This is a genomic window from Rhodanobacter sp. UC4438_H5, assembly GCF_052978405.1.
In genome coordinates, this window is record NZ_CM129672.1 from 508866 (window position 1) to 564610 (window position 55745).

53 protein-coding genes and 1 tRNA gene (2 of these 54 cut by a window edge) are annotated in these 55745 nt (G+C 66.9%); 22 read left to right on the plus strand and 32 right to left on the minus strand.

Annotated features, from left to right (window positions below; translation table 11 throughout):
* Window positions 1–387, plus strand: the 3' portion of a protein-coding gene (locus ACVCL9_RS02315) for a cupin domain-containing protein (RefSeq protein WP_447099280.1). Its footprint begins 108 nt before the window's first position; 387 of the gene's 495 nt are visible here — the last part of the coding sequence; the start codon falls outside the window, past its left edge; its stop codon occupies window positions 385–387.
* A gap of 26 nt (window positions 388–413) precedes the next feature.
* Here the strand turns inward: ACVCL9_RS02315 and ACVCL9_RS02320 are convergent, their stop codons facing one another.
* Together ACVCL9_RS02320 and ACVCL9_RS02325 are read right to left on the minus strand one after the other, a co-directional pair.
* The gene (locus tag ACVCL9_RS02320; protein ID WP_395117426.1) at window positions 414–962 is read right to left on the minus strand and encodes a hypothetical protein; all 549 of its coding nucleotides are present in this window, start codon (window positions 960–962) and stop codon (window positions 414–416) included.
* Between the two features lie 18 nt (window positions 963–980).
* Window positions 981–2048 (minus strand): DUF5694 domain-containing protein, encoded by a 1068-nt coding sequence (locus tag ACVCL9_RS02325; protein ID WP_447099279.1) that lies wholly within the window; start codon window positions 2046–2048, stop codon window positions 981–983.
* Window positions 2049–2519: 471 nt separating this feature from the next.
* On the opposite strand from ACVCL9_RS02325, the gene ACVCL9_RS02330 reads away from it, so the two are divergent.
* From ACVCL9_RS02330 to ACVCL9_RS02345, 4 genes are all read left to right on the plus strand, one after another.
* Window positions 2520–2852, plus strand: coding sequence for a hypothetical protein (locus tag ACVCL9_RS02330; RefSeq protein ID WP_447099278.1), 333 nt, complete (start codon window positions 2520–2522; stop codon window positions 2850–2852).
* A gap of 69 nt (window positions 2853–2921) precedes the next feature.
* Window positions 2922–3980 (plus strand): radical SAM protein, encoded by a 1059-nt coding sequence (locus tag ACVCL9_RS02335; RefSeq protein WP_447099277.1) that lies wholly within the window; start codon window positions 2922–2924, stop codon window positions 3978–3980.
* A gap of 20 nt (window positions 3981–4000) precedes the next feature.
* On the plus strand, window positions 4001–5431 hold the full coding sequence (locus tag ACVCL9_RS02340; RefSeq protein WP_447099276.1) for a hypothetical protein: 1431 nt from the start codon (window positions 4001–4003) through the stop codon (window positions 5429–5431).
* 56 nt (window positions 5432–5487) lie between these two features.
* On the plus strand, window positions 5488–6153 hold the full coding sequence (locus tag ACVCL9_RS02345; RefSeq protein ID WP_447099275.1) for a glutathione S-transferase N-terminal domain-containing protein: 666 nt from the start codon (window positions 5488–5490) through the stop codon (window positions 6151–6153).
* Between the two features lie 42 nt (window positions 6154–6195).
* Here the strand turns inward: ACVCL9_RS02345 and ACVCL9_RS02350 are convergent, their stop codons facing one another.
* From ACVCL9_RS02350 to ACVCL9_RS02365, 4 genes are all read right to left on the minus strand, one after another.
* Window positions 6196–6945: a class I SAM-dependent methyltransferase gene (locus ACVCL9_RS02350; RefSeq protein WP_447099274.1), complete on the minus strand. Its 750-nt coding sequence runs from the start codon at window positions 6943–6945 to the stop codon at window positions 6196–6198.
* Window positions 6946–6985: 40 nt separating this feature from the next.
* On the minus strand, window positions 6986–7669 hold the full coding sequence (locus tag ACVCL9_RS02355; protein ID WP_447099273.1) for an SDR family NAD(P)-dependent oxidoreductase: 684 nt from the start codon (window positions 7667–7669) through the stop codon (window positions 6986–6988).
* Window positions 7670–7741: 72 nt separating this feature from the next.
* Window positions 7742–9034: a M24 family metallopeptidase gene (locus ACVCL9_RS02360; protein ID WP_447099272.1), complete on the minus strand. Its 1293-nt coding sequence runs from the start codon at window positions 9032–9034 to the stop codon at window positions 7742–7744.
* 48 nt (window positions 9035–9082) lie between these two features.
* Window positions 9083–10348, minus strand: a complete 1266-nt coding sequence (locus ACVCL9_RS02365; protein WP_447099271.1) for an MFS transporter — start codon at window positions 10346–10348, stop codon at window positions 9083–9085.
* 367 nt (window positions 10349–10715) lie between these two features.
* Here ACVCL9_RS02365 and ACVCL9_RS02370 point away from each other — a divergent pair, with 367 nt between their 5' ends.
* The 3 genes from ACVCL9_RS02370 to ACVCL9_RS02380 all read left to right on the plus strand — a co-directional run bounded on the left by ACVCL9_RS02370 (window position 10716) and on the right by ACVCL9_RS02380 (window position 15161).
* Window positions 10716–12632 carry a M61 family metallopeptidase gene (locus ACVCL9_RS02370; RefSeq protein WP_447099472.1) on the plus strand — a complete coding sequence of 639 codons (1917 nt, stop codon included), beginning with the start codon at window positions 10716–10718 and terminating at the stop codon, window positions 12630–12632.
* A 131-nt stretch (window positions 12633–12763) separates the two neighbouring features.
* Window positions 12764–13621, plus strand: coding sequence for an endonuclease/exonuclease/phosphatase family protein (locus ACVCL9_RS02375; protein WP_447099270.1), 858 nt, complete (start codon window positions 12764–12766; stop codon window positions 13619–13621).
* Between the two features lie 325 nt (window positions 13622–13946).
* Window positions 13947–15161 (plus strand): serine hydrolase domain-containing protein, encoded by a 1215-nt coding sequence (locus tag ACVCL9_RS02380; RefSeq protein ID WP_447099269.1) that lies wholly within the window; start codon window positions 13947–13949, stop codon window positions 15159–15161.
* 206 nt (window positions 15162–15367) lie between these two features.
* Here ACVCL9_RS02380 and ACVCL9_RS02385 read toward each other — a convergent pair whose 3' ends face one another.
* Window positions 15368–16204: a class I SAM-dependent methyltransferase gene (locus tag ACVCL9_RS02385; protein ID WP_447099268.1), complete on the minus strand. Its 837-nt coding sequence runs from the start codon at window positions 16202–16204 to the stop codon at window positions 15368–15370.
* Window positions 16205–16371: 167 nt separating this feature from the next.
* On the opposite strand from ACVCL9_RS02385, the gene ACVCL9_RS02390 reads away from it, so the two are divergent.
* Both ACVCL9_RS02390 and ACVCL9_RS02395 read left to right on the plus strand, forming a co-directional pair.
* A complete protein-coding gene (locus ACVCL9_RS02390; protein WP_447099267.1) occupies window positions 16372–17232 on the plus strand; it encodes a TrmB family transcriptional regulator in 861 nt (286 codons plus the stop codon).
* A 29-nt stretch (window positions 17233–17261) separates the two neighbouring features.
* Window positions 17262–17909: a hypothetical protein gene (locus tag ACVCL9_RS02395; protein ID WP_395117454.1), complete on the plus strand. Its 648-nt coding sequence runs from the start codon at window positions 17262–17264 to the stop codon at window positions 17907–17909.
* Window positions 17910–18184: 275 nt separating this feature from the next.
* Here ACVCL9_RS02395 and ACVCL9_RS02400 read toward each other — a convergent pair whose 3' ends face one another.
* Window positions 18185–18652, minus strand: coding sequence for a hypothetical protein (locus ACVCL9_RS02400; protein ID WP_447099266.1), 468 nt, complete (start codon window positions 18650–18652; stop codon window positions 18185–18187).
* 467 nt (window positions 18653–19119) lie between these two features.
* On the opposite strand from ACVCL9_RS02400, the gene ACVCL9_RS02405 reads away from it, so the two are divergent.
* Window positions 19120–21063, plus strand: a complete 1944-nt coding sequence (locus ACVCL9_RS02405) for a CocE/NonD family hydrolase (protein ID WP_447099265.1) — start codon at window positions 19120–19122, stop codon at window positions 21061–21063.
* 45 nt (window positions 21064–21108) lie between these two features.
* On the opposite strand, the gene ACVCL9_RS02410 is transcribed toward ACVCL9_RS02405, so the two are convergent.
* The 15 genes from ACVCL9_RS02410 to ACVCL9_RS02480 form a co-directional block, all read right to left on the minus strand.
* Window positions 21109–21585, minus strand: a complete 477-nt coding sequence (locus tag ACVCL9_RS02410) for a GNAT family N-acetyltransferase (RefSeq protein WP_447099264.1) — start codon at window positions 21583–21585, stop codon at window positions 21109–21111.
* A 149-nt stretch (window positions 21586–21734) separates the two neighbouring features.
* Window positions 21735–22133, minus strand: a complete 399-nt coding sequence (locus tag ACVCL9_RS02415) for a hypothetical protein (RefSeq protein WP_447099263.1) — start codon at window positions 22131–22133, stop codon at window positions 21735–21737.
* 248 nt (window positions 22134–22381) lie between these two features.
* Complete coding sequence (locus ACVCL9_RS02420; protein ID WP_447099262.1) at window positions 22382–22681, minus strand: hypothetical protein; 300 nt, start codon at window positions 22679–22681, stop codon at window positions 22382–22384.
* Window positions 22682–22784: 103 nt separating this feature from the next.
* Complete coding sequence (locus ACVCL9_RS02425) at window positions 22785–23387, minus strand: hypothetical protein (protein WP_447099261.1); 603 nt, start codon at window positions 23385–23387, stop codon at window positions 22785–22787.
* A gap of 575 nt (window positions 23388–23962) precedes the next feature.
* Entirely contained in the window at window positions 23963–24727 is a 765-nt protein-coding gene (locus ACVCL9_RS02430; protein ID WP_447099260.1) for a hypothetical protein, read from the minus strand.
* 807 nt (window positions 24728–25534) lie between these two features.
* Entirely contained in the window at window positions 25535–25999 is a 465-nt protein-coding gene (locus ACVCL9_RS02435) for a GNAT family N-acetyltransferase (protein ID WP_447099259.1), read from the minus strand.
* A gap of 59 nt (window positions 26000–26058) precedes the next feature.
* Window positions 26059–26400: a hypothetical protein gene (locus ACVCL9_RS02440; protein WP_447099258.1), complete on the minus strand. Its 342-nt coding sequence runs from the start codon at window positions 26398–26400 to the stop codon at window positions 26059–26061.
* Window positions 26401–26473: 73 nt separating this feature from the next.
* On the minus strand, window positions 26474–26812 hold the full coding sequence (locus ACVCL9_RS02445) for a hypothetical protein (RefSeq protein ID WP_447099257.1): 339 nt from the start codon (window positions 26810–26812) through the stop codon (window positions 26474–26476).
* 760 nt (window positions 26813–27572) lie between these two features.
* Window positions 27573–28007 carry a hypothetical protein gene (locus ACVCL9_RS02450; protein WP_447099256.1) on the minus strand — a complete coding sequence of 145 codons (435 nt, stop codon included), beginning with the start codon at window positions 28005–28007 and terminating at the stop codon, window positions 27573–27575.
* Between the two features lie 740 nt (window positions 28008–28747).
* On the minus strand, window positions 28748–30025 hold the full coding sequence (gene kynU / locus ACVCL9_RS02455) for a kynureninase (RefSeq protein WP_447099255.1): 1278 nt from the start codon (window positions 30023–30025) through the stop codon (window positions 28748–28750).
* 95 nt (window positions 30026–30120) lie between these two features.
* On the minus strand, window positions 30121–30636 hold the full coding sequence (locus ACVCL9_RS02460; protein ID WP_395117465.1) for a hypothetical protein: 516 nt from the start codon (window positions 30634–30636) through the stop codon (window positions 30121–30123).
* The gene (locus ACVCL9_RS02465) at window positions 30633–31667 is read right to left on the minus strand and encodes an amidohydrolase family protein (protein WP_395117467.1); all 1035 of its coding nucleotides are present in this window, start codon (window positions 31665–31667) and stop codon (window positions 30633–30635) included. Before ACVCL9_RS02465 ends, ACVCL9_RS02460 begins: the two co-directional genes overlap by 4 nt.
* A 114-nt stretch (window positions 31668–31781) precedes the next feature.
* Complete coding sequence (locus ACVCL9_RS02470; protein ID WP_447099254.1) at window positions 31782–33842, minus strand: FUSC family protein; 2061 nt, start codon at window positions 33840–33842, stop codon at window positions 31782–31784.
* Between the two features lie 162 nt (window positions 33843–34004).
* Window positions 34005–34568, minus strand: coding sequence for an elongation factor P-like protein EfpL (gene efpL, locus ACVCL9_RS02475; protein WP_395117471.1), 564 nt, complete (start codon window positions 34566–34568; stop codon window positions 34005–34007).
* Window positions 34569–34695: 127 nt separating this feature from the next.
* A complete protein-coding gene (locus ACVCL9_RS02480) occupies window positions 34696–35463 on the minus strand; it encodes an SDR family NAD(P)-dependent oxidoreductase (RefSeq protein WP_447099253.1) in 768 nt (255 codons plus the stop codon).
* A 207-nt stretch (window positions 35464–35670) separates the two neighbouring features.
* Here ACVCL9_RS02480 and ACVCL9_RS02485 point away from each other — a divergent pair, with 207 nt between their 5' ends.
* Window positions 35671–36105 carry an RcnB family protein gene (locus tag ACVCL9_RS02485; RefSeq protein WP_395117475.1) on the plus strand — a complete coding sequence of 145 codons (435 nt, stop codon included), beginning with the start codon at window positions 35671–35673 and terminating at the stop codon, window positions 36103–36105.
* Between the two features lie 99 nt (window positions 36106–36204).
* Here ACVCL9_RS02485 and ACVCL9_RS02490 read toward each other — a convergent pair whose 3' ends face one another.
* From ACVCL9_RS02490 to ACVCL9_RS02520, 7 genes are all read right to left on the minus strand, one after another.
* Window positions 36205–36786 (minus strand): N-acetyltransferase family protein, encoded by a 582-nt coding sequence (locus tag ACVCL9_RS02490; RefSeq protein ID WP_447099252.1) that lies wholly within the window; start codon window positions 36784–36786, stop codon window positions 36205–36207.
* Between the two features lie 4 nt (window positions 36787–36790).
* Entirely contained in the window at window positions 36791–37279 is a 489-nt protein-coding gene (locus ACVCL9_RS02495) for a GNAT family N-acetyltransferase (protein WP_447099251.1), read from the minus strand.
* Window positions 37276–38595: an amidohydrolase family protein gene (locus ACVCL9_RS02500; RefSeq protein WP_447099250.1), complete on the minus strand. Its 1320-nt coding sequence runs from the start codon at window positions 38593–38595 to the stop codon at window positions 37276–37278. Before ACVCL9_RS02500 ends, ACVCL9_RS02495 begins: the two co-directional genes overlap by 4 nt.
* A gap of 61 nt (window positions 38596–38656) precedes the next feature.
* Window positions 38657–39559, minus strand: coding sequence for a hydroxymethylglutaryl-CoA lyase (locus ACVCL9_RS02505; protein WP_447099249.1), 903 nt, complete (start codon window positions 39557–39559; stop codon window positions 38657–38659).
* 186 nt (window positions 39560–39745) lie between these two features.
* On the minus strand, window positions 39746–41734 hold the full coding sequence (locus ACVCL9_RS02510; protein ID WP_447099248.1) for an acetyl/propionyl/methylcrotonyl-CoA carboxylase subunit alpha: 1989 nt from the start codon (window positions 41732–41734) through the stop codon (window positions 39746–39748).
* 88 nt (window positions 41735–41822) lie between these two features.
* Window positions 41823–42335: a cupin domain-containing protein gene (locus ACVCL9_RS02515; RefSeq protein ID WP_447099247.1), complete on the minus strand. Its 513-nt coding sequence runs from the start codon at window positions 42333–42335 to the stop codon at window positions 41823–41825.
* 16 nt (window positions 42336–42351) lie between these two features.
* Complete coding sequence (locus tag ACVCL9_RS02520) at window positions 42352–43143, minus strand: enoyl-CoA hydratase-related protein (protein WP_447099246.1); 792 nt, start codon at window positions 43141–43143, stop codon at window positions 42352–42354.
* A gap of 114 nt (window positions 43144–43257) precedes the next feature.
* Between ACVCL9_RS02520 and ACVCL9_RS02525 the strand changes: the two genes are divergently transcribed.
* The 3 genes from ACVCL9_RS02525 to ACVCL9_RS02535 are packed head-to-tail and all read left to right on the plus strand — an operon-like array spanning window position 43258 to window position 45648.
* Window positions 43258–43503, plus strand: coding sequence for a FeoA family protein (locus ACVCL9_RS02525; RefSeq protein ID WP_395117501.1), 246 nt, complete (start codon window positions 43258–43260; stop codon window positions 43501–43503).
* Complete coding sequence (gene feoB, locus ACVCL9_RS02530; RefSeq protein WP_447099245.1) at window positions 43500–45335, plus strand: ferrous iron transporter B; 1836 nt, start codon at window positions 43500–43502, stop codon at window positions 45333–45335. The genes ACVCL9_RS02525 and feoB overlap by 4 nt, the downstream gene beginning before the upstream one ends.
* 10 nt (window positions 45336–45345) lie before the next feature.
* A complete protein-coding gene (locus ACVCL9_RS02535) occupies window positions 45346–45648 on the plus strand; it encodes a DUF6587 family protein (RefSeq protein WP_447099244.1) in 303 nt (100 codons plus the stop codon).
* Between the two features lie 126 nt (window positions 45649–45774).
* Here ACVCL9_RS02535 and rpsT read toward each other — a convergent pair whose 3' ends face one another.
* The gene (gene rpsT / locus ACVCL9_RS02540) at window positions 45775–46038 is read right to left on the minus strand and encodes a 30S ribosomal protein S20 (RefSeq protein ID WP_072760571.1); all 264 of its coding nucleotides are present in this window, start codon (window positions 46036–46038) and stop codon (window positions 45775–45777) included.
* 219 nt (window positions 46039–46257) lie between these two features.
* Here rpsT and murJ point away from each other — a divergent pair, with 219 nt between their 5' ends.
* The 6 genes from murJ (at window position 46258) to ACVCL9_RS02570 (ending at window position 53801) form a co-directional block, all read left to right on the plus strand.
* The gene (gene murJ / locus ACVCL9_RS02545) at window positions 46258–47868 is read left to right on the plus strand and encodes a murein biosynthesis integral membrane protein MurJ (protein WP_447099243.1); all 1611 of its coding nucleotides are present in this window, start codon (window positions 46258–46260) and stop codon (window positions 47866–47868) included.
* 34 nt (window positions 47869–47902) lie between these two features.
* Window positions 47903–48856 carry a bifunctional riboflavin kinase/FAD synthetase gene (locus ACVCL9_RS02550; protein WP_447099242.1) on the plus strand — a complete coding sequence of 318 codons (954 nt, stop codon included), beginning with the start codon at window positions 47903–47905 and terminating at the stop codon, window positions 48854–48856.
* Between the two features lie 99 nt (window positions 48857–48955).
* A complete protein-coding gene (ileS, locus tag ACVCL9_RS02555) occupies window positions 48956–51817 on the plus strand; it encodes an isoleucine--tRNA ligase (protein WP_447099241.1) in 2862 nt (953 codons plus the stop codon).
* Between the two features lie 125 nt (window positions 51818–51942).
* Window positions 51943–52440, plus strand: a complete 498-nt coding sequence (gene lspA, locus ACVCL9_RS02560; protein WP_447099240.1) for a signal peptidase II — start codon at window positions 51943–51945, stop codon at window positions 52438–52440.
* 111 nt (window positions 52441–52551) lie between these two features.
* Window positions 52552–53514: a 4-hydroxy-3-methylbut-2-enyl diphosphate reductase gene (ispH, locus tag ACVCL9_RS02565; RefSeq protein ID WP_395117515.1), complete on the plus strand. Its 963-nt coding sequence runs from the start codon at window positions 52552–52554 to the stop codon at window positions 53512–53514.
* Window positions 53515–53725: 211 nt separating this feature from the next.
* Window positions 53726–53801 (plus strand) — tRNA-Thr (locus ACVCL9_RS02570).
* Window positions 53802–53922: 121 nt separating this feature from the next.
* On the opposite strand, the gene pyrC is transcribed toward ACVCL9_RS02570, so the two are convergent.
* Window positions 53923–54966 (minus strand): dihydroorotase, encoded by a 1044-nt coding sequence (gene pyrC, locus ACVCL9_RS02575; RefSeq protein ID WP_447099239.1) that lies wholly within the window; start codon window positions 54964–54966, stop codon window positions 53923–53925.
* Between the two features lie 466 nt (window positions 54967–55432).
* Here pyrC and pilV point away from each other — a divergent pair, with 466 nt between their 5' ends.
* Window positions 55433–55745 carry the 5' portion of a type IV pilus modification protein PilV gene (gene pilV, locus ACVCL9_RS02580; RefSeq protein ID WP_447099238.1) on the plus strand. The gene runs 218 nt beyond the window's last position, so the window shows 313 of its 531 coding nt (coding positions 1–313); its start codon is at window positions 55433–55435; its stop codon lies off the right edge, out of view.

Sequence of the window (55745 nt, forward strand, 5' to 3'; positions counted from 1 at the left end):
GACCTGAAATGGATGCCGGCGCCGCCGGTGCTGCCCAAGGGTGTGCAACTGGCGGTGCTGAGCGGCAATCCGTTCGCGGAAGGGTTCACCACCTTGCGCCTGAAGATCCCGCCGCACACCGTACTCGCGCCGCACTGGCACCCGACCGCGGAGGGTTTCACCGTGCTGCAGGGAACCTTCCACATCGGCATGGGCGACCAGGTGGACAAGGCCGCGGCCAAGGCGCTGCCGGCGATGAGCTACGCGTCGCTGCCGGCGATGCACCACCACTACGCCTATACCGCGGACGAGGGCGTGGTCATCGACCTGAGTTTCTACGGGCCGTTCCAGATCCACTACGTGCATCCGGCCGACGATCCGTCGCGGGTGGCCGCGACGAAGCCCTGACGGCGGATCGTGCGGCGTCCTAGGTCCTAGATGCCTGCGTGGTACGGTCGGCCGGCCACGCAGTTGTCTACTTCCTGCTGGCTGATGTGCGCGTAGGGCCGCAGGTTCACCACCGCTTGCACCATCCGGTCCTGGCGCTGCACCACGTCAGCCAACGCAGCGCAGAATTCGGGCGAGTGGGACAGAGCGAGGCCTTGCTGCTCCAGTTTGTTCTCCATCTTGTCCAGGCGGCCGGTCATCATCGCGAACACGGTCCTGGCCATGACGTGCCGGGTCATGTGCGCGGCCTTGTCCAGCGAGAGATCCACCAGCGCGATCACCGCCTCGCGGTAGCGCAGCGCCTCGGCCTTCTGCGCAGCGGAGAGCGCCAGCGGATCGTTGCCGATCTTCACCGCGCCGGAGGCGTCGATGCTGGCGTCGGGATGGCCCTTGGCGTTCATGCCCAGCGGCTCGCGATGCACCTCGGCACGCGCCGATTCGATCTCGCGCGTGGCCACGCCCGAGCAGCCCGTGCCAAGCATGGCCACGAGGATGAGGAGGGCGCCAGCCAGGCGCGGTCGATTTGCCTGAAACATGCGGGATTCCCGGGGCGGTTACTGCAGCACTTTTTCCGCGTCGACGATGGCCACGCCCTGCATCTGGCCCAGCAGGCTGTCGAACCACGGCTTGTGGGTGGCGCCGACGATGCACAGCACGCGGGCACCGGGACGTTCGCGAAATGCCGCGCGCACGTTGGCCACCATGCGCAGGTTGCGCGTCTCCCAGCCGGCGACGTAGATGCGCGCCAGGTGGCCGGGCGACTCATCGCGCATCGCCGCGCCCATGTCGGCGTCGATCTGCCTGCGCAGGACCTCGGGCCGGTTGATGAAGCGGTACAGCGCGAGCATGTCGCCGCGACCGGTGAGTGTTTCCTGTTGTCTGCGATCGGCCGCCACTTCGCCCGCGCTGGCGGCCCAGGCATTGCGGATCGCGTTGGCGTAAGCGGGCACGTCGGGCACGTCCACGTTGTCGCCGGAGTGGTCGTCGACCGGATACACGCGTTGCAGGCCCAGCCGTGCGGCGAGGCGCGCGGCGATCTGCAGGTCCTCGCCGTTTCGCGTCTGCAGTTCGCGCAGGCGGGTGGCCAGCGCATCGTCCAGGCCATCACCGGCGTGTCGTTCGGCCTGTGGCAACTGCAGCCACTGGGTCAGCGCCGAGGCATCGTCGCCGCTGGCGAGAAACAGCGCGGCCAGGTGCCGGCGCTGCGCCGCGTGCGGCCGTGCCGGCCAGTGTGCGAGCGACTCCTTCACCGCGGCCACCGCAGCGGGAACGTCCAGGCCGGTGGCTTTCTTCGCCGCCGTGGTGTCGCTGCAATAAGTCGCGACGTCTTGCGCCGCGTAGAGCGCCGGGTTGCGTTTCATCATCGCGCAGCTTTCGCCGGGGATCGCCTCGACGGTGATGATGTCGGGCCTGAACGCGGCCAGCTTCGCCAGCACCGGCTGCAAGGTATCGGCCTTGAACCCGTCGGGCATCTGCGACAGATGCACGCTGCCCAGCACCAGCACCTGCGACGACGGACCGGTCATGCCCTGGTCCAGCCCGGGCAGGTCGACCTGCGCCAGCGCCGTGCCCGACCACAGCAGCGCCGCCAGCAGGCCACAGCTCGTCCATCGATTCGTCATGCGTCGCTCCGTGGCGGCAGGTGTGGGGAAGTATTGGCGCCGGGCCCGACCTCGCCGGCCATTGCATCGGCGCGACCGCGCGCCGCCGTCACGCCATGGTGCGGGCATGCACCGACACGGGCACGTGCGAAAAGTCACGAGGGATGTCGGGAGCGCCGCAGGAAAAAAAGCGAGGTGCGCGGCGTGGGTTCATTCCGCACGGCAGTGTGCAAATAGGAATGACGCCTGGTGGGTATCACCTGACCCGGGGGAACGCGGTAGCGGGTCATTCGCGCCCCGGTTCGCGGCGCGTGGACGTGCGGCGGCCGCGCTGCGGCGCGGTCGCGGTGCCGTTGCGTGCTGGCATGTCGCTTGCTGGACATGGCGTCGGGGGCGGGCGATCGGACTCCGGCGGCGGGCAGGCCGCCGGGTTCCGGTTGTCACAGCCGCCTTCGCCCGGGCAACCGGCAATCCAGCGCAGGAGGCTTCTTCATGGCCACGACTCGCAAGATCACAAGCAACGTCAACAGGGGCTCGGCCAAACTGTTCGCCCTCAAACCGCACGATCACGCCGGCATTGCCAAGGCGCTCGGCATGGCACGCAGCGATTACGAAGTGAAGTGGTGGTGGAAATACGGACAGCCGGCGATCGACCTGATCCAGGCACAACTGGAGGTCAACGCCAAGCAACTCGGCCCGGTGGTGAGCCAGCTGATGCGGCTGAACGGTCCGACGCTGCAGGTCAGCGCATCGTGCTTCCCCTACGGCATCCCGGTGCCGGAGTGGTTCCGGCTCGAAGTGAATATCCGCAACGCCGGTCGCTAGAGGCCGACTGATGCATCCAAGTGGCCGGGAGCCATCGCCCGGCCGCCGTTGCCTTGCCGCGAGAACGTCATGGGCCCGACCGGCGACGTCGTCAACGTCATCCAGATCCACCCCACGCTGCGCTGCAACCTGCGTTGCCGGCATTGCTACTCGACCTCCGGTCCGGAGCAGCGCGGCGAGCTGGACGTGGAGCTGCTCGAGCGATTCCTCGCCGACGCAGCGGGGGAGGGTTACAACGCGATCGGCATGTCCGGCGGCGAACCGCTGACCTGGAAGCCGCTGCCGCGCCTGCTGGCCTGCGCGCGGTCGCTGGGTTTCGCCACCTCGGTCACCAGCAACGGTTTGCTGCTCGATGCGCGGCGGCTGGCGCAACTGGCGCCGCATCTCGGGCTGCTGGCGATCAGCCTCGATGGCGTGCCGGAGAGCCACAACCGCATGCGCAACCGCGCGCATGCGTTCGAGCAGATGCGCGCCAAACTCGACCTGCTGCGCGCGGCCGGCGTGCCGTTCGGTTTCATCTTCACGCTGACCATGGACAACCTGCCGGAGCTGGATTGGGTCGCCGGCCTTGCCGCGACCGAGGGCGCGCGGTTGCTGCAGATCCATCCGCTGGAACAGGTCGGCCGCGCCCGCGAGTACGAGCTGCGTCCGCCGGACGACCTGGAGCTGGCGTACGGGTTTCTCGTAGTGGCGCGGCTGCAGCGGCAGTACCGGGAGCAGCTGACCTTGCAGTACGACGTGGCCGATCGCCAGCTGATCGCGCGCGAACCCTGCCGTGCCTTTGCCGGCCCGGCGGTGGCCGCGGACGTGGCCGCCGATGCGCGGCTGGCCGCGCTGGTCTCGCCGCTGGTGGTGCAGGAGGATGGCTGGGTGGTGCCGATCCAGCACGGCTTCGCCACCACCCATGCGATCGCGCGACTCGATCGCGGCCCGTTCCGCATGCAGGCTGCGCGCTGGAAGCGCGAACGCTATCCGCGCTTCCGCCATCTCGCCGAGCAGGTCTGGGCCGACATGCGCGACGCGCCGGAGCACCTGCCGTTCACCAACTGGTATGCCGCGATCACCACGGCCAGCGCGCATCGACCGGCGCGGCGGCCGCTGACGACGCCGGTGCGGTTGACGGCCTAGGCGAACCTTCGGGGGACGACATGCGCAGATGCATCACCATGGGGTTGATCGCGGGCCTTGCCTGCCTCGGCAGTGTCGATGCACTGGCGCAGCCGCCAGCGCAATCGCTGCAGCAGTTGCACAAGCACGAGGCATTGGTGCCGGTGGCGAAGGCGGCGAGCAGCGTCACGCATGTGTCTGCCCCGAGTGCGGAGCAACACGTGGCGTTGAGTGATGCGATGCTGCACGTAGTGGCGGGGCAGCCGCCGCTGCCGGCGTCGGCAACCACCACCAGGCCGGCCGCCGTACTCAGCCCGGCTGCCGCACGGGCGGCGCAGAAGTTCCATCTCGACCCGCTGGCCCTGAGCAGCGGCGAGGTGAAGGCGGTGTCCGGCAGCCATGTCGAAGTGGTCAATCCCGATACGGTTGCCGAACAGGCACGGCCGGGTTCGGTCTTCGTCACCCGCACCGGTACCGGCGCGACCCGGGTGGCGCTGTCGGCGCCGCTGCGCGCGGCGCTGCCGGCCGGGGCGCAGACATCCGCCGTGCGGCTGGGTTATGTGGTGAGCGCCACCACCGGGGCGGAGGCCAGCCCGGTGCGGCTGGCTGCGCTCATCGCCGACAACACCGGGCTGGTGCTGGACGCTGCGCATTCCGCCTGGCGCGGCGGCTTCTCGGTGGCGCTGTCCAATCTCGACGATCCCGCCGATCGGCGCCCGCTGAACACGCCGGTAACCGTGGCGATCACCGCGGCCGGTGCCTCCGACGTGACGCCCGCGCCGCTCAGCATCGCCGACGTCGGGCGCTGGCATGCGGTGCGCGTGACCGTGCCGGATTTCCCCGGCGATCGCTACCACGTGTCGGTCAGCGCCGACCCGCAGGATCGCGGCAACGCGATCGACCTGCCGGTGGTGAAACCCACCATCGAGGTGATCGCCGCCAATCCGCAGATCGCCGGCTGGGGCATCGGCCAGACCGCGATCACGCTGCGCGCCCGCGGCCTGGTCACGCCCGACGGCTATCCGGTGACGCTGCGCAACGAGCACGGCTCGCTCGACCCCACCTACGTGAAGCTCGACGCGCAGGGCGTGGCCACCGCGCGGCTGCGCTCTGATTCGGCCAGCTCCACCAGCGTGAGTGTCGCCGACGCCGGCGTGGTTTCCCAACCGGCCACCGTGGTGTTCACCGCGCCGTGGCTGTTCCTGGCCGCGGCTGTTGCCGGCGGTCTCCTCGGTGCGTTCATCCGCGGCAAGGGGCGCCGCCGAGCCTGGTACGCGTTGGCGATCGGCGTGGCGTCGGCGATCCTGATGACGCTGGCCTACGCAGTTGGCATCGACTGGGTCAGCCGCGCGCTGCCGTCGGCGCACCTGGCCACCTCCGGCGAGGCGGTGATCTTCGTGCTGGGCGCGATCGCCGCGCTGCTCGGCGTGGGCGTGCTGCTGCCGGCGGGTGGGGGAGGGAAGGACGCTTGATCGGGGGACGCAGACGGCGGCGATAATGACGGGACTCTCCTGTGCGAGGCGCCGCGATGTCCGTTCGATCCGACGAGGCCGCTGCGAGCCCGCTGCCGCGCATCACCGGGCGCAGCAGCTCCCACTACACCCGTCTGGCGCGCATGTTCGCGCTCGAGCTGGACGTGGCCTGCGAGTTTGCGCCGGTGTACGACCTGGCCTCGCTGGACGAGCGCAGCTACACGGGCAACCCCGCCCTCAAGTTGCCGGTGCTCAGTCATGGCGGGACAGTGGTTTTCGGGACCGAGAACATCTGCCGCACGCTGGCGGAGCTCGCCCCGCGCTCCGCCGTGATTCTCTGGCCCGAGAATCTGCGTGACGCGCCGGCGCGCAACGCGCAGGAGCTGGTCTGGCACGCGATGCAGGCCCAGGTGCAGCTCGGGTTCGGCACGCAGATCGCGGGGCTTTCGCCGGACAGCATCTACTTCGTCAAGGCGGCCACGGGCCTGCGCAACGCACTGGCGTGGCTTGACGAGCGGGCGCCCTCGATCATCGCCACCCTGCCGCCGCACGATCTGGGCATGCTGGAAGTGTCGCTGTTCTGCCTGCTCGAACACCTGGCCTTCCGCACTACCGTGCCACTCGCGCCGTATGTGCGACTCGGCGATTTCGCCCGCGTCTTCGGGCAGCGGGCTTCGGCGCGAAGCACGGCTTATCGGTTTGACACGCCCGCTCGGGATTGAAGCGGTCGGCCCCGGCGAAGCGCTGCACCGAGCCTGGCGACGTCAGCTCGCCTCCGCGCGCACCAGCCACACCTCGCCGCGGCGTGCGCGCGGCAGGCCGTTGAACAAGGCGAACCATGGTGCGAGCAGGCGCACGGTCCAGCCCAGCCGGCGGATGCGGCGGAACGGGCTGGAGACGGCGCGTTCGGCGCGGATGGTGAAGCCGGCTTCCTGCAGCGCCTTTTCCAGCACCCACGGGCTGAGCGGGGTGATGTGGCCCTGTTCGCGGTAGTCGATGTCGCGAAACCACTGGAACTGGCCCGTGCGCAGGAACAGCGCCTGCGAGACCGGGTTGGCGATGTTCGGCGTGGACAGCACCAGTTGCCCGCCGACCGGCAGCAGGGCGCGGATCTGCCGCAGCACCTCGCGGGGGTTTTCCAGGTGCTCGACGATTTCCAGCGCCATCACCGCGTCGAAGCCCTGCGGCCATTGCGCGGCGAATGCGCCGTTGAGGTCGGCCGCGACGAAGGGCACGTCGGTCGGCTTGAAGCTTTCGGGAAACAGGTCGCTGGCGGTGACGTGAAAACCCAGGTCGGTCAGCCGCAACGACATCGCGCCGCTGCCGGCCCCGAACTCCAGCACGCGCGCGCCCGCGCTCGCCGCGCCGACCAGCAGTTCGGTGGCCGCCTCATGCAATCCGGGGGCGGCGTAGATCGGCAGGCCCTTGTACTCGCGCATCGGCTGGCCCGCGAAGCCGGTGCGGAAGTTCTCGGCGCGCGCGCTGGCCTGGTCGACCACGGAGGGAGTGGGCATGGGCGTCGTGGTGGGCGGCTGGAGGGTTGAGGGGCGACGGTCACACGCGCCCGGTCACCGGGATCAGGGCGCCGGTGATGGCGGCGGACTGTTTCGACAGCAGGAACACGATCACGTCGGCCAGTTGCTCCGGTTTGACCCAGCGCGTGAAGTCGGCCTTCGGCATGTCGGCGCGGTTGGGCGGCGTGTCGAGGATGCTGGGCAGCAGCGCGTTGACGGTGATGTCGCGCTCCTTGAGCTCCTCGGCGAGCGATTCGGTGAAACGCATCACGCCGGACTTGGAGGCGGTATAGGCCGCCACGCCGGCGCCGGCCTTGAGCGCGGACGCGGCGCCGATGTTGATGATGCGTCCGCCGGCATGCAGGTGTTTCAGCGCGGCCTGGCTCGCCGCGACGGCGGTGCGCAGGTTGACCCGGTAGAGCAGGTCCCAGGTGTCCGCGTTGCCGTCGGCCACGCTCTCGTAGCGAAACATGCCGGCGATGTTGACCAGCGCGTCGAGCCCGCCCATGGCCTCGGCGGCAGTGTCCAGCGCGTTCGCCGCGGCGGCGGGATCGGCCAGGTCGACGCCGCCGATGCAGCTGGCCGCGCCGATGCCTGCGCTCGGTGCGGGGGCACGATCGATGGCGGCGACGCGGGCGCCGGCGGCCAGCGCCGCCTGCACCGTGGCGAGGCCCAGGGTGCCGAAACCGCCGGTGACGGCGACGCGCAGGTGGTCCAGTTGCATGGTGTTCTCCCGAGGCTGTCCGCCGGACAGGATAGCCTGCCGCGCAGGCCGTACAAAGAAAACGCCAGCCGATCAGCCGAACGGCAGTTCGATCGACGGGCTCTGCGGGGTGAACCAGCGTGCGCCGTCGTCGGTGATGTGCATGTCGTCCTCCAGCCGCACGCCGAACTCGCCGGGGAGGTAGATGCCCGGCTCGTCGCTGAAGGTCATGCCCGTTTCGAGCGCGCGCTTGTTGCCCTGCACGAGGTAGTACCACTCGTGCATGTCCATGCCGATGCCATGGCCGAGGCGGTGGCTGAAGTACTTGTAGCCGGGGCCGTAGCCGGCGTCGACGATGACCTTGCGCGCGGCGGCGTCCACCGATTCCATGGTGGCGCCGGGGTGCGCGGCCTTCAGCGCCGCCTGCTGCGCGCGGTGCACGATGTCGAACACGCGCTTCATCTTGTCGCTGGCCTTGCCCAGCACGAAGGTACGGGTGAGGTCGCTCTGGTAGCCGCCGACCTTGCAGCCGTCGTCGAGCATGATCACGGTGCCCTCGCTGATGTGCTGCGGCAGCGGCGAGCCGTGCGGCGAGGCGGTGAACGCGCCGACGTTGACGCTGGCGTCGCCGCGCAGGCCCTGGCGTGCGTAGGCCGCATCCACCAGGGCGGAAATCTGCTGCTGGGTCATGCCCGGCTGCAACGCCTTCCACACCGCGTGGTACACCGCCAGGGTGGCGTCGTTGGCCAGTTGCATCAGCGCCAGCTCGGCCGGGCTCTTGATCGCACGGCAACCGGCGGTGACCGGCGTGGCGCTGACCAGCTTCACGTGCGGCGCCGCGGCGGCGATGCCGAACTGCGTGGCCGAGCGCAGTTGCTCCTCGATGCCCAGCGTGCCGGTGGCCATGCGCCATTCGGCGAGCACGCCGGCGATCAGCGCGTACGGGCTCTCGAACTCCTGCCAGGTGCGCACGTCCTTCCTGCCGAAGGCGATCTGCTCCAGCGTGCGTTCGCGCTCGAACGCCGGCGTGATGTAGACCGGGTCCCCCGATTTTGGCAGCAGCATGCCGGTGGTGCGTTCGCTGACCCACCAGTGCATGCCGGTGAAGTATTCGAGCGAACTGCCGCCGCCCATGAACACCGCGTCCATCCCGTGCTCGGCCATCAGCCGCTGTGCCTTGCGCAGGCGTCCTTCGCGCTCGGCATCGGTGATCGGCACGGCGCGCGGCGCCACCGGTTCCAGCGCCAGTATCGAGGGCGGCAGTGCACTGCCCGTGTCGCCCGCACTGGCGGTACCGGCGCCCAGCAGCGGCAGCGCAGCGGCGCCCAGCGCGGAGTGTTTCAGGAAGCGGCGTCGCGATGGCTGGAGGGTTTCATCGTGGCTCATGGGTGTTCGCCTGGCATGGAGAATGAAAGGTTCGCACACCCGGCGCGGTCACGCGCGCGCAGGCGGTCGCACGTCGGGCAGGAACACCGCCAGCAATCCCAGCAGCGGCAGGAACGCGCAGACCTGGTACACGAACACGATGCCGTAGTGGTCCGCCACCACGCCGAGCACGGCCGCGCCGATGCCGCCGAGGCCGAACGAAAGCCCGTAGAACATGCCTGACACCATGCCGACGCGGTGGGGCATCATGTCCTGCGCGTAGACGATGATCGCCGGGAAGGCCGATGCCAGCACCACGCCGATCACCACGCTCAGGCCCACCGTCCATGCCAGCCCCACGTGCGGCAGCAGCAGGGTGAACGGCGCGATGCCGAGTATCGACACCCAGATCACCTGCTTGCGCCCGATGCGGTCGCCGAGCGGGCCGCCGAACAGGGTGCCGGCGGCCACGGCCATCAGGAACACCGCCAGCAGGTGCGTGGCGGTGGTCATCGACAGGCCGAAGTGGTGGATCAGGTAGAACTCGTAGTAGCTGCTGATGCTGGCCAGGTAGAAGAACTTGGAGAACATCAGCACCATCAGCACGCCCAGCGTGCGGCGCACCACCGGCGCGGGGAACGGCGGCTGGTCCGAGGCCAGGTGCTTGCGCACGCGCTCCTCGATGTGTCGGCTGTACCAGCGGCTGACCTGCAGCAGCACCACGATGCCCAGCAGCGCCGCCAGCCCGAACCAGCCCACGTGCGCGCGGCCCAGCGTGAGCACCACGCCCGCCGCCATCAGCGGCCCCAGCGCCTGGCCCAGGTTGCCGCCGATCTGGAACACCGACTGCGCCAGGCCATAGCGCCCGCCCGAGGCCATCCGCGCCACCCGCGAGGATTCCGGATGGAACGCCGAAGAGCCGCAGCCGATCAGCGCCACCGCCAGCAACAGCACCGGGTAGCTCGGCGCCACCGACATCAGCAACAGGCCGGCCAGGGTGAAGCACATGCCGACCGGCAGGGTGTACGGCAGCGGATGCCGGTCGGTGACCATGCCCACCACCGGCTGCAGCAGCGAGGCGGTCAGCTGGAAGGTCAGCGTGATCGCGCCGATCTGGAAAAAGCTCAGCGCGAACTCGCCCTTGAGCAGCGGGTAGATCGCCAGGATCACCGACTGCATCATGTCGTTGAGCACGTGCACGAAACTCACCGCGCCCAGCACGCCGTAGCGCGTGGTCGACAGCGGCGTGGTGGTCGCCGCCGCGATCACCGGCGGCGCGCCGCCCGCTTCGCTGGCGGTGGCGAGGGAGGAAGTGTTCGACACGGTGTCTTTCATGCGGGGAAGCATCACGGGTGGAGGGGTGCCTGCCGTGCCCACGCCGCACGCCGGATCGGGCCGCCGGCCGCACCGGGCAGCGCAGTCACGCGGTCGGCCATCAGCGCCGCTCAGGATACGCCGCGGGTCGCCGTCGTCCAAGCAAATGCCTGCGTCGCGCGAACCCGCCACCCGGCAACCCGTGCCGCGTCACGCGGAAGCCTTGTCGTGGAAAGCAGGTCGCGTGCTACCTGCCGGTACATGGCCGCAGGTTCCTGCGGGCAGGGGTACGCTGCCATGCGCCAGGGCAGTGGTGCTAGTTTGATGCACTTCCCGCCGCATCACGGAGTCGCCCATGCCCGCTCGTCCTTCCGCCCGCTCGTCGGCCATGCGCCGGCTGGCTTGCACTTGCATGCTGGCGACTTCGCTGGCGCTGTTTGCCGGCACCGCGCTGGCGCAGCAACAGCGCAGCCTGCAGGTGCCGGACCCGCAGGACACGCCGTACGCCGGTACGATCGCGCTGCATGTCGATGCCAGCGACACGGCGCAGGGCATCTTCCGCGTGCAGGAGACGATTCCGGTCACGGCCGGTGCGCTGACCTTGCTGTATCCGCAGTGGATTCCCGGCGACCACTCGCCCACCGGCCCGATCGACATGCTGGCCGGACTGAAGCTCCGCGCCGACGGCAAGCCGGTGGCGTGGAAGCGCGACAAGTACAACGTCTACGCGTTCCACCTCGACGTGCCCGCAGGCGCGTCCAGCCTGGACGTGCAGTTCCAGTACCTGTCGCCGCGCCGCGGCGGCTTCGAGATCACCGACCGCATGATGGACATGGCGTGGAGCAAGGTCGCGCTGTATCCGGCCGGGCACTACACGCGCGGCATCACGGTCGCGCCCAGCCTCACGCTGGCGCCGGGCTGGCAGTTCGGCACTGCGCTGGAAACCTCGGCGCGCAAGGGCGACACCGTCACGTTCAAGCCGGTGACCTTCAACACGCTGGTGGATTCGCCGGTCTACGCGGGGCGTTATTTCAAGCGCGTGGACCTTGCCCCGGACAGCAAGGTGCCGGTGCACCTGGACATCGTCGCGGATGCGCCGAAGTACCTGGAGATCACCCCGCAGCAGCTGAAGGCGCACCGCGCGCTGGTGACCCAGGCGGTGAAGCTGTTCGGCTCGCAGCACTACGACCACTACGACTTCCTGTTCTCGCTGTCGGACGTGCTGGCCGGCAACGGCACCGAGCACCACCAGTCCAGCGAGAACGGCCTGGACGCGGACTACTTCACCGCCTGGTCCGACACCGCGCCCAACCGCGACCTGCTGGCGCACGAGTACACCCATTCGTGGAACGGCAAGTTCCGCCGTCCGGCGGATCTGTGGACACCGAACTTCAACGTGCCGATGGGCGATTCGCTGCTGTGGGTGTACGAGGGCCAGACCCAGTACTGGGGCTTCGTGCTGACCGCGCGCTCCGGCCTGTGGACGGCGCAGCAGTTCCGCGATGCGCTGGCGATGGTCGCGGCCAATTACGACCGCAACCGGGTCGGCTTCGGCTGGCGCACGCTGGAGGACACTACCAACGATCCCACCGCTGCGCTGCGCGCGGCGCTGCCGTACCGCAGCTGGCAAATGAGCGAGGAGTACTACAGCGGCGGCCAGATGATGTGGCTGGCGGTGGATGCAAAAATTCGCAGCCTCACGCACGGGCGCAAATCGCTGGATGATTTCGCCCGTGCCTTCTTCGGCGTCGACGACGGCAGCTTCGTCACCAGGACCTATACCTTCGACGATGTGGTGGCGGCACTGAACGGCGTGGCGAAGAACGACTGGGCGAGCTTCCTGCACGCGCGCGTGGACACGCTGGATCCCCCGCTGGCCAGCGGCCTGGCCGCTACCGGCTGGAAGCTGGTCTACACCGACCAGCCCAGCGCCTATGAAAAGCAGTACGAGAGCCGCCCGGAATCGCCGCGGCACATCTTCAACTTCGCCTGGTCGATCGGGCTGACGCTCACCAAGGGCGGCGAGATCAACGACGTGCGCTGGGACGGCCCGGCGTTCAGGGCCGGCGTGAGCACCGGCGCCACCGTGGTCGCGGTGAACGGGCAGGCGTACGGCACCGACGTGCTCAAGGACGCGATCACCGCGGCCAAGGGCAACCAGACGCCGATCAAGCTGCTGCTGAAATACCAAGGCAGCCTCCGCACCGTGGCGGTGGACTACCACGGCGGGCTGCAGTATCCGCACCTGCAGCGCATCGAGGGCACGCCGGATTACCTCGGCGACATCATCGCGGCACGGAAGTAGAGCCGCGAGCGCGGGTGTAAAGCCCCTCTCCCTCTGGGAGATGGGTTGGGGTGAGGGTTCGGCTGGAGCGAGGAATCCAACCCCAATCGAACCTCATCCGATTTGCTTCAAGAGATCTGGAGGACAGAACCATGAGCCCACGTCACTGGATTGCGATGTTCGCCTGCGCGCTGGCAGTGGGGGTGTCGGTCACGGCATCGGCAGGCACCACACCGCTGCGCGTGATGACCTTCAACGTGCGCGTGCCGGTGGACCAGGGTGCCAACGCGTGGGAGAACCGGCGCGAGCTGATGGTGCAGGTGATCCGCGCGCAGCACCCGGACGTGCTCGGCACGCAGGAGCTGACCGAGGAGCAGGGCGAATACCTCGCCGCGCATCTGCCCGGCTACGCCTGGTTCGGCCAGGGTCGCGAGGGTGGCAGCAAGGGCGAGCACATGGGCGTGTTCTACCGCACCGATCGGCTGGAGGTGCTGCGCTCCGGCGATTTCTGGCTGTCCGACACGCCGGACGTACCCGGCAGCATCACCTGGGGCCAGCCGTATCCGCGCATGGTCACCTGGGCGCGGTTCCGCCTGCGCGATGGCGGCGGCACGTTCGACTACCTCAACACGCACTTCCCCTACCGCGACCAGGACGTGCGCCCGCGCATGCTCAGCGCCGCCGAAATCCTGCGCTGGATCGACCAGCTGCCGGCCGATGCGCGGGTCATCCTCACCGGCGATTTCAACTGTGCGCCGGACACGCCGGTGCACGCGAAGCTGACCGCCGGCTTGCATGACGCCTGGATCGAAGCCGCCACGCGCTCGGGCCCGGCAAGGACGTTCCACAACTTCACCGGCACGCCCGACCGGCGCATCGACTGGATTCTCAGCCGCGGCTTCAAGGCGCGCACGGTGAGCACGGTGACCACGCATGAAGGTGCGCGCTATCCCTCCGATCACTTCCCGGTGGTGGCCGAGCTGGTGGCGACGCCGCCCGCGGTCCAATGAGCGACGCCCGGCCTGCACGAGCCTGCTGGCGGGTGATGCTGTTGGGGCGGGGGTCAGGGATTCGGGATTCGGGATTCGCAAGGTGAAGAGCATCGCCCGCGAGCGGGCTCCCGCGGGGCCCCGGCGGGTTTGAGTCGTCCTGCATTCGACCTGGCGGTGCATTCTTCACGACCGCCATGCCAGCGACGCGAGTCATGTCGCTGACCTGAGGCATGACGACCCGTGAGGCTGACGACTAGAATCGAACGGCTGTCGCACCGGCGAATGCAGCCTTTGCCCATTCTCCGGCTGACGCAATCGCGTTCGCCCCACCATCGGAACCATCATGCGTTCGACCCTCGGCTTGCGTCTGCTTTCCCTCGTGCTGTGCCTGGCTGTGCCGCTGCCGCTGTTGGCCAAAGATGCGCCCAGCGTGGGTCAGCAACGCGAGGACGTGCTGTTCTGGACGCAGGCGCAGCGCACGGCGCAGTTTCCGCGCATGTACGAGCTGTTTCCCGCTGACCGCGTGGCGCACGGCAGCCACGTGCACGCCTTGCCCGAGGGTGAGCCGCTGGTTCCGCGCTGGGACGCCGCCGGCGTCACGCTGGCCGGCTACATGAGCGAGCACCACCTGGCTGGCGTGATGGTGCTGCAGCATGGCCGCATCCGTATTCAGCGCTACGCACCCGGCTTCGGACCCGCGCAGCGCTGGACGTCGTTCTCGGTGGCCAAGTCGGTCACCTCGACCCTGCTCGGCATCGCGCTGCGTCGCGGCGACATCCACGGCATGGACGACACGCTGGAGACCTACATCCCGCAATTGCGCGGCACCGCCTACGCCAAGGTCACCGTGCAGCAGTTGCTGACGATGACCTCCGGCGTGCGCTGGAACGAGGATTACGACGACCCGCGTTCCGACGTGGCGCAGATGTACCGCAGCGCCTGCGAGAACGGCCAGCCGCACGTGATCTCGTACCTGGCCAAGCTGCCGCGAGCCTGGCCCGCCGGCACGCACTGGAACTACAACACCGCCGAAACCGACCTGCTCGGCATCCTGGTCCAGCGCGCCACCGGCCAGTCGCTGGCGGGCTATCTGTCGCAGACGATCTGGAAGCCGTACGGCATGACCTCGGACGCGTACTGGCTGAAGGACGAATGCGACGGCAGCGACACCGGCGGCAGCGGGCTCTCCGCCACCCTGGCCGACTACGCGCGCATCGGCCAGTTCATGCTCGACGGCGGCCGCATCGACGGCCAGCCGGTGATCGCCGACGCGTGGCTGCACGGTGCCATGCGCAAGCAGCAGGAGTTGGCCAGCCCCGGCCACGGCTACGGCTACCTGTGGTGGACCGATGCCGACGGCAGCTACGCCGCGATCGGCATCTTCGGCCAGATGGTCTACGTCGATCCGGCGCGGCAACTCGTGATCGTGCAGGTGGGTGCGTGGCCGCAGGCGACCTCGAAGGCGCTGGTAGCCTCGCGTCGTGCCTTCATCAAGGCGGTGCAGCGCGGCGCGGATGCATCCTCCGACGCGCCCCCGTCCCTCAACCGTTCCCGCTGAGGGCAGCCCGTGCAGCGGGCGCCGTCGAAACGCCGCCGCATCCTCATCGCGCATCGCGAGCAACGCGTAGGGCGGGCACCGCCCGCCGGCCTTTCGTGGCACGACCACGGCGGGCGGTGCCCGCCCTACCGCCCGCTTCACCCCTCCACCGTTCGCGCTGAGCGTAGCCCGTGCAGCGGGCGGAGTCGAAGCGCCGCCGTACCCGCTCACCGCCGTATGGCAAGCACCCCGTCCAGCGCCAGCTCCGCCCGGAACCCCGCCTGCTCCAGCCGGCGCGCCACCTCGCGCGGCACGTCGCGTCCGCTGGTCAGCTTGTTCGGGCTGCCGGTGTAGTGGAACAGCCGCCCGCCGCGACGCAACACCCGCGCCAGCTCCCCGTAGAACACCTGCGAGTACAGCTCGCCGGCGATGCCGAAACGCGGCGGATCGTGCAGCAGCGCATCGAACGAGGCATCGGCGAGTTGCCCGATGGCCTGCGCCACGTCGGCGTGCTCCATCTGCAGACGACCGTCGCTGGCGGCCGGGTCGGGCGACCACGGGTTGAGCGTGCGCAGCCACAGCACGTCGGCGCTCTTCTCGAACGACTGGACGCGCGCCACGCCGGACTCCAGGCAGCACGCCGCGAAATAGCCAAGGCCGCCGCAGGTATCGAGCACCGCCTTGCCGCGCGGTTCGACCAGCGCCACCTTGCGCTGCGCATCGGCGAGCGGCGAGGCCTTGGCCGTGGGCAGCATCTTGATGCCGTCGATTTCGAACGTGGGCACGCCCCACTCGGTGGGCACCAGCTTGATCAGCGAACCGGCGAAGCGCGCCACCGGCGCGAAGTCATCGCCATCGAAAAAGTAGACCGTGCGCTCCTTCAGCTTGCCGGGGTAGGGATGGAGCGTGTCGCGCCAGCGCCAGCCGTCGGCCAGCAACGCAATCGTGTCGTGGCTGAGGCCCAGGTCGAGCGAACCGGTCCAGGTGGCGGCGCCGGCATCGCGCGCGGCGAGCAGGTCGTCGGCGATCGGGCGGGTCAGCAGCGGACCGTGATAACGGGACAAGTGGCGATTCCTGTGCCGGCAAATCGGGCCGGCTGGCCGGGCGGGCAGGTCATCCCGTCACGGTGATGGTACAGGCCCGCGCCGGTTGCCTTGCGGCGGGCGGACGGCCCTGCGGCGGGGCGGAAAGGCTTGACCACTACCGGCTGCGGCGTATAGTTGCTATGCATATGACTACTAACAAGCCAGGCAGCGATATCCTGCACGCGCTGCAGCAGCTCGGCTTCACCGAGTACGAGGCGCGCGCCTATGCAGCGCTGGTCGCCGGCGGCGAGCTCAACGGCTATGCGCTGGCCAAGGCCAGCGGCATTCCACGCGCCAACGTCTACGCGGTGGCGGGCAAGCTGGTCGCGCGCGGCGCGGCCGTGCGGGTCGAACGCACGGCCGGCGCGGCCTATGTCGCCACGGCGCCGAAACAGCTCCTGCGCGACATCGATGCCGAGCGGCGCAAGGCGGTGGGCGATGCCCGCGAGGCGCTGTCGCGGCTGTCGCGCGAGCGTCATCCGCCGATGGTATTGAACCTGCGCGACGACGAAGTACTGGAGCGCGCCGGACAGCTGATCGAAGCCAGCGCGACCAGCCTGCGCATCGCGCTGCAGCCCACCGAGGCCGCGCACCTGGCCGCGCCGTTGCGTGCCGCACGAGAGCGCGGCGTGGCCATCACCACCTTGTGCCTGGAAGGTTGCGAGGTGGAATGCGGCGGCTGCGTAGGTGACCTCCATCGCTGCGCCATGGTTTCCGGCGGCGCGCGCTGGCTGCTGGTGGTCAGCGACGATCACGCGGCACTGCTGGGCTATTTCACCGGCAGCGGCATCACGGCGATATTCACCGAGCAACCGCTGGTGGTTTCGCTGACGGCGGCCTACATCCAGCAAAGCGCCACGCTGGCGATCCTGGGCAGCGAGCTGGCCGGACGTTTCGAAGGCCTGCTGTCGGCCGAGAGTCGCCGCCTGCTCGACGGCCTGTACCCGGCCGGAGATTTTCTCGCGCACATGCGCGAACTGAATGACGCCACGCCACGAACGGCGTGACGCGTTTCCATGCAAGAGGAGTGATGACCATGAACATGCGCAAAAACGTATTGGCAGCAGCGTTGGCCCTGGGCGGCATCGCCTTTGCCAGCGTGGCGATTTCCGCCGAAGCCCCGGCCGCGGCACCGCAGGCGCAGATGAACGCGTCGGCGATGAACTGGTTCGGCGGCGAGACTTACCTCGGCGCCCCGGCACTTGATGTGACCGCCGCGCTGGTTAAGGCCGGTGGCGGCGCCGACAACTTCAGCTTCTCCACGGCGCTGGTCTCGATGCTGGGCGAAAAGACCGTCAACGCGGAGGTGGCCAAGCTCACCAAGCAGTACGGCCATGAGAGCGTGACCAACTTCATCAACGGCATGACCTTCGCCGTCAACGACGGCCTCAAGCGCGCCACCGAAGCCGGCGTGACGTTGCCTGCGGCGCCGGCCGACCTCAAGGGCGCCAAGCTCGCCGGCACCCTGGTCAGCGCCGGCACGGCTGCCGACGGCAGCTGGTGGTCCGGCCTGCTGTTCGACAAGGCACTCTCGCACGACATCCACGTCAAGGTGATGCAGGACATCGACGCCAAGTACGGCCATGGAGCCGACGAGAACACCCACAAGATCCTCAACCAGGCGATGTACGACGTCGCCCAGGCGCTGAAGGCGAAGAACGTGAAGCTGGCCTCATTGCACTGAAGGCTTTCCACGGAATCGATGCAGAAACGGAGGCACAGGCCTCCGTTTCCTTTTTCAACCCGGCGCGTCGCCGGTGGCTTCAGCGCTCACCGGAACCGGCAGCGTCGGGTGCGTGCGACCCAGCGTGATGTTCTTGCTGGCGCGGCCCCATCAGCTCGCCTGGCTCATGCAGGCCGGGGCCGCGTGGCGCGTCGTTCTTCATGGGAGGCTCCGCGGCGGGAAAACCGCAGCATCGCGCCGCGGTCTTCAGGGGTGCACGGTGCCTCGGCATGGGGTCACTCCGCGGCCGACATCACCGCCTTGAGCTTGTCCTGGTCCATGTACTGTTCGAGGTCGGCCATGCCCTTGGCAACCTCGGGGTTCGAGAACAACTCCCTGCCGGCCACCTGTCCGAGCATGTTGAAGGCCGCGCCCACGGCGCCGCTCCCCTCGTACTTGACGGCGGCCTGCATCTCCTTCTTGCAAGTCACCGTCAGCAGCGTCTCGAACAGCTGCGCCATGTCGATGTTGAACTGCTTGCGCTGCGCCGCGGGGATGGACACGTAGCGCGAGACCGCCGGGTTGAGTGACATGGCGGAGAACATCCAGTTGACCAGCACGGCCTTCTGCTCGGACGTCGTGCGCGATACCAGGCACTTCGAAAGGTCGTCGGTGTATACGCCGGCCGAGGCCGGTCGCGGCGCAACGGCCATGAGCGTGAACAGCGCCGGCGCCAGCAGGGTGGCAGTACGTCGATTCCTCATCCTTGTGATCTCGCTTGAGGTTGTGAATGGGTCGGTGGCGCGAGGCCTCGCACGCAACCGTCGGAAAGGAGAGCGCAGCCCTGCCGCGACGCCGCCGGCCGTGCGGCCGCGGCGCGCTGGAGAGCAACAGGGGGAGGTCCCCGCGAGCACTATAGCCGCGGGCACGGGCCAGGCGAAGCACACGTACTTGACCCGATAGCCCGTACCATTCGTGGGGGGCGAGGTGCCGGCGAAAACACGAACGTGATCCGTCAGTGCTTGCCCAAAGGCTGCAACCGGGCCACCTTCGACGACGCCTTCATCCAGCACATCGAAGACAAACCCGGCAACCGCCCGCGGAAGCGGCTAGGCTTTCGCACGCCGCAAGAAGTGTTCGAGCGGTCGTTCAAGCGCGCTGCACTTCGGAGTTGAATCCGCCGTCCGCGGCAGATTTGCGGACACGACCATCATCACGGGGGACCCTGGACATGAAGAAGACCACGCTGGGCGCGGCACTCGTTTCGCTTGTCTGCCTCTTGTCAGCCGCCGCGTTCGCGATGCCTCCGGCGGGCCAGGCTTCGGCGAAGGTCACGCCCGACATGATCCAGACCGGGTCCGACATCCCGCCCGACTGGAAGCAGCCGCACGGCAACTTCGACTACATCAAGCGCGACATGATGATCCCGATGCGCGACGGCGTGAGGCTGCACACCGTGATCCTGATCCCGAAGGGCGCGCACGACCTGCCGATCCTGCTTGAGCGCACGCCGTACAACACCGACAGCTTCGTGACCGGCAACAGCCCGCACATGGCCGACGCGGTGTGGTCGGGCGACAAGGACTGGGCCGACGGCAGCACCATCCTGGTCTGGCAGGACGTGCGCGGCAAGTACGGATCGGAAGGCAACTATGTCATGACGCGCCCGCCGATGGGGCCGCTGAACCCGACCACCACCGACGACACCACCGATGCCTGGGACACGATCGACTGGCTGGTGAAGAACACGAAGGAATCGAACGGCAAGGTCGGCATGATCGGCTCGTCCTACGACGGCTGGACGGTCGCGATGGCGCTGCTCCACCCGCATCCCGCGCTGAAGGTCGCGGCGCCGGAAAGCCCGATGATCGATGGCTGGATGGGTGACGACTGGTACCACTACGGCGCCCTGCGCCAGGTGAACCTCGACTACTTCAGCGGCCAGATGAGCAAGCGGGGCGAGGGGAAAAACATCCCGCGAGAAAGCTACGACGACTACACCAATTTCCTCGATGCGGGCTCGGCCGGTGCCTACGCCGAGGCCAACGGCTTCAGGCAATTGCCCTGGTGGAATCGCTTCTCCGCCCACCCGGCCTATGACGCCTTCTGGCAGTTGCAGGCACTCGACAGGCTGCTCGTCGCGCATCCTTCCAGCGTGCCCACGATGTGGCTGCAGGGCCTGTGGGACCAGGAGGACATCTACGGCGCCGTGCATGCCTGGGAGGCGCTCAAGAGGGCCGGGCACGGCGCCAACAACCACCTTGTCATTGGGCCGTGGTGGCACAGCCAGATCAACCGCGCCGGCTGGAACATGGGGCCGCTCAAATGGCCGGGCGACACCACCGCGCAGTTCCGCCAGAACGTGATGATCCCCTGGTTCAACCACTACCTGCGTGGCACCCCGCTGCCCAAGCCGCTGCCAGAAGCCATGATCTACAACGCGGTCGGGCAACACTGGGACAGTTTCGCGAACTGGAAGCCGGCCAGCGAGCAGTCGCTCACCCCGCTCTACCTGCAGGCAGACATGGGCCTCGGCTTCCAGCAGCCGACCGGCGGCAGCGACAGCTACGTCTCCGACCCGGCCAAGCCCGTGCCTTACCTGCCGCGCCCGATCCCGCAGAAAAACGACCGCTGGCGCACCTGGCTGGTCCACGACCAGCGCTTCGCCGAAACCCGGCCCGACGTGCTCACCTACGTCACGCCGGTGCTGACCCGCACCGTGAAGGTCCAGGGCGCGCCGGTCGCCGACATCTTCGCCAGCACCACCGGCACCGACGGCGACTTCGTGGTCAAGCTGATCGACGTCTACCCCGGCACCGATCCGACCGATCCCGCGATGGGCGGCTACGAGCTGCCGGTCTCGCTGGACATCTTCCGCGGCCGCTATCGCAGGAGCTTTGCCGACCCGTCGCCGATCCCGCCGAACCAGGTGCAGGAATACAAGTTCCGCCTGCCGACCGTGAACTACGAGTTCAAGCCCGGCCACCGGATCATGGTGCAGATCCAGTCCAGCCTGTTCCCGCTCTACGACCGCAACCCGCAGAGCTACGTGCCCAACATCCTCTTCGCCAAGCCATCCGACTACCGCAAGGCCACGGTGACGATCGAGCACGGGGGCGATGGGCGCAGCGCCGTGCTGTTGCCGGTGATAGCGGGGGTGGCCAACGGCGATTGACCCGAACCTCGATCCGCTCTCGCCGCATCTGCCTGACGAGGAAACTTACGCGGCGTCGATCGGCTTGAACATGGTGATGTCCGTTTCCACGAAGCCGAGCTTGACATACAGCGAATGGGCCGCCTGGTTATGGCCGAAGACGTGAAGGGCGATTCCCTCCAGGCCAAGATGGGCGACTTTCTGCTCGAGCGCGGCGAATGCACGTGCCGCGTGGCCTTGGCGACGATATTGCGGAGCGATGACGACATCGTAGATGTAGGCTACCCGACGTCCGCCTCGCTCCTTCACCGCGAACCAGAGGGTCCCCACCGGCTCGTCGACGGGTCCGGTTATGGTGAAAAGGCAGTTGTCGCGCGTCGCCGCTCCCTGGGGCAAAAGCTCGTCAAGCTGCGTGCGCGCGCGGTCAACCGCGTTCTCCGGAGGCCAGTCGCCCGACCTCACTTTCTCTTGCGCATAGCCAGGAATCACGGCGTCACGCCAGGCTGCGAACTCGGCTTCGGTGATTGGACGCAAAACCGGCATGTCGCCCCCCTTGCGCGGCGGATTCTACCTCACGGACAGTGGGATCAACGCCAGGAATTTCCGCTCCCGCGCCTCGGTGAACTGTCCGTCTGACGAGGTGGCGCTTCTTCCGCTTGGACGAATTGTTAGGCATTACGCCAATGGCGATATTACGATCCTGCGCTGTTCACGCGTCGCTTCAACACCAATTGAACGGTAACGTTCGAAAAAATAGTCTTAATCTTTTCAGACATTTCTGGATAGTCAGACGTACTTATTGGTGTGCCACGAAGATTAAGCTCCGTATAGGCATCAATCTCAGAAGTGCAGCTCCCGACAGCTGCGTGCCCAACTGTCTCAGCACTAGATACCCCGTCGTCAAATTGTGGAATAGCTGCTTTGATGCAGTTCATAGCATTCGAGAGCGCGTAATCAATGTCTTGGCTGCTCGGCTTGTTGATCGCTTGCTTTGGCTCAGTTGCGCACGAGGCCAGAATAAGCACCACGCTCGTTACGAAGACTACGCGGCAAGTGGCCGAGATGAACGTGCTTATAAATTTATGATTCATGGAATCCCGCCCTGAATTGGTGCCTAACGAGGTTGTAGAAAAAGTCCTTGGTCAAGAAATTTGCCGATTTCCGGGGGTACTTCGACCCCTCCCAAGGTGCTGCGCGTCGATTCTAGCGCCTCCTGTGAGGGCGATTTTCGGCGCCGCCGCGATCAACTTGGCAAACCGACTTTTTCTACAACCTCAACGCTTGAGTTAAGCGGCGGCGAAGCCGTCCGCCTTGAACGAACTGTTAGGCAGCCTGTAGCTCACCTGAGCTGCCCTGTGATTGCTGCAAGCAGCAGCGTACCGCCAACGCACACTACGAAGATGCCCAGTGATATAAAACATTTGCGACGATACCGCAGCCCCTCCTCAGTGAGCATGTCGGAGCTAAGTAGTACGTTGGCAGGATTCCATAGCGTGTCGCGACCCCAGAGCTTGATGCCCGGACGAGCGCAGCGAACGGTCTTGATGGCGTAGACGACACACGCGAGCAAGGTGATGAGAGCTGTGAGCCAAACGGCGACAAAAACTGCAAGCGCCGCACCCACAAAAATCTGGGACATTCCTGTCTCCCTGCCTAACGCTTGAGTTAAGCGGCGCGCGGCTTTTCGCGCGTCCGCTTGGACGAGTAGTTAGAAACCACCTCCGTCGAGTCCAGCTTGGATACTACAGTGACTTGTCAATGAAATTACGCTGTATGTCGCCAAGGACATCTGCTCGATACGTTGCAATGAGGTGCTGATACGACTCCGATATGGCGTCACGAGTAGTTGCCTTACCGACAATTTTCATCTCGCGATCCACTGGGTAGCTTGCAACCACGGCACCGTCTTTACGAACTTCGAGGGACAGCACAACATGCATAACAAAGTCCCTATCACGCGTCGCAGTTGCTAAGCCAACAAATGGTATTCGGTCGGCTACGCCCATTGTCCAATAAGCATCGGCTTTTCTGATGGTGACAAACACTGATTTATCTTCGGTGCCTCCGATGCTTAATGTCTCTGCGAGTAGCAGCTTAATGTCTGACTCGACTGTTGATTGCGGTGAAACTGCTGTTTTTATAGGGATGAGGGAGTCACTGAACGGATGATTTTGTAGCTCGGCGTCGGCTGCGCGATTTATGACCGTTACGCTGGCGACCCGCTTCGGTGTGTTCGAAGTGCTTGGCGTCGGTTGGTATTCGGAGCTGGACAGATTAACTTGCAGCGGCGCGCAACCTGTTAAGCACAGCGCAACAAGCGCCAGCAATGTACATGCTTTACCCATGACTCCCCCTAAACCTGTGACTTCCCAGTGGATTCTAACGCTGGAGTTAAGCGGCGCCGGAGGCGTCCGCCTTGAACGAGTGGTTAGGCGCCGCGAACCAAATAGTTTGCCGATGACTGAGAGTGCTTTGACAGTGTGGACAATGAAGAATGGGTAGGTCTTTGAAGAGTGCCCAAGCGTCCGCTAATGTGCTGCCCGGCCACCAGAGCGACGTAGTGTCTGGACATGCCGACAAGCCGCACCGCTTTTTGCAATGGTTGCAGATCACGTCTTCGAAGTGGACGGGATAATGAATGTCGTTAAGTCGCAGAAGAGGAATAGACCACCATTTGCCGTGATGCCACGAAGCTCCGAGGACCGCACATGACACATGACTGTAGCGATCAAGCCAAGACGAAATGCCCTCAGGTGAAACCAGAGGCGAGCCACTGAGCTGCCCTGAAGCGATTGCTTCACGCCATTGCCCTAAGGCTGGTATGGCGATTTCTGCTCCCCCGATCTTCACGTGATCCATGTGCAAAGCCTAACACCTGAGTTAAGCCGCGCCGCGAAGCGGCGTCGGCTTGGACGAATTGTTAGGCGGCAACCCGATGCTGTGCAACGCGTGCTGGTGCCGCTAGCTCAGCGACCTCTCGGACTTGCGCGGCTGGGAGGGCGATTAGCAAAATTTCGTCGCTTCCGAACTCTGCGGAAGCCACTTCCAGCCCGCTGTTGCCCCCGTGCGCGGCCCAAACTGGAAGGCTCTGCAGGGCTGCGAGTTGCTCTTGCGGCGGGCACTTCCAATCAAGCACCGCAACACAGTAGATGCGATCCATGGCGTGAAAGAGCGCGTGCCACTTTGCGGAGTGGTCGGGCGCGCTAGCAACTGCGGCCCGCGCAGCGGGCGCCAAGCCTTGGCCACCCGAAAGGATCGCTTCGGCCCGGCGCAGATCCGCATCCAAGGCGGGCTCAGGAGTGATCTCTGCCGCTTGTTCCAAAGCTGCCAGCGCGGCGTTTAGCCGCGGAACATTGTGGGCTTCAGCAGCGGCCCGCAGTGCGGGCAGAGCACTCAGGGCAACGTGGGCATTTCCCGATTCCGCGTACGCAACAGCAGCATCTGCGGCAGCCAGTGCATGCTCTTTGCCCAGCTCGAACCAGCGACGAAGGACTGCGCCGCTTGCACCAAGTGCATGGAGCAGCTGCCCCCAATCTTTGGCGATCGGTGAAGCGAGGTGGCTCTCTAGCCAAGCGATAGCGTCTTCCGGGGACATAGAGCGCAGGTCAGACAGGACACCGGCTTGGCCGATGAATGAGCTGCGCCGCGCGGCTGCCAGGCCTTCGATTCTCTTCAACGACTCCATGTTCTCTCCATTGCCGCCTAACGCTTGAATTAAGCGGCGGCGAAGCCGTCCGCTTGGATGAACTGTTAGACGGCCACACCTTGCACCGCCGGTGAACAGCACCATAGCGCTGCTTGGAAAGCCAGACAACGCCGCCGCCGTTGTGGCCTGCGCACGATGAACAACCCGCCTGCCGACATGCACCACATCACGGGAAGCCGCGCGCGCCGCGATGAACGACGCAACGAAACACACCCCCGCGCGCATGCCGCCGCCAACCACCTAGCGCACGAAAACCCACCGCGCAGGCCAGCCCGCACCACCGAACGCCGCCAGCCGAAGCGACACCGCGAAACATGCCGCGCGCGACACGACGACAAAAAGCATGAAGCTCTTGCCGCCTAACGCTGGAATTGAGCGGCGGCGTAGCCGTCCGCCTCGAATGACATGTTAGAGCGCGTGCCCATCGACCTGCCAAATGTGCTTATACCAGTAACCAACCAGGCCAAGTGGCAAGAAGAGGAACTGGAGCACCCAACTAATGCGTTGCCCCGGTGGGACAGTTGAACGGTTCCGAAGATGCCAAATGAAGAAAGCGGCAATTGCGAACTGAAAAGCAACGAGGGAAAGTACTAGATAACCCACGTTGTCCTCGAGCCAAGGGTGACCGCCCACTGGATTGGAGAGCAGTAGAAAGGCAAAGATCTGGCCCAATAGCAGCGGGAGGAAGCTGGCGATGGGAAGGAAAATTTTTGTCGCCTGAGACATTTCGGAGCGCTCTAACGCTAGAGTTAAGCGGCGGCGTAGCCGTCCGCCTTGAACGAACTGTTAGCTTGCTTTGGCAGCATGCTTGATGAAGCGGCGCTCGTCTAGCGAATACCCGACTGCTTGGTAGAACGCATGCGCAGCGAGACGGTGATCGCCGCTCGTAACCTCCATGCGCTGAGCACCCTCGCTCCACGCCCACTCCTCAGCTGCCGCAACGAGTGCTTTGCCTACACCTTTGCTGCGGGCCTCAGGACTAACTGCAAGTGAGGTGATGCGACCTAGTAGACCTGGAGCATGAAAGAGAGGCAGCAAATGCACGCTAACAACACCCAGCAACGGTACATGACCGGCAACCGAAGTGACGAATACAGCGTCCACGTGGCTCTTGGAAAATGAGGCAAGTCGTTCGGTAACGAGACTGGCCGAGGTGCCGTAACCAAGAGCAGAAAGACACGCGGCGATTTCAGTAGCGTCGGCAAGCTCCGCACGACGAACCTTGTGATTGGACATGGCGATGTCAGTCATGCTTTAAAAGCTAACGCTTGAGTTAAGCGGCGGCGAAGCCGTCCGCCTTGAACGAGTGGTTAGCGCCCAACATACAGGGCGAGGTTTTTTTTGAACACACCCCAGCAGAAGGCTAAGCCACAGAAGAACAGCACCAGATTGAGCGCTAGCATGATGAAGAATAGCTCTGGCTGGGTAGCGAGGCTGTAAACATGCCCCTGATGTTTGCCGAATGAGACTTCGCCAACAGAGATCGCATGTGTGGTGTAACCGACGAGGAGAATTGCAACGCTGATGCCGAAGTAGGCTGACGACAGCATTTCACGCAAAGACTTCCGCTTGCTCTGTGGCACCCAGAAAGGCGGAACGAAGGTGACTGCGAGAAGCCCTGTAAACCACAAAATTAGAAGTGTCGCGGACATGGGCGCTAACGCTGGAATTGAGCGGCGGCGCAGCCGTCCGCCTCGAATGACTGGTTAGGCCCTACCTTACAGCCTATTTGTTGAGGCTTATAGCAAGGCCGGAAAACAACAACACCATGAAGCACGAAAGGCCAAGCAGCAGTCTTTTGCGTGCGAGTCGGTACGAAGAAAGCACAAGAGGGTTCAATGCTTCAACTGAAACTTTGCCAGACTGGATGGCTTGGAAGGCCCGATAGTTACCGTTGACAGGAGACAGCGAAGGACGACCTGTCGCGAGCAATTTCTCGTAGAGGCCAGGATGAAATTGCCTGAACTCCTTTCCGAAGCGATGAAGCGAAATGAAGTACATCGCATACAACGGCAGAATGACCGCCAAAGCGAGCAAAAAAATTGCTGGGACTATAAGGCTCATTTGCACATGCAGGCCTAACGCTGGAATTAAGCGGCGGCGAAGCCGTCCGCTTGGATGACTGGTTAGACGGCGCCACGTTGCGCCGCCGCTGGCAAGAACGATAGCGCCACCCAAAAGGCGCCACAACGACCGAAGAGGTGAGGGCCTGCGCGCCGCGCCCGAACCGCTTGCGGTAAACCTAACGTAGCTGGAGATCGCGCGCCTGAGCTGCCTGGAAGAACGAAAGCTTGGCTGCGCGCGCGACCTGCGAAGGACGAGCCCAGCGCCGGTGAAATTGGAACGCAGGCCAACCCGATGGACAACGAAGCGCAGATGCGCGAGCGGAGCACGAGGCCCAGCGCAAACCGGAAAATTGCTCTGCCGCCTAACGCTGGAATTAAGCGGCGGCGAAGCCGTCCGCTTGAATGACTGGTTAGGTGCCGCGCGGCACCAGTGGGACGAGAAACGCATGAATTGCGAACATGCATGCAGCACCGACAAATAATGAAGTGGCGGTAAGCCACCAGCCCTGAGACACGACGAGCCCTGCAAGGACGATGCTAAACAGAAACGGGGTTACAGCAAGCATGGCTGCCGGATGTACAGAGACTGGCTTGTGGCAAGACCGGCAAGAAGCCGTAAGGATGGGTCCCAAACACGACTTCCGGAGCTGGGACATAGCTTGCTTGTGACAGTAGGGACACTCGACCATGTTTGTCTTGACACCTAACGCTGGAGTTAAGCGGCGCGCGGCTTTTCGCGCGTCCGCTTGGACGCATAGTTAGGTTGCGCCACCCACGCTTTGCAAAAGAAGTTGCTCTACATCCGGCATTCTGTAAAGACGAGAAAGCTCAAGAGCACTCTGATCTGGGCCGCCGAACTTGGGATTTGCGCCTGAGCGTCGAAGCAAGCCTATTGCGTCGTGAAGTTGCCGCTGGCGTTCAATGCTTGGGTTCTCGCCAAGCTCGTGAACGGCATATGAGAGTGCTGTGCCGCCAAGGACCGTAGGCGCGTCTGGATTGAGTGTGCGCTGTAGAAGTGCTGGGAGAAATACTGTGTTGTACAGAACCGAAGCGTGCAATGCGCTCCAGCCGGAAGACTTGTCGATACGATCGGGTGGAACACCGAGTGTAAGTAGCTGATGCACGCGCTCCTCCTCGCCATCCTTGATAGCGAGCACAAGGTCCATGAGCAATGATTGATCGAGTGGATCCATTCGACGCCTAGCAGTGTTGGACAAGCAACCTAACGCTGGAGTTAAGCGGCGGCGAAGCCGTCCGCCTTGAACGATTGGTTAGGCCGGGTGTTGCAACTGGAAGTACAAAACGTAGGCCCACAGGAACAGTACTGGAACAGCAAGCCAGCGAACAACCGAAACAGCTTTGAGAATTGAAGGATCATCGATGAGGCTCGGCCGGGCTTTGCAAATAAATTTGAGCAACGCCCATGATGAAGTCCAATCAGTAACTGGTTGAAGCCGGCTATGAAGGGCAGGCAGCAGGCCAGAAAAGCGTGAATCCACTTTTTGGTAGAGCGCGACTGCCAGCCATAGCCATAGTAGCCAAAGGGCTACGAGAGCAATTGACGCAAGTACGAATCTATCGTGCATGAGGCCTAACGCTAAGTAGACCCCAAAAATGGGGTGTTGCTCGGAGTATGCGGCTCCACTTTCCATCGTTCAAGCGGGGGATTTCTGCGACGGATCATCCGGTTGCGCCGCGGTGTGGGGGCGGGTACGGGGTTTGCGGCTCGGTGTTATCCGGCACATTTGAGGGTGTATGAGTTACACCCTCGGGAGTGGGGGTGTAACGGGGACGAAAGTGCCGGGTTTTCGTGTGGTGGGGCGCCGGATTTTCGGGCGCGGTCTGGCCAGCGGGCCAATGGGGGCTTGCGGTGCGACATGCGCCTGGGTCGCCGGATCGCGTCGGGACCGGCAATCATCCGGTAGCGGTCGGGTCAGCCGCCGCGACTCCACTCGCGTGCCGCCTCCGCAAACGCCACGCAATCCGCGAAGCGGTTGTACAGCGGCGCGGGCGAGATGCGGATCACGTCGGGTTCGCGCCAGTCGCCGATGACGCCGTGGGCCATCAGATAATCGAACAGTGCGCGGCCGCGTTCGCGGCCGTCGATCACGCGGATGGAGAGTTGGGCGCCGCGGCGTTCGGGGTCCGCGGGGGTGACGACCTGCAGTACGTCGGCCAGTTGCGTCTGCACCAGCCATTCGAGGTAGCCGGTGAGCGCCAACGATTTTTGGCGCAGAGCATCCATGCCGGCGCGGCGGAAAATTTCCAGCGACACGCGCAGGGGGGCCAGCGCCAGGATCGGCGGGTTGGAGAGCTGCCAGCCGTCGGCGCCGGGCGTGGGCACGAACCGGGGGCCCATCTGGAAGCGCGTGGTCTTGTCGTGGCCCCACCAGCCGGCGAAACGCGGCAACACGGCCTTGGCGTGGCGCTCGTGCACGAAGGCGCCGCCGACGGCACCGGGTCCGCTGTTCAGGTATTTGTAGCTGCACCAGATCGCGAAGTCGGCGCCGCTGTCGTGCAGTTGCAGCGGCAGGTTGCCGACGGCGTGGGCGAGGTCGAAGCCCACGGTGCAGCCGTGCCGATGCGCCAGCGCGGTGATGGCCTTGAGGTCGAACGCCTGGCCGGTGCGGTACTGCACGCCGGGCAGCATCACCAGGGCGATGCGCGAGCCGTGTTCGGCCAGCACGCGTTCGATGGCGGCGGTGGAAACAATGCCGTTCGGCTCGTCGGCTTCCAGTTCGATCAATGCCGTGGAGGGATCAAAACCGTGGAAGCGGATCTGCGATTCCACCGCGTAGCGATCGGTGGGGAAGGCGCCGGCCTCGATCAGGATCGCCGGGCGTTCGGCGGTGGGGCGGTAGAAACTCACCATCATCAGGTGCAGGTTCACGCCCAGGGTATTCATGGCCACTACTTCGGTGGGCAGCGCACCGACCACGGCGGCGAGGTCGTCGCGCACGAACTCGTGGTAGTCCATCCACGGCAGGCGACCCTTGAAGTGGCCTTCCACGCCCAGCTCGCCCCAGTAGTCCAGCTCCGCGTTGACCGCCTCGCGCACGGCGCGCGGCTGCAGGCCGAGCGAGTTGCCGCAGAAATAGGCGCTGTCGCGGCCTTCGTGCGGCGGGATCAGGAACTCGTCTCGGAACGCGCGCAGCGGATCGGCGGCATCGCGGGCGGCGGCCCACGCAGCGGTGGGCTGGTAGTCGGGCATGGTGGTGTCCTGTTTCGGTGGGAGCGGCTGGCGCGCTTTTCGTCGGCGCGACGGAGAGCATCGTGCGCGAGCGCGCTCCTGCAGGGGTTGCGGATCTATTTCAGTTGGACGGCCAGTGCATCGCAGCCCTTGTCGAAATCGGCCTGCCATGCGCTGCCGGCCTGGGTGCGGGTCGGGCGCACGCAGCGCAGCTGGATCGCGTAACCGTGCTTGAACCAGTAGTGCTCGGTGTAGCTGAAGGCGGTGCCGTTTTCCTGCGCGGTGTAGAGGTTGCTGTTCGGTACCGGCGGCACCTTGTCCTGCTGGTAGCCGGGCAGGGCCAGCGCCTTGGCCGTGGCCTGGGCCATGAACTGGTGGAAGCTGCTGATGTCCGGCACCCGGGTGACGGTGACGGTGACGCGGGCCAGGCTGCTCTTGCCGGTGGGCGAGGGGTCGGGCACCTGGAACACCTGCGCCTCGGGGTCGCCTTCGGTCTGCATGATCGGGAGCCAGTTGGCGGGCGTGTCGAAGGTGATGTTGCCGCCGGCCATGCTGACTTCCGCGGCGTGCGCCGTGCCGGCCAGCAGCAGGGTGGCGACGAGCGCCAGTGTGGTCGTGCGAAGCAGGTTCATGCGGACTCCGGTCGAGAAGGGTCGGGGGCAAAACGATGCCTGGGCAGGCCCAGCCACTCCAGCGCGGTGCCATGGAACAGTCGCTCGCGCCCGGCCTCGTCCAGGCCGAGCGCCTCGATGCCGCTGCCCGGCACCTGTTCGCCCAGCGGGAAAGGATAGTCGGTGCCGAGCATGACCTGTTCGACGCCGGTCACATCCAGCAGGTAACGCAGGGCATCGTCGTCGTGCACGCAGGAGTCGAAATAGAAGCGCTTGAGGTATTCGCGCGGGTTGCGCGGGTTGTCGGTGGCCACCAGATCCGGGCGCATGCGAAAACCGTGCTCGATGCGGCCGATGGTGTACGGAAAACTGCCGCCGCCGTGGGCCAGCATCACGCGCAGCTTCGGCAGCCGCTCCAGCACGCCGCCGAAGGCGAGGCAGCAGGCGGCGCGGGACTGCTCCGCGGGCATGCCGACCAGCCACGGCATCCAGTACTTGGGCATGCTGGCCATGCCCATCATGTCCCATGGATGCACCAGGATCGCCGCGCCGAGATCGGCGGCCGCCTCGAAGAACGGGAACAGCTCAGGCGCATCCAGGTTCCAGTCGCCGCAGTGCGAGCCGATCTGCACGCCTTGCAGGCCCAGCTCGTCGATGCAGCGCTCGAGTTCGCGCACCGCCAGCTCCGGCGCCTGCAGCGGCACCGTGCCGATGCCCGCGTAGTGGCGCGGGTAGTCGCGGCAGATGCCGGCCATGTGGTCGTTCAAGTGGCGATGCAGTTCCAGCGCCTGGTATCCCGGCGCCCAGTAGGAGAACAACACCGGCACGGTGGAAATCACCTGCACGTCGACGCCGAAGCGGGCATAGTCGTCGATGCGCGTCTGCGGGTCGAACGCCGAATCCCACACTTCGCGAAAGAAGCGGCTGTCCTTGTAGATGCGGTGGCGACCGTCGGTATGGGTCATCACCGGGAAGCGGTCGTCGCCGTACTTGGCTGCCAGGTTCGGCCAGTCGCGGGGCAGGATGTGCGCGTGGGTGTCGATCTTGAGCATCCGTGCAGTGTAAAACCTCCGGGCGCCGCCGTCGCCTCACTGGTTTTTGCGGGAGCGCACCTTGTGCGCGAGCTCTTTCGCCACGGGAGGATCCAGCGCGCGCAGGGTGCGCTTCTACCGGTCGGGCAGGGCCGGCTCGGGCCGGTGGCGGTTGATGACGTGGGCAAGCGTATCGATGTTGTCCACCAGGCGATCGCTGATGCGGCCCAGCAGGTCGACACTGGCAGCGTCCGCGCCCGCAGTGCGGCGAACCAGCGCGCGTTGCGCGGCACGCAGGTCGGGCAGCCCGGTGAGCGGTGCCTGCTGGCGCAACGCGTCGGAGATGGCATGCAGTGCGCGGATGCATTCCCCGATAAAGTCGGCCAGCCCGGTCGACGGCGGCAACCTGGCGAGGTCGCCCAGCATCGCTTCCAGCGTCATCGCGGTGCGCGCCAGCCGGTTGCCGTTGGCGAGCAGCTGGCGTGCCAGCGCCAGCAACGCAGGAGGCGTCGCCGGCTCACTGCGCATGCGCTCGATCGACGCCTGCGCATTGATCCGGGCCGTGCGTGCGGCGGAGCGAATTTCGCCGCGCACCACGCCGCCGCATCTGGCCAGGTGGCCCAGGTAATCAGCATAGGCGTCGAGCATGCTGGCCAGGGCCTCGCGCGCGCGACTGCGCTCCCAGGTCGGCCACGCCACGTAGGCGAACAGGGCGATGCCGCAGCCCAGCGCGGTGTCGATCACGCGGTCGAGCACCGCGGCATCGGGCGCCACGCCCTCGAACGAAAGCAGGATCACCACGGTGCCGGTCAGTGCGGCCACCGCGATGCCGTAATGCGCGCCGGCCAGGTAGCGGAACGCCATGCACAGCACGGCCATCAGGGCGAGATGCGCCCATGGCTGGTCGGGCGTGATGGACAGCAACATCGTGGTAAGCACCAGACCGAGCACGGTGCCGAGCACGCGCAACAGGCCGAAGTTGAAGGTGGCGGCGAAATCCGCGCGCAGCACGATCGCCGCCGTCATCGGCACCCAGTAGCCGTGCGGGAGATCCAGCCAGCGCGACAGCGCCAGCGTTGCGGTGAGGCACACTGCCATGCGTACGGCGTGGCGGAACGCCACCGAGCGCGGCGTGAGGCTGGCGCGCAGGGTGGCCCGGATCGCCGTGCTGCGCAGGGTCGCCGGCAGGCGCGTTTCCGCTGCGCTGGCGCGCAGCTCGCCGCGGCTGCCGGCCCAGTCGGCGTTGCGCACGGCTGCCGCAAGCTGACCGATCAGCGCATCCCGATGCGGCGCCAACCCGTCACCCTCGTCGTGCCGCGCGCGCAAGGCCTGCAGCAGCGTGTCGGCGCGTGCGGGCGAATCGCCGTGCTCCAGCGCGTCGGCAATCGCCGCGAGCACCTCGGCCGCGCCATCCCGGAAGCCGGCCTGCAAGGCAGGGCCGGCATGCAGCTCGGCGATGGCGGTGAGTTCCAGGCGGATTCGCTCGGCCAGTTCCAGCAACACGCCAAAGGCTTCCATCGCGCGCCCGTGGGCGCGGTGGCGCCCCAGCAGGGTCTGCTGAAGGGTGGTCATCGCCTCGGTCAGCGCCGGCACGTCTGTCGCGTCGTGGCGGGTTTCGCGCGCCAGCGCCGCCAGCCCTCGGTACACCTCGACGAGGGCGTGGCGCTCGGGCCAGTAGCGTTGCAGCGGCCATGCCGCCAGCGAGAACGCGGCCAGCAGCAGGCCGCCGGCGAAGATCAGCGCTGCGCCGCCCAGTGCGCCGGGCAGCGGCTGCGGGGTGGCGGCGGTGATCACCAGCAGGATCATGCTGGTCATGCCGGCGCGTGCCGTGTCCGGGCCGAACACCACCAGCAGGCCGCCGAAGAAACCGAGCGCCGCCGTAATCGCCAGCAGTGGCAGCAACTGGTCGCCGAGCAGGAAACCCGCCAGCGAGGCCAGGCCCGCGGCCAGCGCGTTCAGCAGCAACTGCCGCAGGCGCTGGCGATACGGCCCGGGCTGGTCGGAGAACATCGCATTCAACGCGCCGCTGGCCACCGCCAGGCCGATCGTCTGGTGGCCCGTCGCCATGCCGGCAGCCAGCGGCAGCACCACGGCAGCGGTGTTGCGCACGACCACCCGCCACGGCACGTTCGGCCGCTTGACCTGGGTCAGGCTTTCGATCGCGTGGGCGCGCAGCGAATAGCTGTTGGAAGACATGGAGAGGGCGCCGCGGGGAGCGGAAAACGAGTATCGCAAAAAGCCGTGCTGCCCGTGCCCGCGAATCGCCGGGGTAGGGCGGACACTGTCCGCCGGCTCTTCGTCCCGCCGCGCACGGTGGCGGGAGCGGCGGGCGGTGCCCGCCCTACGGTTTGAGGTTGCTCAAGCCCGGCCGGCGAACTCGCCGGTGAGCGTGTTAACCCACACCTTTTCGTCGACGCTGATGTACTCGGGCACCTGCACTTCGATGCCGGTGTTGAGCTTGGCAGGCTTGTTGCGCTTGGTGGCGCTGGAGCCTTTCATTTCCGGCGCGGTATCGACCACGGTCAGCACCACGCTGGTCGGTACCTGCAGGCCGACCGGGGCGTCGTCGATCAACTGCACGTAATAGCCTTCCAGATCCTCGACGATGTAGCCGGCGTTGTCGCCGACCAGTTCCGGCGAAAGCAGGTACTGGGTGTAGTCCTCCGCGTCCATGAACACGAACGCGTCGCCGTCCATGTAGGAGAAGTTCGCCGCGCGGCGGACCAGGTCCATTTCCTTCAGGTCGTCGTCGGCGCGCAGGCTGAGGTCGTACTTGCGCGCACCGGGAATCGAATACATGGTGAAGCGGAAGGTGACGTTGCCGCCCCGCGCGGTGGGCGCGCTGCGCTCGATGTCGCGCACCTGGTAGACGGTGCCGTCGTGCTCGACCACGTTGCCTTTCTTGACGTCGGAAGCTTTCATGGGTTTGGGGCCGGGAATAGGGAATGGGGAATAGGGAATGGCAAGAGCGGTACTGGGCGACAGTGGGGCAGGGTGGCGGGAACCGGCTTTTCCTATTCCCTATTCTCCATTCCCTATTCCCTGGCGGCTACTTCGCCGCCAGCCGCACCGCCCCGTCCAGCCGGATCGTCTCGCCGTTGATGTAGCGATTGCCCAGGATGAAAGCGACGGTGCTGGCGTATTCGTCCGGCCGTCCCAGCCGCGAGGGGAAGGGGATCGAGGCGGACAGCGATTGCTGCACGGCCTCGGGCATGCCGTCGACCATCGGGGTCCAGAAGATGCCCGGCGCGATGGTGGCCACACGAATGCCGAAACGCGCCAGCTCGCGCGCCATCGGCAGGGTCATGCCGACCACGCCGCCCTTCGATGCCGAATAGGCGGCCTGGCCGATCTGGCCTTCGTAGGCGGCGACGCTGGCGGTGTTGATGATCACGCCGCGCTCGCCGTCCTCGCCGGCTTGGTTGTTCTGCATCAGCGCCGCGCCGGCCTTGGCCACGTTGAAGCTGCCGACCAGGTTCACCATCACGGTGCCGGAGAAGTTGGCCAACGGCATCGGGCCTTCCTTGCCCAGCACGCGGCCCGCGCCGAGGATGCCGGCGCAGTTGATGACCACGTTGAGTCCGCCCAGCGCGTGATGTGCAGCGGCCACGTTGGTGGCCACGCCCTCTTCGGAGGTGACGTCGGTGCGGAAGAAGCGGGCGGCGTCGCCCAGTTCCCTCGCGGCGGCCTGGCCCTTCTCGTCGTTGACGTCGAACAGTGCGACGCGGCCGCCGTGGGCGACGAAATGCTGCGCCACCGCGTGGCCGAGACCGGAGGCGCCGCCGGTGATGATGGCCTTGACCTGATCGAGCTGCATGGGTGATCCCCCGAAACGGATGCGGAAAGCCGCCAATGGTAGCCGAGCCGCCGCGTATGCTGCAGGCTGAACGCAAAACACGCCCGGCTGGCCGATTCATGCCCGGTTGGGGGTGTCGGCACCAGCGTGTCGTCTGACCGCACAGCATCGTCAGGCGGTTGTCGGTACGATGCACGCGGTTCCTGGCCCACCAAGTGGAGATCCATCATGAAAAAGTTGCTTGCTCTGTCTGTTGCATGCGGCACGATGCTGATGCTGGCCGGCAGCCCCGTATTGGCGCAGGAACACGGTCGGGGCCACGACCGCGATCGCCACGGGCAGAACGACCGTGACCGCAGCTACGACCATGATGGCGACCGTTACGTGCGCTACGATCGCGACAACGACCAGGGGCGTGGCCACGGTCGCGGCCATGGCCGCTACAAGAACTGGCACGACCGCGGTCGCCACGAGGGCTGGTACAAGCGCGGCGGCTACCTGCCGGTGGAATACCGCAGCACCCGCTACGTGGTATACGACTGGCGCGACGCCCGCCTGCGGGAACCGCCGCGTGGCTACCACTGGGTGCGCAGCGACAACGGCGACTTCCTGCTGGTGGCGATCGCTACCGGCGTGATCGTCGACCTGCTGCTCAACCAGTAAGCCGGCTTGACCGTGAAGGCGTGCCCGCATCCGCGGGCACGCTTTTTTTCAGGCAAACCGGTGCAGATATGCGGGAGCGCAAGGCGGGCAGTGCCCGCTCTACGCGTTCGGGTGGTCTTCCAGCAACTCTTGCAGCGTGGCCTGTGGCAACTGCGGGAAAGGGGTGACGGGCGCGGGCGGATTCGCCGCCGCCTGCAGCTCCTTCTGCCATACGCCCACGTCCCACCACCGGCCGAGCTTGTAACCGCACTGTCGCCACACGCCGGTCGACGTGAAGCCCATCGCCTCGTGCATCGCCACGCTGGCCACCCCGGGCAGGGTGATCACGCCGACGGCCTGGGTGATGCCCTGCAGCCGCATCACGTCCAGCAGCACGCCATACATCTGGCGCGCGATGCCGCGGCGCTGTGCGTCGGCGCGCACGTAGATCGAGGTTTCGGCGATCCAGTCATAGGCGGCGCGTTCGCGGAAGCGGCCGGCGTAGGCGTAGGCCAGCACCTCGCCGGCTTCTTCCCACACCAGCCACGGGTAGTGTTCGAGGCGCGCGCGCAGGCGTTCGCGCATGGCTTCCACGCCGGGCAGTCCGGTTTCGAAGGTGGCCACGCCGTCGCTGACCGATGGTGCGTAGATCGTGTGAATGGCGGCGGCGTCTTCGTCGCGGGCAGTGCGAATGGGTGTCATGGGCTCACAGCTCGCGGATGAAGAAGCGGTCGCAGCTGAAATGCCCGGTGCCGCCCATCGGCGCGCACAACGCGGTGAAGCCGCTGCGCTTGTACAGCGCCTGCGCCGCGTCCATGCCGGTCAGCGTTTCCAGGTAGCAGCGCCGGAAGCCGTGCCCGCGGGCCGCGTCGAGGCAGCGTTGCATCATCGCCGAGCCGGCACCGATGCCGCGCGCGGCGGGCAGGAAATACATCTTGCGCAACTCGCACACGTCCGGCTCCGCGTTTTGCAAGGGCGCGACGCCGCCACCGCCGATCACCGTGCCGTCGCGCTCGAGCACGAAATAGCTGCTGCGCGGTTGTGCGTAGGACTCGTACATCGTGTCGACTTCGGCGTCATGGATCGCGAAGCCGGGGCCGTCGGCGCCGAACTCGGGCATCACGGCGCGGATGATCGCGGCCATCGCCGCGTTGTCGCCCGGTGCGATCGGGCGGATCAGGAAGTTTTCGCTCATGGGGTGTGGTCGGGAGTGAGATAGGGGAGGCCGGCCTTCATCACGAAGACCGGATGCTGGAGTGCGTCGATCTGTGTGCTCGGATCGCCGCTGAACGCGGCGAGGTCGGCCGCCAGGCCGGGTGCGATGCGGCCCAGGCGCTGCGACTGGCGCAGGATTCTTGCCGCCACGTCGGTGGCCGCGTGCAATGCCTGCGCGGGCGTCATGCCGCCGGCCACCATTGCTGCCGGCTCGCGCCAGTTCTCGCCGTGCGCGAACACGCCGACGTCGCTGCCGTTGCCGATCGTGACGCCCAGTTTCAGCGCGGTGCGGAAGGCGTGGTCGGCTTCGCGCATGCGCTCGGTCGGTTCGCTCTTGCCGGGCACGTAATGCTGGAAATATTCCGCGGTGGACTCGACCGCGGTGAGCGTGGGCTCGTAGGCGATGCCGTGCTGCTTCATCAGCCTGAAAGTGGCCTCGCTGGCGCCGTAGCCGTGTTCCACGCTGTCCACGCCGGCCTCCACCGCCATGCGCACGCCGGCGTCGCTGGCGGCGTGCACGGCCACCGGGCGACCGATCTGGTGCGCGGTGTCGACCAGCGCCTTCAGTTCGGCGGCGGTGAAGGTTGGCGCGGTAGCGCCGTCCGGACCGACCCGGTAGTCGCCGTAGATCTTGATCCAGTCGGCACCGCGCGCGGCCTGTTCGCGTACCGCGGCCATCGCTGCATCGACGCCGCTGACTTCCTGCGCGCCGCCGGGCAGGGTGATGTCCGGACGGAAGCCGCGCGGGCCGGGGCCGTAACTGGCGGTGGCGACGATCGCGCGGGTGGCCACGAACAGGCGCGGGCCGGGGATCAGGCCTTCGTCGATGGCGCGCTTGACCGACACGTCGGCGTAGCGGGCACCTTCGGTGCCCAGGTCGCGCAGCGTGGTGAAACCGGCAAGCAAGGTGTCGCGCGCATGCTTCGCCGCCAGCAGCGTGCGGTAATCCTGCGGCTCGGTCAGCACCTGGTCGTTCCACAGCGTCTCGTTGTACGGGTGCAGGAACAGGTGCGAGTGCAGGTCGATCAGGCCCGGCGTGAGCGTGGCGCCGGGCAAGGTGACGCGGCGTGCGTCCGCAGGCGCGTCGATCGAGCCGGCCGGGCCGACCGCCGAGATCATGCCGTCGCGCACCAGCACGGCCCAGCCTGCGTGTGCGACGTCACCGTCGGCGGTCCACACGCGATCGGGCAGCAGCAACCAATCACCCTTCGGCGTGGCGGCGCTGGCGGACAGGCTGCAGAGCAGGATCAGCAGTGTCGCTGCCGCCCGCCACCAGGTCATCAGGCTCGTGCGCATCGCTTCGTCTCGTCAACCGAAAGCCGATGATAGTGATCGCCGTCGGGATTTCGCGAGTGGCTCAGGCCGCGGCGGTGCGTGCCCGGGTGACCCGGCTGGCGGTTTCCTTGTGCAGTTGCGCGGCCAGCCAGGCGCCGGTGGTGACCAGCAGGTCGAGGTCGATGCCGGTTTCCATGCCCATGCCGTGCAGCATGTAGACCACGTCTTCGCTGGCCACGTTGCCGGTGGCGCCCTTCGCGTACGGGCAGCCGCCGGTGCCCGAGACCGCGCTGTCGATCACGCGCACGCCTTCCTCCAGGCAGGCCAGGATGTTCGCCAGGGCCTGGCCATAGGTATCGTGGAAGTGCACGGCCAGCGCGGCGATTGGCACTTCCTGCGCCACCGCGTGCAGCATCGCGCGCGCCTTCGCCGGCGTGCCGACGCCGATGGTGTCGCCCAGCGAGATTTCGTGGCAGCCCAGCTCGTGCATCCGGCGCGCCACGCGTACCACATCGCTGACCGGCACCTCGCCCTGGTATGGACAGCCGAGCACGGTGGAGACGTAGCCGCGCACTTTCACCCCTTCGGCCCGGGCCTGCTCCATCACCGGGATGAAGCGTTCGATGGATTCATCGATCGAGGCGTTGATGTTCTTGCGGTTGAACGCCTCCGAGGCGGCGGTGAACACCGCGACCTCGCGCGCGCCGACTTCGCGCGCACGCTGGTAGCCCTGCAGGTTCGGCACCAGCACCGGGTAGCTGACGCCAGGCAGCTTGCGGATACGTGCGAACACCTCGGCGGCGTCGGCCAGCTGTGGCACCCATTTCGGGCTGACGAAGCTGGTGGCCTCGATGGTCTTCAGGCCGGTGGCGGAGAGCCGGTCGATCAGCGCGATCTTCACCGCGGCCGGCAGCAGGGTCTTCTCGTTCTGCAGGCCATCGCGGGCGCCGACTTCGACGATGTGTACGTGGTTGGACGGGGACATCAGATGCTCCGGTAATGGCGTGTAGAAGCGCACCCTGTGCGCGAAGCTTTTGCGTGATGTGAAGAAGAGCATCGCGCACAGGGTGCGCTCCTACAAATGCGGTCCGGTAGGGCGGGCACTGCCCGCCGGCTCTTGTGCGTGATAGGCGGGCGGCGGGCAGTGCCCGCCCTACAAGGGTCGGGTGATTTATTCGGCGAAGCGGACCAGCACGGCGTCGGCTTCGACAAACTCGCCTTGCGTGGCATTGATGCTTTCGATGGTGCCGGCGCGGGGTGCCTTCAAGGCCAGTTCCATCTTCATCGCTTCCATCACCAGCAGTTCCTGGCCCTGCTCGACTGCGTCGCCGGCTTGCGCCTTCACCAGCACGATGCGGCCGGGCATCGGCGCGATCACCTGGTTGCCGCCGGCAGTGTCCTTGGCTTCCCACGCGAACGCGGCCGCGCGACCGAGGCTGTAGCGCTGGCCGTGGGCGTCGTGCAGCAGCACGTGCGCGGCGTCGACGTGCAACGGCACGCGGCGCGCTTCGCCATCGAAGCGGGCGCCGAGGTTGTCGTCCGACAGGCGCGCGCCTTGCACCTCGCAGTTCGTTTCGGCGCGGCGCAATTGATAATTGCCGGCGTGCCCGCGCGCCTCGATCTCGAAGCGCTGGTCGCGCCAGGCCAGCGCCACGATGCGCTTGCCGGCGTGGCCGACGCGCCAGGCGTCGGCGCGGGCCCAGGGCGAATGCGGGTCGGTCGCGTTGCCGGCCACGTGCGATTCGTCGTGCAGCAGCACGGCGGTCGCGGCGGCAAACAGCGCACCCTCGGCCGGAGCCGCGTCGCCGACCAGGAATTCGTCCAGGTGGCGATCCAGGTAACCGGTGTCGATGCGTGCCTCGACCACGGCCGGATGGCGCACCAGTCGTTCGAGAAAGGCGATGTTGGATTTCGGGCCGATGATCTCGCATGCCGCGAGTGCCTCGCGCATGCGCTGCAGCGCCTTCGGGCGATCCCCGTCCCACACGATCAGCTTGGCGATCATCGGGTCGTAGAAGATCGTCACCGTGTCGCCTTCGACCACGCCACCGTCGAGGCGCACATGTTGCGAGGGAGTCGGCAAGCGCAGCGACTGCAGCGTGCCGGAGCCGGGCAGGAAGTTCTGGTCGGGGTCTTCGGCGTACAGGCGTACCTCGATCGCGTGGCCGTGCGAGACCACGTCCTGCTGGGCCAGCGGCAGCGGTTCGCCATCGGCGATGCGCAGCTGCCATTCCACCAGGTCCACGCCGTGGGTCAGCTCGGTGACCGGATGCTCGACCTGCAGGCGGGTGTTCATTTCCATGAAGTGGAAGTCGCCCGCGGGACCGACGATGAACTCCACCGTGCCGGCGCCCACGTAGTTCACGGCGCGCGCGGCGGCCACGGCGGCGGCGCCCATGGCGGCACGCTTTTCCGGGGTGAGGAAGGGCGAGGGGGTTTCCTCCAGCACCTTCTGGTAACGGCGCTGCGCGGAGCACTCGCGCTCGCCCAGGTGGATGATGTTGCCGTGGCGGTCGCCGAAGATCTGGAATTCAATGTGGCGCGGGTGCTCCACGTAGCGTTCCAGCAGCATCGAAGCGTCGCCGAAGGCGGCCTGCGCCACGCGCTGCGCGGTGGCCAGCGCCTCGGGGAACTCGGCGTCCGAGCGCACGATCTGCATGCCCTTGCCGCCGCCACCGGCCGAGGGCTTGATGATCAGCGGATAGCCGATGGCATGCGCCTGTTCGGCGAGGCAGGCGTTGTCCTGCTCGTCGCCGTCGTAGCCGGGCACCAGCGGCACGGCGTGCTTGGCCATCAGCTGCTTGGCGGCGGCCTTGGAGCCCATCGCCTCGATGCTCTCCGGATCGGGGCCGATGAACACGATGCCGGCGTCCTTGCAGGCGCGCGAAAAGGCCGTGTTCTCGGAGAGGAAGCCGTAGCCGGGATGGATCGCCTGCGCGCCGCTCTTTTTCGCAGCGTCGAGGATGGCGTCGATGCGCAGATAGGACTCGGCCGGCAGCGGGCCGCCAATCGGCAAGGCCTCGTCGGCCTGCCGCACGTGCTGTGCGTCGCGGTCGGCTTCCGAGTACACCGCGATGGTGCGGATACCGAGGCGACGGCAGGTGCGGATCACGCGGCAGGCGATTTCGCCGCGGTTGGCGATCAGTACACGTTCGAACATGCGATTTCCCTGGCCAGACGGTCGGTGCAAAGCCTTCAAAAGTTAGCAGATGCGCGATGTTTCTCCGCTGCGCGGCGCAGCAAAGGCGTTATTCGCCTTCCCAGTAATCGCGCGCATCCGCGAGGCGTCCGAGGTGGCGGAAGCGGCCCGGCGTGCCGTCGGCGAAGGCGCCGAACTTGGCCGAGTCGGGGTATTCACATACTTCGGCCGGCGACTGCGTGCTGATCGCGAGATAGCGCATCTCCGCCGCGCCGGTGTTGATGATCTGGTGCGCGGTTTCCGGACCGCCGGTGGGGCAGGCGATGATGTCGCCGGCGCGGACCGGGTGGCGCTCGGCGCCATAGCGCAACTCGCCGCTGCCTTCGAGGATGATGAACATCTCCTCTTCGGCGCGGTGACTGTGGAACGGGCAGGCGCGCTTGCCCGGCGCCACCACGGTGAGGTTGCAGCCCAGCTGGCGCGCGCCGATACGGCTGGCGACCTCACCCCAGCGCAGGTCGTAGCGTTCGGCGGTGGCGCCTTGTGGCAGGCCGGCGGGGATCGGCGTGTCGGCGGCGGATTGCACCACCACGTCGGCAAGGTTGAGGATCGGTCTGGTCATGCTCGTGGCTCCGTGGTCAACCGGTGACCCATGACGGCGCGCGCTTGTCGAGGAACGCGCCCAGGCCGTGCTGGCCTTCCGGCGAGACGCGCAGGCGGGCGATCAGCTCGGCGTTTTGGGTGTCGATGCGCTCGGCCGTGGCCGGATCGGCACCGGCAATGCGCAGCGCCAGCTGCTTGGCTTCGCGCTGGGCCAGCGGACCGGCCTTGGCGAGGAAATGCAGCTGGCGCTCGATCGCCTCATCCAGTTCCGCGCCCGCCACCACGGCGTGCAGCAGGCCGATGCGCTGCGCCTCCGCGGCGTCGAACACCTCGCCGCTGACGAACCACCGGCGCGCCTCGCGCAGGCCGATTGCCGCGACCACGTAGGGCGAGATCACCGCCGGCACCAGGCCCAACTTCACCTCCGACAGGGCGAACTTGGCGCCGTCCACGCCGATCGCGATGTCGCAGCAGGCGACCAGGCCCACGCCGCCGCCATAGGCCGCGCCGTTGACGCGCGCGATGGTCGGCTTGGAGAGGAATTGCAGGTTGCGCATCAGCCGCGCCAGGCGCAGCGAGTCCTCACGATTCTCCTGCTCGTTGGCGGCGGCCATGCCGCGCATCCAGTGGAGGTCCGCGCCGGCGGAAAACGTGCTGCCGCTGCCGCTGAGCACGACGCAGCGGACCGCCGGATCGGCGTCGGCCCGGGCCAGCGCCTCGGTGAGCGCGGCGATCAGGTTGTCGTCGAACGCGTTGTGTACCTGAGGCCGGTTCAGGGTGAGCCAGGCCACGGCGCCGCGGCGCTCGTTGAGGATGGAGTCGGTCATCGGTCGTCCCGGCAAATAACCCGATGATAAACGCAGCGCGCCGCGACCACCGGCGTGATGCAGGCGCAGGGGCAAAGGAATACAATGCGAACCATTCTTGTTTGGATTCCGCCCGTGCGTCTGTCCGAATTGCCCAAGGGTGCCCTTGCCGTGGTCGAACGCGTGCTCGATGTGCATGCGGCCGATCCGATCGCCCAGCGCCTGCGCGACCTCGGCTTTGTCGACGGCGAACCGGTGCGGGTGGTGGCGGTCGGCCCGATGGGCGGCGACCCGGTGCTGATCCAGATCGGCTTCACGCGCTTTGCGCTGCGGCTTGCCGAGGCGGCGCGGGTCAGCGTGCGCACTGGGGTGGCTGCGTGAGCGCATCGACCCTGCGCATTGCCCTGGTCGGCAATCCGAATTGCGGCAAGACGGCGCTGTTCAACCTGCTTACCGGCGGGCGCCAGAAAGTGGCCAATTACGCCGGCGTCACGGTGGAACGCAAGGAAGGGCGGTTCATGGCGCCGTCCGGCCGACTGCTGCAGATCCTCGACCTGCCGGGCACCTACAGCCTGGAGGCGAACAGCCCGGACGAGCAGATCACCCGCGACATCTGCGCCGGCACCTATCCGGGCGAGGCGGTGCCCGACCTGATCGTCTGCGTGGCCGATGCCACCAACCTGCGCCTGCACCTTCGTTTCGTGCTGGAGGTCCAGCGCCTCGGCCGGCCGGTGGTGCTGGCGCTGAACATGATGGACACGGCGCGCTCGCGCGGCATCGTCATCGACGTGTCGGAACTGCAGCGCCGGCTGGGCCTGCCGGTGGTGGAAACCGTGGCAGTGAAGCGCGGCGGCGCGCAGGCGCTGATCGAACAGGTCGACGGCGAAGTTCCCGCCGCCGCACCGCGGCGAGCCAGCGATGCCGCCAGCCGCGCCGACCTGCATGCCCAGGTACGCGAACTGCTGGCGGCCACGGTGACGATGCCGCGCGTCACCGCCGAGATCGACGACGCACTGGACCGCTGGACCCTGCACCCGGTGTTCGGTCTGGCGATCCTGGCGGTGGTGATGTTCCTGGTGTTCCAGGCGGTGTATTCGCTGGGCAAGCCGATGACCGACGCGATCGGCGACGGCTTCGGCTGGCTGGGCGGGCATGTCGCCGCGTGGATGCCGGCCGGGCCGCTGCAAAGCCTGGTCAACGACGGGCTGTTCGGTGGCCTGGGCACGGTGCTTGGCTTCCTGCCGGAAATCCTGGTGCTGTTCCTTTTCATCATCGTGCTGGAGGAATCGGGCTACCTGCCGCGCGCGGCGTTCCTGCTGGATCGGCTGATGCTGTCGGTGGGGCTGACCGGGCGCTCGTTCATCCCGCTGCTGTCGAGCTTCGCCTGCGCCATCCCCGGCATCATGGGCACGCGCAGCATCACCGACCCGCGCGACCGGCTCGCCACCATCCTGATCGCGCCATTGATGACGTGCTCGGCGCGGCTGCCGGTGTACGCGCTGCTGATCGGCGCGTTCATCCCGACCCATTACGTGTTCGGCGTGTTCAACCTGCAGGGCATCGTGCTGTTCGCGCTGTACCTGGCGGGCATCCTCGGCGCGATGCTGGTGGGCTGGGTGATGAAGCACATCCGCCGCGACAAGAGCGAGCATGCGCTGATGATGGAGCTGCCGTCGTATCGCGTGCCCAAGCTGCGCGACGTGGCGATCGGTCTTTACGAGCGCGGCATGATCTTCCTCCGGCGGCTGACGGGCGTGATCCTGGGCCTGACCGTGCTGATGTGGTTCCTCTCCACCTTCCCCGGCGCGCCCGAGGGCGCGACGCTGCCGGCGATCGACTACAGCTTCGCCGGCTACATCGGGCGCGGCCTGCAGTACGTGTTTGCGCCGATCGGCTTCAACTGGGAGATCAGCCTGGCGCTGATCCCGGCGTTTGCCGCACGCGAGACCGCGGTGGCGGCGCTGGCCACGGTCTACCTGGTGGGCGGCGAATCCGGCGGGCTCGGCCAGGCGCTGGCCGGGCAGATCCCGCTGGCCAGCGCGCTGTCGCTGCTGGTGTGGTTCGCCTATGCGCCGCAGTGCATGTCCACGCTGGCGATCATCAAGCGCGAGACCGACTCCTGGCGCAACGTGGCGATCTCGTTCGGCTACATGTTCGTGATGGCCTACACCGCGTCGTTCATCGTCTACCAGGTGACGAGGGCGCTGACGTGAGGAGCCGCCCATGAGTGCCGGCCTGTTGCTGCAGTACGTGGTGATCGCGCTGGCCGTGCTGGCCAGCGTGTGGATCGTGCTGCGCAAGCTGGCCCGGAAAACAACCAACCGCTGGCTGGCCGCCGGCTCCATCCATTTCAACCAGCCCGGCCGCGGCGCCCTGGCGCGGGCGTTGGGCCGGCGCCTGCAGCCGATCGAAGCCACCGGCGACTGCAGCGACGGCTGCAGCACCTGCGGCGCCTGCGGCCCGAAACCGCCGGCCGCCGCACACCCCGGTGAGTCCATGCCGCTCGAATTCCGCCCGCGGCAGTAGGGCGGGCAATGCCCGCCGGCTCTTGTGGCGTGTGGGCGAAGCGGCGGGCGGTGCCCGCCCTACGTGCAGACACGAAAAAGCCGGCTTGCGCCGGCTGTTTCATGCAACCCGAATCGCGTGGCCGGCTTACGCCAGTTCGCGGATCTTCGCGTTGAGGCGGCTCTTGTGGCGGGCGGCCTTGTTCTTGTGGATCAGGCCGCGGGCGGCGTAGCGATCCATCACCGGCTGGGCGACGGTGAATGCGGCAATGGCACCGGCCTTGTCCTTGGCCTCGATGGCCTTGACGACCTTCTTCAGGGCGGTGCGGACCATGGAACGTGCGCTGATGTTGCGCAGGCGGCGCTGTTCGGACTGGCGCGCGCGCTTCTTCGCGGACTTGATGTTGGCCAAGGTAGAACTCCGGGATGCAGTGTGTTGGGTGGAAAAAGACGCCAATTATGCGGTCGATTCATCGACGCGTCAATCACTTGGCCGGCTTTATCCGCAGCCGGCGTGGCGCGCGGCTGCGGGGGTGCCGGCATTTTGCCATAACCGGGCCGTGATCCTGCCGGCGCGGGCTGTCAAACTGTGCGCCCCGTGCGAACGACGCCGAAGGTAGAACTGCCGCCCATGAAGTCTCCCAGCATGCTCCGCGGGCTGCTCTCCTTCAGCAGCATGACGATGATTTCGCGGGTGCTCGGCCTGGTGCGCGACATGTCGATCAACGCCGCGTTCGGCGCCAACGGCGCCACCGACGCGTTCTGGGTGGCGTTCCGCATCCCCAACTTCATGCGCCGGCTGTTTGCCGAGGGCTCGTTCTCCACCGCCTTCGTGCCGGTATTCACCGAAGTGAAGGAGAAGGGCACGCATGCGCAGCTGAGGGAGCTGATGGCGCGGGTGTCGGGCACGCTGGGCGGGGTGCTGCTGCTGATCACGGCGCTGGGCATCATCTTCGCGCCGCAGGTGACTGTGCTGTTCTCGCCCGGCGCGATCGACGAGCCGCGCAAGTTCGAGCTGACCGTCGAGCTGTTGCGGCTGACTTTCCCGTTCCTGCTGTTTGTGTCGCTGACCGCGCTCTCCGGCGGGGCGCTGAACAGTTTCCACCGCTTCGGGCTGCCGGCGCTGACGCCGGTAATCCTCAACCTGTGCATGATCGCCGGCGCGCTGTGGCTGTCGAAGAAGCTGCAGACGCCGATCCTGGCGATGGGCTGGGCGATCCTGGCCGCGGGCATCCTGCAGTTGCTGTTCCAGTTGCCGGCGCTGCGGCAGCTCAACCTGCTGACCCTGCCACGCTGGGGCTGGCGCCACCCGGAAGTGCGGAAGATCATGCGGCTGATGGTGCCGACCCTGTTCGGCTCCTCCGTGGCGCAGATCAACCTGCTGTTCGACACGGTGATCGCCTCGCTGCTGGTGGTCGGCTCGCAGAGCTGGCTGTCGCAGGCGGATCGTTTCCTGGAACTGCCGCTGGGCGTGTTCGGCGTGGCGCTGGGCACGGTGATCCTGCCGTCACTGGCGCGCCATCACGTCACCACCGACACCGCCGGCTTCTCGCGGGCGCTGGACTGGGGGCTGCGGATCACCCTGCTGATCGCGGTGCCGGCGATGTTCGCGCTGATGCTGCTTGCCGGGCCGCTGGTGGCCACGCTGTTCCAGCATGGCCACTGGACCGCGCACGACACGCACATGGCGACCTTGTCGATCACCGCGCTGAGCTTCGGCCTGCCCGCTTTCGCGCTGGTGAAGGTGCTGCTGCCGGCGTTCTATGCGCGCCAGGACACGCGCACGCCGGTGCGCGCGGCGGTGGCTTCGCTGCTGACCAACATGCTGTTGAACGTGGTCTTCCTGGCGCTGCTGTTCGAACTGTGGGCGCCGGCCGGCTTGAAGCAGCTGTCGTGGCTGGATGGCATCGCCCGCGTGCCCGGCCTGCACATGGCGCTGGGCTTGGCCAGCGCAGTAGCCGCCTACGTCAACCTGTGGCTGCTGTGGCACTGGCTGAAAAGGGCGGGCGTGTACCAGCGCCAGCCGGGCTGGTCGCGCCACTTGCTGCGGCTGGCCGCGGCCTGCGCGGTGATGGTGGCGGTGCTGTTGCTTGGCCGCTGGCTGTGGCCGGACTGGGTCCACGGGGTGCCGGTGCTGACCCGGCTGTGGCATCTGGCCGTACTGGTGCTGGCCGGCGGGGCCAGTTATGTCGCCGTCCTGTTTGCCGGCGGCTTCCGCCTGCGCGATCTGCGCGCGGCGTGAGGCCGCGACACCGACCGTTCTATATACTCGCGCGATGATGAGACTCTCCAGGGATGTCGCCGGCCCTTGCCTGGCGCCCGGTGGCAGTGTGGTCGCGGTGGGTGCGTTCGACGGCTTGCATCGCGGCCACCAGGCGCTGCTGGCGCAGGTGGCCGCGCGCGCGCGCGAGCTGGATGGCAGCCCGCTGGTAGTGAGCTTCGAGCCGCTGCCGCGCGCGTTCTTCTCGCCGCGGCCGGTGCCGCGGATTTCCAGCGTGCGCGACAAGTTGCGCGGCTTCGCCGCTGCCGGCATGCAGCAGGCCCTGCTGCTGCGCTTCAACCGGGCGCTCACCGCGATGTCGGCCGAGGATTTCGTCCGCCGCGTGCTGGTCGAGCGGCTGGCTGCGCGCGAGGTCTGGGTGGGCGCGGATTTCCGCTTCGGCCACAAGCGCGCCGGCGACGTGGCGCTGCTGCAGGCGATGGGCCCCCAATGCGGCTTTCTCGCCTGCACGATGCCGGAAGTGCAGTGGCACGATGCGCGGGTGTCGGCCAGTCGCGTGCGCGAATTGCTCGCGGCGGGCGAGTTCGCCGCGGCCGAGCCGCTGCTTGGCCGCCCTTTCGTGATCGACGGCAAGGTGCAGCGCGGCAACCAGCTCGGCCGCACCCTGGGTTATCCCACCGCCAACATCCATCTGCGCGATCGGGTCAGCCCGGTGCTGGGCATCTTCGCGGTGCGCGTGGGCCTGGGCGAGGGCGAATGCAGCTGGCCCGGCGTGGCCAGCCTGGGCGTGCGCCCTACCGTGAACCAGGTCAGCGAGCCGCTGCTGGAAGTCCACCTGTTCGATTTCGAGGGCGACCTGTATGGCCAGCGCATGGCGGTGGAGTTCGTCGGCAAGCTGCGCGACGAGCAGAAGTTCGACGGACTGGAACCGCTCAAGGCGCAGATGGCGCTCGACGCGCGCCGGGCGCGCGAGCTGCTGGGCATGAATCCGCGGCTGGTCGGGGCGTGAGCGTGTTCCCGAGTATTCCTGTGCGCCCGCGCATCCATTAACTTAGAAGCCTTTGCCCGCCCATGGGCGGGCCGCAACACCTTCAACGGCACCTACGCGATGACCCACGATTACAAGAGCACCATCAACCTGCCGCATACGGATTTCCCGATGCGCGGCGATTTGCCGAAACGCGAGCCGGGCTGGCTGGCGCAGTGGGAGCAGGTGGGCCGCTATGCGCAGATCCAGCAGAAGACTGCCCATCGCGAGCGCGCGTTCGTGCTGCACGACGGCCCGCCGTATGCCAACGGTGCGATCCACATCGGCCATGCGGTCAACAAGATCCTCAAGGACATGGTGGTCAAGTCCAAGCTGCTGGCCGGTTACCGCGCGCCGTACGTGCCGGGCTGGGATTGCCACGGCCTGCCGATCGAGATCGCGGTGGAGAAGAAGTTCGGCAAGCCGGGCGACAAGCTCGACGCCGCCGCGTTCCGGCAGAAGTGCCGCGAGTACGCCACCGAGCAGGTCGACACGCAGCGCGCCGGCTTCAAGCGGCTTGGCGTGCTCGGCGACTGGGAGCACCCCTATCGCACCATGGATTTCAAGTACGAGGCCGACATGCTGCGCGCGCTGGCGCGCATCGTGGCCAACGGCCACGTGCTGCGCGGCGCCAAGCCGGTGTACTGGTGCTTCGATTGCGCCTCCGCGCTGGCTGAGGCGGAGATCGAATACGGCGACAAGGTTTCGCCTGCGGTCGACGTGGCCTACGACGCGGTCGATGCGAAGGCGCTCGCCGCGAAATTCGGCGTCGACGCAGGCGATGCCATCGTCGCCATCCCGATCTGGACCACCACGCCGTGGACGCTGCCGGAAAGCCAGGCGGTGTCGCTGGGCGCGGATCTCGAATATGCGTTGATCGAAGGGCCGGCGCGCGACGGCCGCCGCGTGCTGCTGGCGGTCGCCAGCGCGCTGGTCGACAACGTGGCGCAACGCTACGGCATGGAGCAGGCGACCGTGCTCGGCCATGCCGAAGGCAAGGCGCTGGAACGACAGATGCTGCGCCATCCGTTCTACCCGCGCGAAGTGCCGGTGATCCTCGGCGACCACGTCAGTGCCGAGGACGGCACCGGCGCGGTGCATACCTCGCCCGATCACGGCGTGGAGGATTTCGTGGTGGCGCGCGAGTACGGCATCGGCCTGCTCAACTATGTCGGTTCGCGCGGCGCGTATCACGCCGACACGCCGGCCGCCGACGGCGTCGAGCTGGCCAACATGCACATCTGGAAGGCCAACGACGCCATCATCGACGTGCTGCGCCGACGCGGCGTGCTGCTGGCCTTCGCCAGGATCGAGCACAGCTACCCGAACTGCTGGCGGCACAAGACGCCGGTGATCTACCGCACCACGCCGCAGTGGTTCATCTCGATGGAGCAGGCGAACCTGCGCAAGACCGCGCTGGCCTCGATCAAGGACGTGCGCTGGGTGCCGGGCTGGGGCGAGGAGCGCATCGCCGGCATGGTGGCCGGCCGGCCGGACTGGTGCATCTCGCGCCAGCGCACCTGGGGCGTGCCGATCGCGCTGTTCGTGCACAAGGTCACCCAGGAGCCGCACCCCGATTCCGTCGCGCTGCTCGAACAGGTGGCCAGGATCGTGGAGCAGGGCGGTGTCGATGCGTGGTTCGCGCTCGATCCGGCCACGCTGCTGGGCGATCAGGCGAACGACTACGAGAAGGTCACCGACGTGCTCGACGTGTGGTTCGATTCCGGCGTCACGCATTTCGCCGTGATCGGCCAGCGACCGGAACTGCAGCGCGGCAGCGCGGACGAGTACAAGGTGATGTATCTGGAAGGCTCCGACCAGCACCGCGGCTGGTTCCAGTCCTCACTGCTGACCTCGTCGGCGATCCACGGCCGCGCGCCGTATGACGAGGTGCTCACCCACGGCTTCACGGTGGACGCCAACGGCCGCAAGATGTCCAAGTCGCTGGGCAACGTGGTGGCGCCGCAGAAGGTGATGGATACGCTGGGCGCCGACGTGCTGCGCCTGTGGGTGGCCTCCGCCGACTACCGCAACGAGATGTCGGTTTCCGACGAGATCCTCAAGCGCGTCTCCGACAGCTACCGGCGCATCCGCAACACCGCGCGCTTCCTGCTCGGCAATCTGGACGGCTTCGATCCGGCGCAGCATCTGCTGAAGGTGGAAGACAGCCTGCTGCTCGACCAGTGGGCCGTGCAGCAGGCGTTCGACGTGCAGCAGGCCGTGGTGGCGGCCTACGAGCGTTACGACTTCCCGGAGGTGGTGGCGCGCGTCCAGAACTTCTGCACCAACGAGCTGGGCGCGCTGTACCTGGACATCACCAAGGACCGGCTCTACACCATGCCGACCGACAGCCGCGGCCGGCGCAGCGCGCAGAGCGCGATGTACCGCATCGCCGAGGCAATGGTGCGCTGGCTGGCGCCGATCCTGGGCTTCACCGCCGAGGAAATCTGGCAGCAGTTGCCGGGCGAGCGGGGCGACAGCGTGCTGTTCGAAACCTGGTACGACGGACTGGCGGCGACCCAGGCCTCGCCGGAGCAGCGCCGCTACTGGACCGACCTGCTGGCGATCCGCGACGGCGCCTCGCGCGTGCTCGAGGGCATGCGCAAGGCCGAGCGGATCGGCGCGGCGCTGGAGGCGAAGCTGGTCGTGCATGCCGACGCTGCGCTGGCGGCACGCTACGCCGAGGTGGCCGACGAGCTGCGCTTCTTCTTCATCACCTCGGACTTCACCCTGGCCCCGCTGGCGCCGCGCACGGACGAGGCGATGAAGGTGGAAGTGGAAGGCGCCGAAGCATGGGTTTCCGCCACCGTCAGCAATGCCGCCAAATGCGTGCGCTGCTGGCACCGCCGCGACGACGTCGGCAGCCACGCCGAGCATCCCGAGCTGTGCGGCCGCTGCGTCAGCAACGTCGAAGGGCCCGGCGAGGATCGTCGCTGGTTCTGAACCACGTTTTGTGGATTGCAGGAGCGGCGGGCGGTGCCCGCCCTACGACGGAGCGGTAGGGCGGGCACCGCCCGCCGGCTCTTCCCGCGCCGAACGCCGAAACTTCTCATTGCCGAGCCTGTTCCATGAATCCCAAACCCAACGCACTCCCCTGGCTGTGGCTGTCCGTCACCGTCATCGCGCTCGACCAGTTGAGCAAGTGGTGGGCGATCCGCGCCCTGCAGCCGATGGGCCTGCCGCATGAAGTGATCCCGGGCTTCCTGAACTGGACGCTGGCGTTCAACACCGGTGCCGCGTTCAGCTTCCTTGCCGATGGCGCGGGCTGGCAGCGCTGGTTCTTCGTGGTGTTGGCGGTGGCGATCAGCGCGGTGCTGGTGGCCTGGCTGGGGCGCACGCCGCGGCGCGACTGGCGCACCGCCTTGCCGCTGGCCTTCATCATCGGCGGCGCGCTGGGCAACCTAGTCGATCGTCTGCATGCGGCCCAGGTCACCGACTTCATCCACGTGTACTTCCGCCAGTGGAACTACCCGGTGTTCAACCTCGCCGACTGCGCCATCACCGTGGGTGCGGTCATGCTGGTCGTATTCGGATTGTTTGCCGGCAAGCCCGCGGACAGCGTGTGATAATAGGCTTTCGGTAGGAGCCTGCTTGCGGGCGATGCCTTTTCCCGCGACGCCAGGAACAAAAGCATCGCCCGCAAGCGGGCTCCTACGGGACTCTGAATCGAGGTCGTCTTGGACATCCTGCTCGCCAACCCCCGCGGCTTCTGTGCCGGCGTGGATCGCGCCATCGCCATCGTCGAACGCGCACTGGAATCCTACGGCGCGCCGATCTACGTGCGGCACGAAGTGGTGCACAACCGTTACGTGGTCGACAAGCTGCGCGCCGACGGTGCGGTGTTCGTGGAGGAGCTGCACGAGGTGCCCGACGGCGCCACCGTGATCTTCAGCGCGCATGGCGTGTCGCAGGCGGTGCGCGAGGAGGCTGCACAGCGGCAGCTGAAGGTGTTCGACGCCACCTGTCCGCTGGTGACCAAGGTGCACATGGAGGTGGCGCGACTGGGCCGGATCGGCCGCAGCGTGGTGCTGATCGGCCACGCCGGCCACCCGGAGGTCGAGGGCACGATGGGGCAGTGGAACCCGGCCAACCCCGGGCAGATCCTGCTGGTGGAGTCGCTGGAGGATGTCGCCACGCTGGTGCCGAAATTCCCGCACGCGCTGTCCTACGTCACCCAGACCACACTGTCGGTGGACGACACCAAGGCGATCATCGAGGCCCTGCGCGCGAAATTCCCGAGCATCGAGGGGCCGCGCAAGGACGACATCTGCTACGCCACGCAGAACCGCCAGGACGCCGTGCGCAGGCTCGCCGACTCGGTGGACCTGATGCTGGTGGTCGGCTCGGTCAACAGCTCCAACTCCAACCGCCTGCGCGAGCTGGCCGCGAAACAGGGTGTGCCCTCCTACCTGATCGACGGCGCCGAACACATCGAGCGCCACTGGCTCGATGGCGTGCAACGCATCGGCCTGACCGCCGGCGCCTCCGCGCCGGAGAAACTGGTGCGCGACGTGATCGCCCGCCTGCAGTCGTGGGGCGCGGGCGCGGTGCGCGAACTGGACGGTGAGCCGGAGAGCATCACCTTCGCCCTGCCCAAGGAGCTGCGCGTGGTCGGCACCAGCGGTTCGGCCAGCTTCTGACGCCGTCACCGCAGGACATCCGGTTGTCGCGATGAGTGCCGGCGAACCAATGCGAGTGGGAGCGCACCCTGTGCGCTCCTACAAAAACAAGGCAAGGGCGTAGGGCGGGCACTGCCCGCCGCTTCGCCGCGAACACGCAAGGGTCGGCGGGCAGTGCCCGCCCTACGCGGTTGCGCGGCAACCGCGGGCACCGTAAAATCCACGGCTCTTTGCCGGAATAGCTCAGTTGGTAGAGCGGCGCATTCGTAATGCGTAGGTCGTAGGTTCGATTCCTATTTCCGGCACCAGACACGGCACACGCAAGCGGCTCGATCTCCGGATCGGGCCGCTTGCTTTTGCGGCCGTGAAACCCGGCGCAGGCACGGTCGCGGATGTCCGTCCGTGGGGCGGCGCCGGGCCCCTCGACGGTCAACTCTCGACCAGCGACCACGCCACCGTGCTCCCCGCGCGCATCGGCACGCAGGTGGCGTCGCCCAGAGCGAGCTCGGTCGGTACGGTCCAGGGCTTGCGTTCCAGCAGCAGGCGCTCCTGGTTGCGCGGGAGGCGATAGAAATCCGGGCCGTGGAAGCTGGCGAAGGCTTCCAGTCGGTCGAGTTTGCCGGCCTGGTCGAACGCTTCGGCGTACAGCTCGATCGCGGCGTGCGCGCTGTACACGCCGGCGCAGCCGCAGGCTGATTCCTTGGCGTGGCGCGGGTGCGGCGCGCTGTCGGTGCCGAGGAAGAATCGTGGATTGCCGCTGGTCGCCGCCTTCACCAGGGCGGCGCGGTGGACCTCGCGTTTCAGGATCGGCAGGCAATAGTGGTGCGGGTTGAGGCCGCCGGCGAACAGCGCGTTGCGGTTGAGCAGCAGGTGGTGCGCGGTGATCGTGGCCGCCAGGTTGGCCGGGGCGGCGGCGACGTACTCGGCCGCGTCGCGCGTGGTGATGTGTTCCAGCACCATGCGCAGGGCAGGGAAGCGTGCGCGCAGCGGCATCAGGTGGCGTTCGATGAACACGCGCTCGCGGTCGAAGATGTCGATCGCGGGGTCGGTCACCTCGCCATGCAGCAGCAGCGGCAGGTCGTGGCGCTGCATCGCTTCCAGCACGCTGTTGACGTGCTCCAGATCGCGCACGCCATCCTGTGAATTGGTGGTCGCGCCGGCAGGGTAGTACTTCACCGCGAACACGCTGCCGCTCGCCTTTGCCCGCTCGATCTCCTGCACCGGCGTGGCCTCGGTGAGGTACAGCGTCATCAGTGGCTGGAAGTGGGCGCCGGGCGGCAGGCTGGCGAGGATGCGGCGGCGGTAGTCCTCCGCCTGCGCTACGTTGGTCACCGGCGGCTTGAGGTTGGGCATCACGATGGCGCGGCCGAACCGGCGCGCGGTGTGGCCGACCACCGAGGCCAGCGTGGCGCCGTCGCGCAGATGCACGTGCCAGTCGTCGGGACGGCAGATGTCGAGGCGGTCGGCGGTCATCGGCGGGGTTCCGTGGCGCGGCGTGCGGGCGGAGTGGCGGGGCGGGTGTGGCGAAGAGGCATGCGGATTGTCCAGAAGGTTTGCGGCAGTGAGTTGGACCGCTGGCCATTATCGCCCGCCAGCGCATTGAAGCCTCCCCCTTTGGTCGCTGGCGAGAGAAGGGCGAGAAAAGCCCCTCTCCCTGCGGGAGAGGGGTTGGGGTGAGGGTTCGGGGTCGAGGCGTGGCTGCAGGTTTCTCCCCGCACCCTCATCCGGCCCTTCGGGCCACCTTCTCACCCGCAAGGGGACTCCCTGCGGTCGCCGAGGGGAGAAGGGCTTTAAAGGCTCCTCTCGCCGCGTGATCGGGTTCACCCTTTCCGACAACGACCGCACCGCTCATCGGCCAATTCCTACCGCCGGTCGGCTGGGGGCTGGCCGCGCCTCGCGCGATGGGTACATTGCACTCAGGGGTATCAGGGAGAATTCCATGCAAGTCCTGTCGCGTCAGCGAGGCATCTCGTTGATCGAGGTGATGATGGCCGTGCTGATCTTCAGCATCGGCCTGATCGGCCTGGCCAGCCTGATGGTGATGGCCACGCGCTCCAACCACGCCGCTTACGTGCGCACCCAGGTGGTATTCCTCGCCAACAGCATGGCGGCGCGGATGAGTGCCAACCCGATCGGCGTGTGGAACGGCAACTACAACAGCACCACCTATCCGGTCTCCTCCAGCTCGATCGGCTGCGGCTCCGGCTCGGCCTGCGATGCAGCGGAGCTGGCCACCCACGACCAGCGCCTGT

Excerpts from the sequence above, each read along its gene's own strand:
- ACVCL9_RS02320 (WP_395117426.1), bottom strand. The coding sequence starts at position 962 with ATGTTTCAGGCAAATCGACCGCGCCTGGCTGGCGCCCTCCTCATCCTC.
- ACVCL9_RS02325 (WP_447099279.1), bottom strand. The coding sequence starts at position 2,048 with ATGACGAATCGATGGACGAGCTGTGGCCTGCTGGCGGCGCTGCTGTGG.
- ACVCL9_RS02330 (WP_447099278.1), top strand. The coding sequence starts at position 2,520 with ATGGCCACGACTCGCAAGATCACAAGCAACGTCAACAGGGGCTCGGCC.
- ACVCL9_RS02335 (WP_447099277.1), top strand. The coding sequence starts at position 2,922 with ATGGGCCCGACCGGCGACGTCGTCAACGTCATCCAGATCCACCCCACG.
- ACVCL9_RS02340 (WP_447099276.1), top strand. The coding sequence starts at position 4,001 with ATGCGCAGATGCATCACCATGGGGTTGATCGCGGGCCTTGCCTGCCTC.
- ACVCL9_RS02345 (WP_447099275.1), top strand. The coding sequence starts at position 5,488 with ATGTCCGTTCGATCCGACGAGGCCGCTGCGAGCCCGCTGCCGCGCATC.
- ACVCL9_RS02350 (WP_447099274.1), bottom strand. The coding sequence starts at position 6,945 with ATGCCCACTCCCTCCGTGGTCGACCAGGCCAGCGCGCGCGCCGAGAAC.
- ACVCL9_RS02355 (WP_447099273.1), bottom strand. The coding sequence starts at position 7,669 with ATGCAACTGGACCACCTGCGCGTCGCCGTCACCGGCGGTTTCGGCACC.
- ACVCL9_RS02360 (WP_447099272.1), bottom strand. The coding sequence starts at position 9,034 with ATGAGCCACGATGAAACCCTCCAGCCATCGCGACGCCGCTTCCTGAAA.
- ACVCL9_RS02365 (WP_447099271.1), bottom strand. The coding sequence starts at position 10,348 with ATGAAAGACACCGTGTCGAACACTTCCTCCCTCGCCACCGCCAGCGAA.
- ACVCL9_RS02370 (WP_447099472.1), top strand. The coding sequence starts at position 10,716 with ATGCGCCGGCTGGCTTGCACTTGCATGCTGGCGACTTCGCTGGCGCTG.
- ACVCL9_RS02375 (WP_447099270.1), top strand. The coding sequence starts at position 12,764 with ATGAGCCCACGTCACTGGATTGCGATGTTCGCCTGCGCGCTGGCAGTG.
- ACVCL9_RS02380 (WP_447099269.1), top strand. The coding sequence starts at position 13,947 with ATGCGTTCGACCCTCGGCTTGCGTCTGCTTTCCCTCGTGCTGTGCCTG.
- ACVCL9_RS02390 (WP_447099267.1), top strand. The coding sequence starts at position 16,372 with ATGACTACTAACAAGCCAGGCAGCGATATCCTGCACGCGCTGCAGCAG.
- ACVCL9_RS02395 (WP_395117454.1), top strand. The coding sequence starts at position 17,262 with ATGAACATGCGCAAAAACGTATTGGCAGCAGCGTTGGCCCTGGGCGGC.
- ACVCL9_RS02400 (WP_447099266.1), bottom strand. The coding sequence starts at position 18,652 with ATGAGGAATCGACGTACTGCCACCCTGCTGGCGCCGGCGCTGTTCACG.
- ACVCL9_RS02405 (WP_447099265.1), top strand. The coding sequence starts at position 19,120 with ATGAAGAAGACCACGCTGGGCGCGGCACTCGTTTCGCTTGTCTGCCTC.
- ACVCL9_RS02410 (WP_447099264.1), bottom strand. The coding sequence starts at position 21,585 with ATGCCGGTTTTGCGTCCAATCACCGAAGCCGAGTTCGCAGCCTGGCGT.
- ACVCL9_RS02415 (WP_447099263.1), bottom strand. The coding sequence starts at position 22,133 with ATGAATCATAAATTTATAAGCACGTTCATCTCGGCCACTTGCCGCGTA.
- ACVCL9_RS02420 (WP_447099262.1), bottom strand. The coding sequence starts at position 22,681 with ATGTCCCAGATTTTTGTGGGTGCGGCGCTTGCAGTTTTTGTCGCCGTT.
- ACVCL9_RS02425 (WP_447099261.1), bottom strand. The coding sequence starts at position 23,387 with ATGGGTAAAGCATGTACATTGCTGGCGCTTGTTGCGCTGTGCTTAACA.
- ACVCL9_RS02430 (WP_447099260.1), bottom strand. The coding sequence starts at position 24,727 with ATGGAGTCGTTGAAGAGAATCGAAGGCCTGGCAGCCGCGCGGCGCAGC.
- ACVCL9_RS02435 (WP_447099259.1), bottom strand. The coding sequence starts at position 25,999 with ATGACTGACATCGCCATGTCCAATCACAAGGTTCGTCGTGCGGAGCTT.
- ACVCL9_RS02440 (WP_447099258.1), bottom strand. The coding sequence starts at position 26,400 with ATGTCCGCGACACTTCTAATTTTGTGGTTTACAGGGCTTCTCGCAGTC.
- ACVCL9_RS02445 (WP_447099257.1), bottom strand. The coding sequence starts at position 26,812 with ATGAGCCTTATAGTCCCAGCAATTTTTTTGCTCGCTTTGGCGGTCATT.
- ACVCL9_RS02450 (WP_447099256.1), bottom strand. The coding sequence starts at position 28,007 with ATGGATCCACTCGATCAATCATTGCTCATGGACCTTGTGCTCGCTATC.
- kynU (WP_447099255.1), bottom strand. The coding sequence starts at position 30,025 with ATGCCCGACTACCAGCCCACCGCTGCGTGGGCCGCCGCCCGCGATGCC.
- ACVCL9_RS02460 (WP_395117465.1), bottom strand. The coding sequence starts at position 30,636 with ATGAACCTGCTTCGCACGACCACACTGGCGCTCGTCGCCACCCTGCTG.
- ACVCL9_RS02465 (WP_395117467.1), bottom strand. The coding sequence starts at position 31,667 with ATGCTCAAGATCGACACCCACGCGCACATCCTGCCCCGCGACTGGCCG.
- ACVCL9_RS02470 (WP_447099254.1), bottom strand. The coding sequence starts at position 33,842 with ATGTCTTCCAACAGCTATTCGCTGCGCGCCCACGCGATCGAAAGCCTG.
- efpL (WP_395117471.1), bottom strand. The coding sequence starts at position 34,568 with ATGAAAGCTTCCGACGTCAAGAAAGGCAACGTGGTCGAGCACGACGGC.
- ACVCL9_RS02480 (WP_447099253.1), bottom strand. The coding sequence starts at position 35,463 with ATGCAGCTCGATCAGGTCAAGGCCATCATCACCGGCGGCGCCTCCGGT.
- ACVCL9_RS02485 (WP_395117475.1), top strand. The coding sequence starts at position 35,671 with ATGAAAAAGTTGCTTGCTCTGTCTGTTGCATGCGGCACGATGCTGATG.
- ACVCL9_RS02490 (WP_447099252.1), bottom strand. The coding sequence starts at position 36,786 with ATGACACCCATTCGCACTGCCCGCGACGAAGACGCCGCCGCCATTCAC.
- ACVCL9_RS02495 (WP_447099251.1), bottom strand. The coding sequence starts at position 37,279 with ATGAGCGAAAACTTCCTGATCCGCCCGATCGCACCGGGCGACAACGCG.
- ACVCL9_RS02500 (WP_447099250.1), bottom strand. The coding sequence starts at position 38,595 with ATGCGCACGAGCCTGATGACCTGGTGGCGGGCGGCAGCGACACTGCTG.
- ACVCL9_RS02505 (WP_447099249.1), bottom strand. The coding sequence starts at position 39,559 with ATGTCCCCGTCCAACCACGTACACATCGTCGAAGTCGGCGCCCGCGAT.
- ACVCL9_RS02510 (WP_447099248.1), bottom strand. The coding sequence starts at position 41,734 with ATGTTCGAACGTGTACTGATCGCCAACCGCGGCGAAATCGCCTGCCGC.
- ACVCL9_RS02515 (WP_447099247.1), bottom strand. The coding sequence starts at position 42,335 with ATGACCAGACCGATCCTCAACCTTGCCGACGTGGTGGTGCAATCCGCC.
- ACVCL9_RS02520 (WP_447099246.1), bottom strand. The coding sequence starts at position 43,143 with ATGACCGACTCCATCCTCAACGAGCGCCGCGGCGCCGTGGCCTGGCTC.
- ACVCL9_RS02535 (WP_447099244.1), top strand. The coding sequence starts at position 45,346 with ATGAGTGCCGGCCTGTTGCTGCAGTACGTGGTGATCGCGCTGGCCGTG.
- murJ (WP_447099243.1), top strand. The coding sequence starts at position 46,258 with ATGAAGTCTCCCAGCATGCTCCGCGGGCTGCTCTCCTTCAGCAGCATG.
- ACVCL9_RS02550 (WP_447099242.1), top strand. The coding sequence starts at position 47,903 with ATGATGAGACTCTCCAGGGATGTCGCCGGCCCTTGCCTGGCGCCCGGT.
- ileS (WP_447099241.1), top strand. The coding sequence starts at position 48,956 with ATGACCCACGATTACAAGAGCACCATCAACCTGCCGCATACGGATTTC.
- lspA (WP_447099240.1), top strand. The coding sequence starts at position 51,943 with ATGAATCCCAAACCCAACGCACTCCCCTGGCTGTGGCTGTCCGTCACC.
- pyrC (WP_447099239.1), bottom strand. The coding sequence starts at position 54,966 with ATGACCGCCGACCGCCTCGACATCTGCCGTCCCGACGACTGGCACGTG.